At 70.6% G+C, this 56211-nt stretch carries 53 protein-coding genes and 4 pseudogenes (1 of these 57 only partly in view); 33 read left to right on the top strand and 24 right to left on the bottom strand.

The genetic code is table 11. The features are described from left to right. Positions 1–154 carry the end of a hypothetical protein gene (locus JL475_RS26125; protein WP_202280389.1) on the top strand. It extends 614 nt beyond the left edge of the window, so 154 of the gene's 768 nt are visible here — the last part of the coding sequence; its start codon lies beyond the left edge, outside the window; it ends in the stop codon at positions 152–154. A gap of 385 nt (positions 155–539) precedes the next feature. Here the strand turns inward: JL475_RS26125 and JL475_RS40280 are convergent. The 3 genes and pseudogenes from JL475_RS40280 to JL475_RS26110 form a co-directional block, all read right to left on the bottom strand. After that, a pseudogene (locus JL475_RS40280) lies at positions 540–644 on the bottom strand (transposase); the annotation flags it as partial. A gap of 28 nt (positions 645–672) precedes the next feature. Continuing rightward, positions 673–949, bottom strand: a pseudogene (locus JL475_RS26115) (tyrosine-type recombinase/integrase); the annotation flags it as partial. Positions 950–1051: 102 nt separating this feature from the next. Next, on the bottom strand, positions 1052–1744 hold the full coding sequence (locus JL475_RS26110; protein WP_202280376.1) for an SUMF1/EgtB/PvdO family nonheme iron enzyme: 693 nt from the start codon (positions 1742–1744) through the stop codon (positions 1052–1054). 233 nt (positions 1745–1977) lie between these two features. Between JL475_RS26110 and JL475_RS26105 the strand changes: the two genes are divergently transcribed. The 4 genes from JL475_RS26105 to JL475_RS26090 all read left to right on the top strand — a co-directional run bounded on the left by JL475_RS26105 (position 1978) and on the right by JL475_RS26090 (position 6212). After that, positions 1978–2364: a hypothetical protein gene (locus JL475_RS26105; RefSeq protein WP_202280375.1), complete on the top strand. Its 387-nt coding sequence runs from the start codon at positions 1978–1980 to the stop codon at positions 2362–2364. 725 nt (positions 2365–3089) lie between these two features. Then, the gene (locus JL475_RS26100) at positions 3090–3767 is read left to right on the top strand and encodes a hypothetical protein (RefSeq protein WP_202280374.1); all 678 of its coding nucleotides are present in this window, start codon (positions 3090–3092) and stop codon (positions 3765–3767) included. A 1075-nt stretch (positions 3768–4842) separates the two neighbouring features. Further along, positions 4843–5457 (top strand): DUF1326 domain-containing protein, encoded by a 615-nt coding sequence (locus JL475_RS26095; RefSeq protein ID WP_202280373.1) that lies wholly within the window; start codon positions 4843–4845, stop codon positions 5455–5457. Then, positions 5454–6212, top strand: coding sequence for a DUF2182 domain-containing protein (locus JL475_RS26090; protein WP_202280372.1), 759 nt, complete (start codon positions 5454–5456; stop codon positions 6210–6212). The genes JL475_RS26095 and JL475_RS26090 overlap by 4 nt, the downstream gene beginning before the upstream one ends. Before the next feature lie 179 nt (positions 6213–6391). Here the strand turns inward: JL475_RS26090 and JL475_RS26085 are convergent, their stop codons facing one another. Together JL475_RS26085 and JL475_RS26080 are read right to left on the bottom strand one after the other, a co-directional pair. Further along, a complete protein-coding gene (locus tag JL475_RS26085) occupies positions 6392–7900 on the bottom strand; it encodes a DUF4173 domain-containing protein (RefSeq protein ID WP_237408280.1) in 1509 nt (502 codons plus the stop codon). A gap of 472 nt (positions 7901–8372) precedes the next feature. Continuing rightward, on the bottom strand, positions 8373–9272 hold the full coding sequence (locus JL475_RS26080) for a GNAT family N-acetyltransferase (RefSeq protein ID WP_202280371.1): 900 nt from the start codon (positions 9270–9272) through the stop codon (positions 8373–8375). A gap of 756 nt (positions 9273–10028) precedes the next feature. On the opposite strand from JL475_RS26080, the gene JL475_RS26075 reads away from it, so the two are divergent. Then, complete coding sequence (locus JL475_RS26075; protein ID WP_202280370.1) at positions 10029–10466, top strand: hypothetical protein; 438 nt, start codon at positions 10029–10031, stop codon at positions 10464–10466. 518 nt (positions 10467–10984) lie between these two features. Here the strand turns inward: JL475_RS26075 and JL475_RS26070 are convergent. From JL475_RS26070 to JL475_RS26060, 3 genes are all read right to left on the bottom strand, one after another. Continuing rightward, positions 10985–11542 (bottom strand): hypothetical protein, encoded by a 558-nt coding sequence (locus tag JL475_RS26070; protein WP_202280369.1) that lies wholly within the window; start codon positions 11540–11542, stop codon positions 10985–10987. Between the two features lie 192 nt (positions 11543–11734). Continuing rightward, a complete protein-coding gene (locus tag JL475_RS26065; protein WP_202280368.1) occupies positions 11735–11947 on the bottom strand; it encodes a DUF4287 domain-containing protein in 213 nt (70 codons plus the stop codon). 72 nt (positions 11948–12019) lie between these two features. Then, on the bottom strand, positions 12020–12688 hold the full coding sequence (locus JL475_RS26060) for a DUF998 domain-containing protein (RefSeq protein WP_202280367.1): 669 nt from the start codon (positions 12686–12688) through the stop codon (positions 12020–12022). Between the two features lie 269 nt (positions 12689–12957). Between JL475_RS26060 and JL475_RS26055 the strand changes: the two genes are divergently transcribed. The 7 genes from JL475_RS26055 (at position 12958) to JL475_RS26025 (ending at position 20219) form a co-directional block, all read left to right on the top strand. Beyond that, on the top strand, positions 12958–13578 hold the full coding sequence (locus tag JL475_RS26055) for a DUF2975 domain-containing protein (protein WP_202280366.1): 621 nt from the start codon (positions 12958–12960) through the stop codon (positions 13576–13578). Next, the gene (locus JL475_RS26050) at positions 13578–13802 is read left to right on the top strand and encodes a helix-turn-helix transcriptional regulator (protein ID WP_202280365.1); all 225 of its coding nucleotides are present in this window, start codon (positions 13578–13580) and stop codon (positions 13800–13802) included. The genes JL475_RS26055 and JL475_RS26050 overlap by 1 nt, the downstream gene beginning before the upstream one ends. A gap of 230 nt (positions 13803–14032) precedes the next feature. Next, positions 14033–15661 (top strand): MFS transporter, encoded by a 1629-nt coding sequence (locus JL475_RS26045; RefSeq protein WP_202280387.1) that lies wholly within the window; start codon positions 14033–14035, stop codon positions 15659–15661. 29 nt (positions 15662–15690) lie between these two features. Continuing rightward, positions 15691–16236 (top strand): hypothetical protein, encoded by a 546-nt coding sequence (locus JL475_RS26040; RefSeq protein ID WP_202280364.1) that lies wholly within the window; start codon positions 15691–15693, stop codon positions 16234–16236. 170 nt (positions 16237–16406) lie between these two features. Then, positions 16407–17066: an HdeD family acid-resistance protein gene (locus JL475_RS26035; RefSeq protein WP_202280363.1), complete on the top strand. Its 660-nt coding sequence runs from the start codon at positions 16407–16409 to the stop codon at positions 17064–17066. 27 nt (positions 17067–17093) lie between these two features. Next, positions 17094–18431, top strand: a complete 1338-nt coding sequence (locus JL475_RS26030; protein ID WP_202280362.1) for a hypothetical protein — start codon at positions 17094–17096, stop codon at positions 18429–18431. Between the two features lie 507 nt (positions 18432–18938). Next, the gene (locus JL475_RS26025; RefSeq protein ID WP_237408303.1) at positions 18939–20219 is read left to right on the top strand and encodes a diacylglycerol kinase family protein; all 1281 of its coding nucleotides are present in this window, start codon (positions 18939–18941) and stop codon (positions 20217–20219) included. A 147-nt stretch (positions 20220–20366) separates the two neighbouring features. Here the strand turns inward: JL475_RS26025 and JL475_RS26020 are convergent, their stop codons facing one another. After that, positions 20367–21827 (bottom strand): amino acid permease, encoded by a 1461-nt coding sequence (locus JL475_RS26020; RefSeq protein ID WP_202280361.1) that lies wholly within the window; start codon positions 21825–21827, stop codon positions 20367–20369. A gap of 424 nt (positions 21828–22251) precedes the next feature. Beyond that, positions 22252–23892, bottom strand: a complete 1641-nt coding sequence (locus JL475_RS26015; RefSeq protein ID WP_237408278.1) for a helix-turn-helix domain-containing protein — start codon at positions 23890–23892, stop codon at positions 22252–22254. 259 nt (positions 23893–24151) lie between these two features. Here JL475_RS26015 and JL475_RS40275 point away from each other — a divergent pair, with 259 nt between their 5' ends. Beyond that, positions 24152–24421, top strand: coding sequence for a WhiB family transcriptional regulator (locus JL475_RS40275; protein WP_307825165.1), 270 nt, complete (start codon positions 24152–24154; stop codon positions 24419–24421). Between the two features lie 314 nt (positions 24422–24735). Here the strand turns inward: JL475_RS40275 and JL475_RS26005 are convergent, their stop codons facing one another. The 3 genes from JL475_RS26005 to JL475_RS25995 are packed head-to-tail and all read right to left on the bottom strand — an operon-like array spanning position 24736 to position 26429. Next, a complete protein-coding gene (locus JL475_RS26005; RefSeq protein WP_202280359.1) occupies positions 24736–25422 on the bottom strand; it encodes a DNA alkylation repair protein in 687 nt (228 codons plus the stop codon). A 1-nt stretch (position 25423) separates the two neighbouring features. Beyond that, the gene (locus JL475_RS26000; protein WP_202280358.1) at positions 25424–25798 is read right to left on the bottom strand and encodes a branched-chain amino acid transporter permease; all 375 of its coding nucleotides are present in this window, start codon (positions 25796–25798) and stop codon (positions 25424–25426) included. Beyond that, positions 25791–26429 (bottom strand): AzlC family ABC transporter permease, encoded by a 639-nt coding sequence (locus tag JL475_RS25995; RefSeq protein ID WP_237408298.1) that lies wholly within the window; start codon positions 26427–26429, stop codon positions 25791–25793. The genes JL475_RS26000 and JL475_RS25995 overlap by 8 nt, the downstream gene beginning before the upstream one ends. A 206-nt stretch (positions 26430–26635) precedes the next feature. Between JL475_RS25995 and JL475_RS25990 the strand changes: the two are divergent. Beyond that, positions 26636–27090, top strand: a pseudogene (locus JL475_RS25990) (Lrp/AsnC family transcriptional regulator). Between the two features lie 162 nt (positions 27091–27252). After that, positions 27253–27957, top strand: a complete 705-nt coding sequence (locus tag JL475_RS25985; RefSeq protein ID WP_202280356.1) for a hypothetical protein — start codon at positions 27253–27255, stop codon at positions 27955–27957. 213 nt (positions 27958–28170) lie between these two features. On the opposite strand, the gene JL475_RS25980 is transcribed toward JL475_RS25985, so the two are convergent. Both JL475_RS25980 and JL475_RS25975 read right to left on the bottom strand, forming a co-directional pair. Further along, on the bottom strand, positions 28171–28845 hold the full coding sequence (locus tag JL475_RS25980) for a TetR/AcrR family transcriptional regulator (RefSeq protein WP_202280355.1): 675 nt from the start codon (positions 28843–28845) through the stop codon (positions 28171–28173). 171 nt (positions 28846–29016) lie between these two features. After that, positions 29017–30384 (bottom strand): MFS transporter, encoded by a 1368-nt coding sequence (locus JL475_RS25975; protein ID WP_307825162.1) that lies wholly within the window; start codon positions 30382–30384, stop codon positions 29017–29019. 336 nt (positions 30385–30720) lie between these two features. On the opposite strand from JL475_RS25975, the gene JL475_RS25970 reads away from it, so the two are divergent. Continuing rightward, positions 30721–32832, top strand: a complete 2112-nt coding sequence (locus JL475_RS25970; RefSeq protein ID WP_202280353.1) for a restriction endonuclease — start codon at positions 30721–30723, stop codon at positions 32830–32832. A 63-nt stretch (positions 32833–32895) separates the two neighbouring features. Then, positions 32896–33360: a hypothetical protein gene (locus tag JL475_RS25965; RefSeq protein ID WP_202280352.1), complete on the top strand. Its 465-nt coding sequence runs from the start codon at positions 32896–32898 to the stop codon at positions 33358–33360. 79 nt (positions 33361–33439) lie between these two features. Here the strand turns inward: JL475_RS25965 and JL475_RS25960 are convergent, their stop codons facing one another. Next, a complete protein-coding gene (locus JL475_RS25960; RefSeq protein ID WP_202280351.1) occupies positions 33440–34057 on the bottom strand; it encodes a LysE family translocator in 618 nt (205 codons plus the stop codon). 111 nt (positions 34058–34168) lie between these two features. Here JL475_RS25960 and JL475_RS25955 point away from each other — a divergent pair, with 111 nt between their 5' ends. Continuing rightward, positions 34169–34621, top strand: coding sequence for an Lrp/AsnC family transcriptional regulator (locus JL475_RS25955; RefSeq protein WP_109381312.1), 453 nt, complete (start codon positions 34169–34171; stop codon positions 34619–34621). A gap of 139 nt (positions 34622–34760) precedes the next feature. On the opposite strand, the gene JL475_RS25950 is transcribed toward JL475_RS25955, so the two are convergent. Then, positions 34761–35540, bottom strand: coding sequence for a hypothetical protein (locus JL475_RS25950; RefSeq protein ID WP_202280350.1), 780 nt, complete (start codon positions 35538–35540; stop codon positions 34761–34763). Between the two features lie 161 nt (positions 35541–35701). Here JL475_RS25950 and JL475_RS25945 point away from each other — a divergent pair, with 161 nt between their 5' ends. Further along, positions 35702–36205, top strand: a complete 504-nt coding sequence (locus JL475_RS25945; RefSeq protein WP_202280349.1) for a GNAT family N-acetyltransferase — start codon at positions 35702–35704, stop codon at positions 36203–36205. Positions 36206–36360: 155 nt separating this feature from the next. Here JL475_RS25945 and JL475_RS25940 read toward each other — a convergent pair. Next, positions 36361–36555, bottom strand: a pseudogene (locus JL475_RS25940) (ATP-binding protein); the annotation flags it as partial. A gap of 52 nt (positions 36556–36607) precedes the next feature. On the opposite strand from JL475_RS25940, the gene JL475_RS25935 reads away from it, so the two are divergent. The 4 genes from JL475_RS25935 to JL475_RS25920 all read left to right on the top strand — a co-directional run bounded on the left by JL475_RS25935 (position 36608) and on the right by JL475_RS25920 (position 38733). Beyond that, a complete protein-coding gene (locus JL475_RS25935; RefSeq protein WP_202280348.1) occupies positions 36608–36817 on the top strand; it encodes a DUF397 domain-containing protein in 210 nt (69 codons plus the stop codon). A 137-nt stretch (positions 36818–36954) separates the two neighbouring features. After that, a complete protein-coding gene (locus JL475_RS25930; RefSeq protein ID WP_202280347.1) occupies positions 36955–37782 on the top strand; it encodes an SAM-dependent methyltransferase in 828 nt (275 codons plus the stop codon). A 125-nt stretch (positions 37783–37907) separates the two neighbouring features. Continuing rightward, positions 37908–38474, top strand: coding sequence for a hypothetical protein (locus JL475_RS25925; RefSeq protein ID WP_307825161.1), 567 nt, complete (start codon positions 37908–37910; stop codon positions 38472–38474). Positions 38475–38481: 7 nt separating this feature from the next. Beyond that, positions 38482–38733: a hypothetical protein gene (locus JL475_RS25920; RefSeq protein ID WP_202280346.1), complete on the top strand. Its 252-nt coding sequence runs from the start codon at positions 38482–38484 to the stop codon at positions 38731–38733. On the opposite strand, the gene JL475_RS25915 is transcribed toward JL475_RS25920, so the two are convergent. Continuing rightward, positions 38724–39980: an MFS transporter gene (locus JL475_RS25915; RefSeq protein ID WP_237408275.1), complete on the bottom strand. Its 1257-nt coding sequence runs from the start codon at positions 39978–39980 to the stop codon at positions 38724–38726. The two genes, JL475_RS25920 and JL475_RS25915, sit on opposite strands and share 10 nt — an antisense overlap. 87 nt (positions 39981–40067) lie before the next feature. Between JL475_RS25915 and JL475_RS25910 the strand changes: the two genes are divergently transcribed. The 3 genes from JL475_RS25910 to JL475_RS25900 all read left to right on the top strand — a co-directional run bounded on the left by JL475_RS25910 (position 40068) and on the right by JL475_RS25900 (position 42562). Then, positions 40068–41057 (top strand): helix-turn-helix transcriptional regulator, encoded by a 990-nt coding sequence (locus tag JL475_RS25910; RefSeq protein WP_202280345.1) that lies wholly within the window; start codon positions 40068–40070, stop codon positions 41055–41057. Between the two features lie 9 nt (positions 41058–41066). After that, positions 41067–41576 carry a glutathione peroxidase gene (locus JL475_RS25905; protein ID WP_202280344.1) on the top strand — a complete coding sequence of 170 codons (510 nt, stop codon included), beginning with the start codon at positions 41067–41069 and terminating at the stop codon, positions 41574–41576. A gap of 113 nt (positions 41577–41689) precedes the next feature. Beyond that, complete coding sequence (locus JL475_RS25900) at positions 41690–42562, top strand: MerR family transcriptional regulator (RefSeq protein ID WP_202280343.1); 873 nt, start codon at positions 41690–41692, stop codon at positions 42560–42562. A gap of 161 nt (positions 42563–42723) precedes the next feature. Here the strand turns inward: JL475_RS25900 and JL475_RS25895 are convergent, their stop codons facing one another. The 3 genes from JL475_RS25895 to JL475_RS25885 form a co-directional block, all read right to left on the bottom strand. Next, positions 42724–42915: a DUF397 domain-containing protein gene (locus JL475_RS25895; protein ID WP_202280342.1), complete on the bottom strand. Its 192-nt coding sequence runs from the start codon at positions 42913–42915 to the stop codon at positions 42724–42726. Positions 42916–43140: 225 nt separating this feature from the next. Continuing rightward, entirely contained in the window at positions 43141–43998 is an 858-nt protein-coding gene (locus JL475_RS25890) for a helix-turn-helix transcriptional regulator (RefSeq protein WP_202280341.1), read from the bottom strand. Positions 43999–44355: 357 nt separating this feature from the next. Next, positions 44356–45114, bottom strand: coding sequence for a GPP34 family phosphoprotein (locus tag JL475_RS25885; protein ID WP_202280340.1), 759 nt, complete (start codon positions 45112–45114; stop codon positions 44356–44358). A gap of 247 nt (positions 45115–45361) precedes the next feature. Between JL475_RS25885 and JL475_RS25880 the strand changes: the two genes are divergently transcribed. Continuing rightward, entirely contained in the window at positions 45362–47959 is a 2598-nt protein-coding gene (locus JL475_RS25880) for a D-alanyl-D-alanine carboxypeptidase (RefSeq protein WP_202280339.1), read from the top strand. Positions 47960–48159: 200 nt separating this feature from the next. Beyond that, complete coding sequence (locus JL475_RS25875; RefSeq protein ID WP_202280338.1) at positions 48160–50109, top strand: DMT family transporter; 1950 nt, start codon at positions 48160–48162, stop codon at positions 50107–50109. A gap of 84 nt (positions 50110–50193) precedes the next feature. Here JL475_RS25875 and JL475_RS25870 read toward each other — a convergent pair whose 3' ends face one another. Together JL475_RS25870 and JL475_RS25865 are read right to left on the bottom strand one after the other, a co-directional pair. Continuing rightward, positions 50194–50868: a response regulator gene (locus JL475_RS25870; protein WP_202280337.1), complete on the bottom strand. Its 675-nt coding sequence runs from the start codon at positions 50866–50868 to the stop codon at positions 50194–50196. Continuing rightward, a complete protein-coding gene (locus tag JL475_RS25865) occupies positions 50865–52511 on the bottom strand; it encodes an ATP-binding protein (RefSeq protein WP_202280336.1) in 1647 nt (548 codons plus the stop codon). Before JL475_RS25865 ends, JL475_RS25870 begins: the two co-directional genes overlap by 4 nt. A 97-nt stretch (positions 52512–52608) precedes the next feature. Between JL475_RS25865 and JL475_RS25860 the strand changes: the two genes are divergently transcribed. Genes JL475_RS25860 through JL475_RS25845 form a run of 4 tightly spaced genes read left to right on the top strand, consistent with a single transcriptional unit; the run spans position 52609 to position 56046 of the window. Continuing rightward, complete coding sequence (locus tag JL475_RS25860; RefSeq protein ID WP_237408269.1) at positions 52609–53610, top strand: tripartite tricarboxylate transporter substrate binding protein; 1002 nt, start codon at positions 52609–52611, stop codon at positions 53608–53610. Further along, a complete protein-coding gene (locus tag JL475_RS25855) occupies positions 53607–54140 on the top strand; it encodes a tripartite tricarboxylate transporter TctB family protein (RefSeq protein WP_202280335.1) in 534 nt (177 codons plus the stop codon). The genes JL475_RS25860 and JL475_RS25855 overlap by 4 nt, the downstream gene beginning before the upstream one ends. After that, a complete protein-coding gene (locus tag JL475_RS25850) occupies positions 54140–55654 on the top strand; it encodes a tripartite tricarboxylate transporter permease (protein WP_202280334.1) in 1515 nt (504 codons plus the stop codon). The genes JL475_RS25855 and JL475_RS25850 overlap by 1 nt, the downstream gene beginning before the upstream one ends. Beyond that, positions 55651–56046, top strand: a complete 396-nt coding sequence (locus tag JL475_RS25845) for a universal stress protein (protein ID WP_202280333.1) — start codon at positions 55651–55653, stop codon at positions 56044–56046. The genes JL475_RS25850 and JL475_RS25845 overlap by 4 nt, the downstream gene beginning before the upstream one ends. Positions 56047–56211 lie beyond the last annotated feature (165 nt).

The following is a 56211-nucleotide window of genomic DNA, read 5'->3' as shown; positions in this document are numbered from 1 at the left end:
CTACACCACGGTGAAGAAGGTGTACGCGAACGGCTCGGGTGTTCTCAGGACGACCGTGAAGGCCTCCAAGACGGGTACGTGGCGCTGGGTGTACTACGGCAACACCACCACCGGGCCGTCGACGTCGTCCGGGGACAACGTCGTGGTGAAGTGATGTCCGAGGTGCCGGCGGGCCGGCGGGGGCCGAGCCGGCGGTAACGGCTGCGACGGTCAAGGCGTCGGGTCCGCCGCGAGCGCGGCGGACCCGACGCCTTGCGTCCTGGCCGACCGCGAGCGGACGTGCACGGGCCTCAGTGCAACGTGAGCCGGCGCGCCGTGCGGACCATGAGGCCGGTCACCGCTCTGGTGGGCAGGGCCGGATCTCGATGAGGCGACGACGACCACGGTCTCCAAGGCCGTCCCCGCCGTACAGGGTCGGACGTGTTCGACGTCGTGGGTGTACTGGCGGAGCCGGGCTGGTGAGCTCGGACGACCGTGGAATCGACCGACACCAGCCACTCGATGTTGCCCGCCGCGTCCGCCTTCGCCTGCGCGGCCCGCAGCATCCGCTCGAACGTCCCGTCCGCTGCCCACCTGCGAAAACGCGTGTGCAGCGTGGCCCACGGACCATAGCGCTCGGGCACATCCCGCCAGGCCGTCCCGGTCCGGGGCTTTTGACATCCACGAGGGCGGTCACCGACGACCGGGACGCCTCCGCAGCAGCCGGCCCATGTGGCTCATGGCCTCGCGCTGGGTGCCCTGGACGACGTGCGTGTAGAGATCCAGGGTGATGCTGATCTGGCTGTGCCAGATCAGCATCACGACCCGGGGGCGCGACGCCGGCCGCCGTGAGGAGCGTGGCCGTGCCGTGCCGGGCGTCGTGCAGCCGGATCACGCCGAGGCCGGCGGACCGGGCGATGCGGATGAAGGAGCGGTAGAGGTTCCGCGGCTCGACCGGGCGACCGGTGCGGGGGGGGGATACCCCACGAGCTGGGGGATCACTCCCAGGGGACACCACGGTCGGAGAACAGGACACGAAGGTGTGCCGGAGTTCCCGGAGGGCGCGTCCTGTCTACGTGGTGTCTCCGTGCTCGGCATGTTCCTGACCGGTTGGCACAGGTGCGACCGGGCGGACCGCGGTGAACATCTCGAACTCGGAGCGGGTGGCGGAGAGCAACAGCAGCCACTCGTCGCAGCCCTGCCACGGAGAGAGGTCACCGCCGCCTCCGCGCACCACCCGCGGTCCGTCCCCGGTGCGGGGGCGTGCGTCCGCCGGCGCGTCCGTGAAGTGCGGGATCCACACGTCGGTGCAGATTTCGTTGGCCGACCCCATCGCCGCCAGCCCGAAGGCGTTCTCGGCCGCGGCGGTGCGCTCCTCGTCGGCGAAGTCGTCGAGCACCTGGTCCTCGTCCGGCCTCCCGTCCCCGCGGAAGGTGAGGGTGGTCGTGCCCGCCCGGGCCGCGTACTCCCATTCCGCCTCGCTGGGCAGTCGGAAGGGCAACGTTCCCAGCAGGTCGTCCAAGTCGTCCTCGAACCGGGCCGTGCTCGAAGCCGACTCGGTGAAGCTGTCCTCGTACTCGGGCAGCCAGTGCCGTACTTGCGCCACCGTGAGCGGATGCCGGGCGATCAGGAACGGCTCGACCCGCACTTCTCGCACCGGCCGGGCTTGGGCGGCACCGGCGAAGAACGCTTCGAGGTCGTCATCGGCGCCGTCGGCCCGCTCGATGGCACGAACGGCGTCCAGTTCCGCGTCGGACAAGCCCATCCGGAACGTCCCACCGGGAACAGCCCGGAAGACCACTCCGGAGGGGGTGTGCCGCCAAGCCGGTCGGCCGGCCACGATCTCTTGAGCCCACATGGTGCCGGACGCTAGCAGTCGGGCATCCCGGATGAAGGAGGGGATCCAGGAGTGGAGCGTGGTCAACCGGTCACCTCCTGGACGCCGCAGCGCTGCAGCACTACCGCACCGGACCGAACGGGGAACAGCGGGGAACCACGGTGAAGACGGTCGAGCCCAGAAGGAGCGCGGTCCGTACGTTCGCCCGGCTCAGCGCCCGCACCGTCCGCGAACCACCGCGGCTTCCCAAGCTGACGGCTTCAACCGGATGCCTGGTGAGCCGTCACCTTCCCGCCGTTCAGTGCGTCAGTGATTTCCTGAAGGCGGCGCTCGGGGAGGGCGAAGGCGTTGCCGGGGTTTCGGTACGAGTGCCCACCGTCGTTGATACAGACGCCGTCTGCCGGCCTCCGGTGAGCAGGCACCCATCGGCCTTGGTTCTCAAGGAGCGTGTTCGCCGCTTCGGCGGGCTCTTCGATCAAGGTGAGAGCGGTGAGCGCGGTGGTGAGGGCAGCCGTTGCGTCGTCGGGAAGCAGCGCGTCGCCGAGTGAGGCACGCTGAACACCGGCCACTCGCTCTCGGCGGACAGCACGCGATACAGCTCCATGGCCGCGTCCCCATCGGCACCGAACGCGGCTCGCTGCGCGTCCTCACCGCGCAAGCAGGTGCCGAGGTGGACGGGCCAGAACAACGGATCTTCGAGGTGAGCAGTGCCCTGGACCAGAGGTCCGTCTTCGTTTCCGGGGATCTTCAGCACGTGAGGAGGACGGCACGAGGGACAGACATCGCCTCAGGGCTCGAGGTTCGGCCGCCCCGTCTCAGTTTCCTTCTCGTTCACCACCGTTCGCCGACGTTCACCCGAGACCAGAAAGCGGCTCCCGTTCACGGGCCAGTCGTCCATGAATGGAGGTGAACACCCCCGCACACAGCCCACCGATCCACCAACCCACCAACACGGCGGGAAAGCGTGTCGGTGACGACTCCTCACGCATTCGAATTTCTTGTCCTCCACCAGCCCATCAGGACGACGGTCGCAGCGGTGCGGTGAGCGTCGTGCAGTCGGCCCTCTCGTATGCCCGTAAAGCCACAGGTCACCGCCGTCGAGCCGTCATGGGCTCCCACAACTCTTCGTGGTCACGTCACTGATCTGTGACAGCGTTGTCCTGGAACGAAGGCGCCGGGAACCCTTCGGCTCGCAGTCCCCTCATAGTGGACGAACAAGCACCGAGAAGCCGAAACCACTTCGGCTTCAACCACTGATCACCAGGGGGATTTCATGTCCGGCAACCGTCGCAAGGCCTTACTCGTCTCCGCAGCCGTCGTGGGCGGCGCCATGCTGATGACCGCGTGCCAGGACGGGGACGCGGCCACGGACACCGGCACCGCGCAGAGTTCTTCGTCCGCCACCCCCGTCGGTGATGCGGCCACCCCGTCCGGCTCGACGGCCGCGGGCAGCGGCCAGGGAACCGGCAAGGGCTCCGGCACGACGGGCAAGGGGACCGAGGACGCAGCCGGCTCCGGCGCCGACACCGGCAACGGCAAGCGGGAACCGGTGGAGCAGAGCTGCGGCGCCAACGACATCTCCTGGAGCACCAGGTCCGAGACCCAGGCCGGCGGATACATCCTGATCATCGCCAAGGCGAAGCCGGGGATCACCTGCTACCTGCCCGCCGCGCTTCCGACCGTGGCGTTCGGATCCGACGGCACCCAGGCGGGTCCCGCGGAGCAGGCCGTCGGCAAGCAGATCAAGCTGAGCGGGAGCACCACCGCCTACGCCGGGGTGAACCCGAAGACCACCAACGGAAACGGTGGCAAGGAACTGGACTCCATCATCGTCGGCGTCGGTGACGACGACCCCGACCCGGTTTCCCTGCCGGTCGGCACCATCACCGTCGAAGACCCGGTCGTCACCAACTGGCACACCGCCCCGGCGGACGCCGTTCCCTTCAGCTGAACGGACCCGCGGCTCGTGATCCGTGCTTGAACGGCTTGGCGCAGGCAGCGGCCGGACCCGGGATCGGGTCTGATGGTGGCGCCGCCAGGCGAACCGGCCGAGCCGATGGACGGCGCCCCACACCGTCTCGCACAGTCCGTACGGCGGCCTGTATGACCTCCCATGACGATCTCTGCCGAGCTACGGATCAGAGGGTCTCTGACATCTACGGCCGGCATCGACGGCTGGCATCGACGACGCCGGACGGAGGCACACACCAGCGGCTTCGTCCGGCTGTCGCACCGGTCGACGGCAACGGTCGGTGCGGGCGGGGGTCGAACTCCGAAGCGGGTGTCGCAGGTTCGGATCCTGCGGGGCACAGAAGACCTGCCGGGGGTACAGGAGAAAGGACCAGCCCGGGACGGGGTGCAGCAACCACCGCAACCGCAGTCGACTGCCAGAAACCGTCAATGACTGCCAGAAACCGTCAATGGCTGACCGACCGGCCCGCCGGTCCTGAATGACTGCTCAGCCGAGAGTTCGGGACGGAGAGGTCGTGAGTGCGCACTCCGCCACCCCGACGCTGGGCAGGGGGGCCGATCGCATGATCGCGACTGGCTCCCCGTCGTGCTCGGGGACCGAAGGGACTGAACGAAGTTGATCAGGCCCGCGTCACCCTCTTCCCGGTCTTCGACGCCCTTCCCCTGCTCTTCGATGGGGAAGCTGAGGAGCGTGGGGGGAGCAGGGAGCGGGGCGGGTACCGGCGGACGAGCCGGCCCCGTGACCGGACCGGCACCACATTGACGCGGTCTCACGCCGTGGTGCGCGGCGAAGTCCCGCGGCCGGCGCACACGGGCTGATCCACCGGCTGCGCCTGACGGTCGAGGCTTGCGGACGGGCATCCGCAGACCGGAACGCGAGAAGACCGGTGGACGTGCGCCTGGACACGGACGCCGGAGGCGGGGAGCACCTGGGCGAGCGGATCTGCGCGACGGGGGTCGTCGGGAATAGCCTGAAGAAGAGCGGCGCCGGGAGGGGCGGACCCTCCCGGTGTGTTCCCTTCGCCGGAGGGGACGCGAAACAGGGAGGAAGAGCCATGCCCTGGAACCTGAACGGCACGTACCTGGAGAGCTGCAACTGCGACGTGGTGTGCCCCTGCACCACCTCGGGTTTCGCCGCACCGGCCGACCACGAGCGTTGCCAGGTGACCTTCGCCTTCCACATGGACAGCGGGAACGTGGACGGCGTGGACGTCTCCGACCGCAACGTCGCCGTCTTCATCGACGGGCCCCGGGTGATGGCCGAGGGAGGCTGGCAGGTGGCGTTGTACGTCGACGCTTCGGCCGACGACGGTCAGGCGGAAGCGCTGGGGAAGGTCTTCTCCGGCCAGGCAGGCGGGCCGATGGCGGCGCTCACTCCGCTCATCGGCGAGGTCCTCGGCGTGGAGCGCGTCCCCATCGACTACCACGACGACGGCCGCCGCCACGCCGCGCGGGTGGGCGACGCCATCGACATCGAGATCGAGGACCAGGTCGCCCCGCAGTTCGGCGAGGAGGGCCCGGTGATGGGCCTGACCGGCATGTTCCACCCGGCGAACAGCACGCTGACGATCGCCCGGTCCACCCGGGCGACGGGCGACGGCGTGTACGGCCGGTCCTGGGACTTCACCGGCGGCAACGGACACTCGGCGCCCTTCACGTGGTCCGCGTGACCGGTGGGCCGGTCACCGGCCGCCGCAGGGCGGGACCCGCCGGGCTGCTGCTGGTCGCGGCGGCCGCCGCCTGGGTCTGGGTGGCGACGCGCTGGGGCGGCATGCAGACGATGCCCGGCACCATGGGCCTGGGCCTGTCCGCTTTCCTGGCCGTGTGGACGCTGATGACGGCCGCGATGATGCTGCCCGCCACGGCGCCCGTCGCCGCGCTGTACGCACGCACCATGACCGTGCGTCGGGCGCCGCGCATGGTCGTTTTCACGGTCGCCTACTTGCTCGTCTGGGCCGCGGCCGGGCTTCCGGCGTACGCGCTGGCAGTCGGCCTGGGCCGGGCGGCGAGCCTCCCCGCCACTACGGGGACCGCAGTGGCCGCGGCCGTGTTCGCGGTCGGCGGCGTCTACCAGCTCACGCCCCTCAAAGACCGCTGCCTGGCAAGATGCCGCTCGCCGATCGGGCTGATGCTGCGCTACGCCTCGTACCCGGGGCTCTCGCGCGATCTGCGTGCCGGAGCCCACCACGGGGCCTTCTGTCTGGGCTGCTGCTGGTCGCTCATGGTGCTGCTGGCGGCGTTCGGTCTGATGAACCTGTGGGCCATGGTGGTCCTGGCCGCCGTGATCACCGCCGAGAAGCTCGCTCCGGCCGGCCGCCTGGTGGCCCGTACCGTGGGTATCGCCTCGATCGCCCTGGCCGTCGCCGTCTTCTGGGTCCCGACACTGGCTCCGGGCCTCACCGGTGGCGGTACGGCCGGCATGTGAGGACGGGCCGTCCCTCGGCTCCATGCCGCAGTAGGCGTGGTGGTCCTGCTGCGCAGGTGGAGGCGGACCACCACGTCACACGTCGCCGTCTCGCCAGTCGGACACGCACGCGGAACGGATTCGGCACACATGCGGCCGGGGCGGCCGGCCGGCCGCCCCGGCAAAACGGGGCGTCCCGGTCAGCGGTCGTACTCGAGGCTCTCCCCGCTGCTGCCGCAGGTTCCCGGGTCGGTCGTCACCGGCGGCCGTTCCTCGAGGATCTGCCGGGCGTGAACCTCTCCCCAGCTGATCTCGTACCAGGACGCCGTTGCCGGACCGAGCCCCTCCGCCAGGGGACCGAGGACGCAGGACCGCATGGGCTCTTCCAGTCTGTCCAGAGCCGGGACCGCGTCCGCCGAGAGGCCACGCGCGTAGTCCAGATCGAACTTGTGGGTCTTCTCGTACCGCCGCACGTTGTTCTCGGCGATCAGCCCGTCGGGAGCGGCCAGGCCGAAGGCGAGGGCCCCGGCAGCCGCTGACGCGGCGACGGCACGGGGCAGCCAGCGTGCGCCCAGGACTCCGGCGGCCATGATCAGCAGGATGACCAGGCCGAGCCACAGCTCCATGGTCACGACGGAGATCCGCAGCCGGGTCAGCCCGTACGCCTCGACGTACATGTCCATGCGCCGTACCGCCGAAGCGACCACGATCAGGGTGAGGGCGCAAAGGGTGCCGAGGACTCCCCGCACCAGGTTCCGGTCACCGGGCCCGCCGCGTGGTGCCCAGCGCAGCGCGAAGACGATGACCAGGAGGGTGAGGAGCGTGGCGATGAGGAGCTGCCAGAAGCCCTGCCGCGCGTACTCGGAGTAGGTCTGGCCGGTCTTGTCCAGGACGGCCTGGTATCCGCCGAACAGGACGGCGAGCTGGATGGCGTTGAAGACGGCGAACAGCACGCACAGCAGGAGCAGGGGAAGCGCCCATTCGCCCCGGCCGCGGGCGCGGCCCGGACCGCTCTTGACACCGTCCCACCACAGAGGGGCGGCGGCGCTGTGCGCCGCCGCGAGGGCTCCGAGGAGCCCGAGGGCGAACAGCACCAGCCGCCAGGGGCCGTCGCCGACGGACGTGTCCGGGACCAGCCTGCTCAGCAGGTCGGCGAAGGCCGCGTCGGCCCCGGCGAACAGTGCGCCGAAGACGAGGAGGAGCACGGCCGTCACGACAAGGGCGCGCAGCGCGGAACCCACGTTGCCGGAGGCGTTGCCGGCCCGGGTGCGCACTCCTCGCCAGCCCCACACGGCGCCCTTGAACAACGAGTCGACCAGCCCGAAGGGGCTGAGGACGACGCCGGCCCAGGTCCGCGAGCCGTGGAGGGCGAGCGAGGCAAGACCGACGGCGGTGGCCACGGCGAGGAGAGAAGGCCATTGGGCGGCGCGCAGCGCCGGAACCAGCAGGAGGGCGATCCCTCCGATGCCCCAGGCGAGCGTCCAGGGGCGGGCCTGTAGTCGGCCTGCCTGGCGCGCGGCGAAGTACGCGGTGAGCGTGGCCGGCAGGGCGACGAGGAGCAGGTTGACGCCCACACCGTCGTTGAGGAGTGCCATGCTGAGCACGCCGGTGGCGAGCGCCGCCCAGAGGACGGCGGTGCCCACGGGGGAGGGCGATCCGCGGCGCAGGTCGGTGAACCAGAGGTCGTGGGCGTGGGCGCCCGCGTACAAGAGGCTGGGGGCTTCGCCGAGCCGCAGGTCCGTCGTCGCGTGCGACCTGCCCTTCGGTGGTGTTCCCGCCCTCTGTGCTTCTCCCGGGTCCGCGGCCTCTCCCTCAGGTATTCGCCCCGACTGCCGGGACCGCTCAGGTGGTTCGGCGGGCACAGGTGGTTCGGCGGGCACAGGTGGTTCGGCGGGCACAGGTGGTTTCTCTTTCACGGGACCCCCTCCCAACCGGCCCCGGGACGCACGTGCTCGGGTACGTCGAGCGGGTACCGGTGTCGCTTGCGAAGCCGGCCGCCATGATCGTCAGGGCGGCGTGCCCGCAAGGGTAGCGGGACCTACGACGGGGACGTCCGCGCTCGCGCGACTGTGGATCGACGACGGGACGGTGGCTGCCGGCCACAGCAGAGATCCCGCACGTCACGGACGAGGGATCCGGACCCGTCCTCGGACCGGACCCCTCACCGCGTGCTCCTCCTCGCTAGGCCGCTCGGCCCGCCGGGTGGAAGTTGACGCGTTCGCTGACGACGGGGAAGCCGGCCTTGGCGAAGTTCGCGGCCATGGGGAAGTTGCCCTGGTCGGTCCCTCCGCTGATGAACTCCGCGCCCTGTTCGACGAGGAAGTGGGTGCACTCCGCGAGGAGGTCGTAGGCGTAGCCGTGACCACGCTGTTCCGGGACGACTCCGATGAAGCCGATGGTCGGCCCGGAGGGGTTGTGGGCCGGGATGTGGACGCCGGCCAGGTCGCCCTCCGGCGTGTACGCGGTCTGCCACCACTCCCGCGGGGAGGGGCACCAGTGGAAGAAGTCGAGCTCCTCCTGGGCGGCCTGGTCGAGGCCGCCCTCCTCGACCGCCCTGAGCGCGTGGGCGTCCAGGGTGACGGAGTGGATGCGGCGCAACGCGTCGAAGAACACCGTGTCGTCGGGTTCGGCGCTGAAGCGCAGGCGTCCGGGCCGCTCCGGCAGACCGCGCTCGGGGGTCCAGCGGTACAGGAAGCGTTCCACCAGGAGTTCGTACCCGGCGGCTCGCGCGGCGGCGAAGCGTGCCTCGGCGGCGGCGCGCAGGCCGGGCTCGTCCCGCCAGCCGGCAGGCAGGTTGATCTCGAGTTCGACCTGCCAGGGGGCGGAGCGCAGGAGTTCGGCCCCCGCCTCCTCCTCCCCCTCGGCCACGTCGAACCAGTTGATGTTGAGGGGCTCCGAGTCGTCGGGGCCGCCCCACCACGCGCCGCGTGCGACGACCTCGCCGTCGCGCAGGACGACGCGCTTCCAGTCGGGGCGGAACCGGGTACGCCGATGGCCTTCACGGGCGCCCAGCGGGTCGGGGAGTTCGTCGAAGAGACGGGCGTCGCTCGCGGTGAGCGCGCGGATGACCGGACCGGTCATGGATTCCTCCGGGATGCGGACTGCTCGGAGCGCTCCCGGTCAGAAGTGACGGACCACGCCGGGACGGTGGAAAAGGGAGCGCTGGAAAGGTGTGAACCGCACGGCACTCGCCTCCTTCCGTCCATCTCAGGGCGTGGAGCCACACCGTACGTGCTCTTCCGCGGGCCCGTCCATGGATTTCCGCGGCCCGGGGAAGGAGGGGTCCGCGGGACGACGCAGAGCGCTCTCCAAGGCCTGCGGGGCCTTGATGCTCCGCCCGTGGACCGTGATCTTCATGCTCGTCGGGTTGCCTGGCTCCGGTGGTGGCCGGTTCGTGCGCGGACTCGGTGACGACGCCGCCAAAGGGTCCAGCGGAGACGTCGGCCCAGGCCGGGGCCTGGGTGTCGGATGCGCGTGGTGAACAGGTGCTGGATGTCGTGGCAGGTGATCGGATCAACTCGTCGGGTGGGGCGACGTGTTGGATGCGTTTGCGGGCCGCGGTGACGGTGAGGAAGGCGTGGGCCGGCCTGCCAGGCACCGCGCACGAGGCATGGGCATGGCTCCATGCCGGCCGCCGCGAAACGCGGCGTGCCTGACGGCGTCAGAAACCCTGCACGATGACCACCGCGCATACCGGAACCCGCGTCACCTGGACCGTCCGCCCCGCGCTCTTCCCACCGTCCGCACACCCATGGGATGTCGAACTCCCCATGTACGCATACGACTTCAATCCTGGCAGCAGCCACCCTCAGCAATGTCGGACCGTAGGGTGTTCTCATGACGGATCCAGGGATCGGCAAGCGAAGGCTCAGACAACTGAGCGAGTTGGAGGATGTGTACGACTTCCTGGAGGAAGTGCGTCTACGCCCTGGCATATGGGTGCGCGGCAACTCGTTGCTGCACCTGCAGTCCATGCTGACGGGCTACCGGATCGCTCTGGGAGTGCACGACATCGAGGAGACGTTCGACTTCTGGAACCCCGGAAACCAGATTCCCTTCGCCGAGTGGCTTTGGAAACGGCTGGACATGCCCTACTCGAGCCCGCTCGGCTGGGCAGTCGAGATCGAACGCGCGGCGGAGAAGGCCGACAGGCCCGCCATAGAGATGTTCTTCGACCTCTTGGACGAGTTCCGCGCCGCGGTGCACGGAGCCGATCACGAGGTCAGAGCCAAGCCAGGTGACCCCGTACCCGCCGAATCGGAGCGGCCGCTCTGATCAGTGCGGTGGCGGCACCGGTCCTGGGATTCGTGGTGGCGCTCCTGGGACGTCGGCGGCGGGCTCGCCGACGCTTCGTCATCATGGGGGCGGTGTCCGGCGCGCCCGTTCTTTTCTTTCTGATCTTCGGAGTGCTGTTGCCCGAGTGCCCTGATGGTCATCACTGCTCGGGCATGCCACCGAGCGTCACGCTCGCATCAGCGGCGACAGCGACTCACGTCAAGGGCGTCACAGGCGACTGACACCGGCGTCCGACACCGACACCCGCGTACGAGCCCGGGCGACGCGCGGCGCGCTCGGTCGGCTCAGGTGTTGGGACGCTTGCCGTGGTTGGCCTTCTTCTTCTTACGGCCGCGTCGTTTGTTGGCTCGCTTGGCCATGGCGCACTTCTCCCTGATCGGGACTCTTCCTGCCTCCGCCAGTCTAGGTTCGGCCCCGGGTGGCCGCATCAGTGGTGAAGCGGCCCTTACGAGACGGGGCACGCCCCGCGCGGTGACGCGCGCCACCGGCAACGCCGTTCACTCGCCGTCGGCGGTGGGCCCGTCCTCCTCCCGTTCGCCGTCCGGTCCCCGGGCCCGCACCCGCTGGACGTGCTCCAGGGACTCACGCAGTTCGGTGAGCCAGTCGTCGGTGTGCCGCTGGACCAGGCGCACGCACCAGGCCAGCGCCTCGCTGCGGCTGCGGGCCACCCCGCCGGCGATCAGCGTGTCGAGGACCAGGCGCTCCGGCTGGCGCAGCCGGGTCATGACGGGCGCGGCGACATGGGTGAACAGGGCGCGCCGCCCGGCGCACTCCACTCCCCAGGAGACCTTCCGGCCGAAGCGGTGCTCCGCGTCCCGGGCGACCGCGATCCGGGCGTCCCGGGTGCGTTCCCGGAACTCCTGGATCCGGCCCTCGATCGCCGCCTCCCGCTCGGCCGGAGAGGCGTCCTCGACCGGCCGGGGCCCGGGAATGCATCCGATCACCGTGATCTCCTCGCGGTCGACCGTGACCTCGGCCAGTTCCTCGAAGAGATCGTCGGGGAGCCGGCCGCTGAACCAGCCCCTCAGTTGCTCTCGCTGCTGTGCCGTAATCATGTAATGACGATTACTCGACATCTTCATGAACACAAGGGATGGCGGAACGGTCCGCCGACAGCGGAATCGGAATGTTTCAGGCCCATCACCGACCTTGAACGCGTGATGCCGTCAGGGAGCTCGCGCCGATCCCGGGGGCGACGCCGACAGGGTCGCCCGTGCCCCTCGTCCGCCGTTGAGATGAAGGCCCGGTCACTTGCCGGCGCCCTCGGCGAGGGTGTGGGCGACGAGGGCGTTGGCGTGGCCGTGGCCGAGGCCGTGTTCCGCCTTGAGCCAGTTGACGAGCTCCATGTGCTTGGTGAGCGGGGAGGTGCGGATGAGGTCCTTCCACTCGGCGATCGGGCGGCCGTACTTCTTCTCGATGGAGGGGAAGTAGCCGGCGGGACCCTTCACTGCGCTGGTCATGGGATACCCCGTTTCCTCTCTGATCCGAATGCTCTTGGTGGTGTCGACGATGTCCGCCGGAGCGGCGGGCGGCTAGCGGTTCGTCGGGGCGCCGGCCAGGCGGGCCAGCACCACGGCCAGCCACAACAGGCCGAGGCCCGCGCCCGCGGTGAAGGCCGGCACGAAGGCGGCGGAGGCCGTGAAGCCGGCCAGGACGGCCACCGGCACCAGGCGCGAGGCGACGGCCCACCCGTGGTGGCCCCTGGCAGCGAGCGGGCGGGCCAGAACGACGAACGCCGCGCACAGGGCGAGGTAGCCGACCGTTCCGGCCGCCATGTGCACGGCACCATGCCCGCTCAGCGTGGTCGTACCGGGCGCACCGGCGGGGAAACCGGCCCCCGCGGCGGCCGGGAAGACCGCGGCGGCCCAGAACGAGGCACCGAACACCCCGACCAGGACCGGCCCCCAGGTGCCGCCCGTATCGCCACGCAGCGCCCGGCGCAGACCGGTCGCCCCCACGACCAGCAGCGTTCCGGTGAGCAGGAAGTTCACCGTCTGGATCCAGCCCGGCTCCCCGAGGGCGAGCTGGCTGATGGCGTTGCGGGTGAAGTCGAAGCCGTCCCGTGCGAGGCCCTGGGCGACGCCGAGCGTGAGGAACAGTGGGCCCGCCGCCGCACCACCGGCCAGAGCCCGCCGTGCCACCGGTCGTGCCGCGGACGCCACGGAAGCGGTGTGCCGGGTCGCGCTGAGCGTGTGAGTCATGGCCGGGCCTTCCTCATGCCTGTGTGGTCGTTGTCGCTTGTACGACCGACGGCACGAGGAAAAGTCATCGCTTCACTCGGCATGCTCTGCGTCACATCCTCTCGGCCGCCCGAGTGGCGCGTGGGCGGTCGGGACGAGCGGGCTGCGGGCCCTGCGGTCGTCGACCGTGCCCGGGAAGCGGGCTCGGGGGCTTGACAGTTCACTCATCGATTATCGATAGTCGATAGTATCGACAATCGATATGGCGGTCGTGGGCAGAAGGGGGAAGCATGAGTACGAGGTCCTGGTGGAGCCGGGCCGACGAGCGGCTGCTGGGGGCAGCTCTGGGGCTGGCCGCTCTGCTGGTCGGCGTCTTCGGGGTGCTGGTCCCGGCCCTCGGGGTGGTCGGCCTCGTCGACCCGGTGGACACCCGTGAGGTCGAGACCGGGACCACGGCCCCGGTGCCGGGCGCCGTGATCGACGCGGCGGCGGGCCACGGCATGACTCTCACCGGTACTCACCGGGCCGACCTCGCCTTCACCGACCCCGACCTGGGCCGGCGCCTGTTGCTCGCCCTGCCGGAGTTCGTCGGCAGTCTGCTGCTGCTCCTCATCCTGGCCCTCCTCCTCCAGATGGCCAGGACCCTGCACGGCGGCGACGTCTTCGTACCGAGGAACGCCCGGCGCCTGAGCGTCATAGGGCTCGCGGTGCTGGTGCAGGGCGTCTTCTCCCCGATGCTGCTGGCGCTCACCACGCAGGCGCTGGTGAGCGGCACCCCCCTGGCCGACCGGATCCCCTTCTCGGCCACCTTCTCCGGCGAGTACGTCCTGCTCGCCTTCCTCATCCTGGCCCTGAGTGAGGTCTTCCGGCGCGGGACGAAGCTGCGGGCCGACACCGAGGGGCTGGTCTGATGCCGCCGGAGGAGGAACACCGGGTTCAGGTCCACCTGGACCGGCTGCTGGCCGACCGCGGCATGACCCTGTCCGAACTGGCGGCCAGGGTCGGGGTGACGGTGGTCAACCTCTCCGTCCTGAAGAACGACCGGGCGAAGGCGATCCGCTTCTCCACCCTCACCGCGATCTGCCGCGAACTGAACTGCCAGCCCGGCGACCTGCTCAGCGTCCGCGAGGACTGAACCCGGTGTTCGGCCTCGCCGCTCTTTCAGGCGGCCGTGCCCGGTGAGCCGATGCGGCGGTGAGAAGGCCCGACGCCCCACTGGCGGAGCACCGCCGGGCACGGCCCCTTCCCCCGTAGCGGGTGAGGCACGGGGCGCGTGCCTCGGGTGCGATGGACGAAGCGGCGGGCGTCGGCCGCTGCCCGGCCGGCCCCGCCGGCGTACCGGGCCGACTCGGCGAGGTGGACGGCGTGAAGCACTGGCGGGCCCTGGTCGTTCTCGGTACGGCCCAGTTCCTGATGGTCCTGGACACCTCCGTCATGAACGTGTCCATCAGCCGGCTGGTCGAGGACTTCGACACGGAGGTCACCGCCATCCAGGCCGTCATCACGTTGTACGCACTGGTCATGGCGGCGTTCATGATCATCGGCGGGCGGTTCGGGGACATCCTCGGGCGTCGCCGCATGTTCCTTCTGGGCCTGACCGTCTACGGCGTGGGGTCGGCCCTGACCGCTGTGGCCCCCACGCTGTGGGTCCTCACGCTGGGCTGGTCCGTCATCGAGGGGCTCGGAGCCGCCATGGTGCTGCCGGCCATGGTCGCCCTCGTCGCGGAGTCGTACCGCGGGCGGGACCGGGCCGTCGCCTACGCGGTCATCGGCGGACTCGCCGGCGCCGGGATCGCGGTCGGCCCGCTGCTGGGCGGCTGGATGACGACGTACCTGACCTGGCGGCTGGTCTTCGCCGGCGAGGTCGTGGTCGTCGTGGCCGTCCTGCTGTGCCGTCGGGTGATCGCGACGCCCGTCCGGACCGGCCCGCCTCCCCGGCTGGACGGCGTCGGCGCCGCGCTCTCGGCGGCCGGACTGGGGCTGGGTGTGCTCGGCGTGCTGCAGAGCAGCACATGGGGGTGGGTGCAGCCGCGGAACCCGCCCTTCACCGTGTTCGGCTTCGCCCCGACGCTGTTCGTCGTCGGCGCCGGGGTGGCCGTCCTGGCCGTCTTCCGGCACTGGGAGCGGCGGCGCGCCAGCCGGGGCGACGACCCCCTGGTGCACCTGTCCCTGCTGGGCAGGCCCGTGCTGCGGTCCGGTCTGCTGACACTGCTGAGCCAGAACCTCATCCTCCTGGGGCTGTTCTTCACCATCCCGCTGTACCTGCAGGTCGTCCAGGGCTTCGACGCCTTCCAGACCGGGCTGCGTCTCCTCCCGGTGTCCGCCACCATGCTGGTGACCTCCCTGTCCGCGTCCCCCCTGGGACGGGTGTGGGGGCCGCGCCGGGTGGTCCGGGTGGCCCTGGCCACCCTGACGGCGGCCATCGTGTGGCTGCTGGCCACCGTCGACCCGGTCATCGACGACGCGCAGTTCGCCGGAGCCATGGCCCTGCTGGGCGTGGGGGTCGGCCTGCTCGCCTCGCAGCTGGGCAACGTCGTCCAGTCCGGTGTCGGCGAGGAGGAACGCAGCGAGGCCGGAGGGCTCCAGTTCACGGCACAGAACCTGGGCTCGGCGCTGGGCACCGCGCTCATCGGGTCGATCCTCATCGGTGCGCTGGCCCACGCCTTCACCACGCAGGTGGCGGACGACCCGCGCCTGTCCGAGGAGGCCCGTGCGCAGGTCGGTGTCTCCCTCGAGGCCGGGGTCACCTTCGTCCCCACCGGTCAGGTGCGCTCGGCGGCCGAACGTGCCGGGTTGCCGCCGTCCGAGGTGGACGCCGTCACGGACTCCTACGCCTCCGCGCAGCTGGCCGGTCTGAAGGCGGCGATCCTGGCCACCGGCGGCGTCGCTCTCGCCAGTTTCCTGGTCACACCGCATCTGCCGACCGCCCCGGGCAGCCGTCCGCGGCAGCCGGACACCGGTGCCCCGGCCGAAGCGACCGGCCCGACGCGCTGAGGCCGAGGCCGACACCAAGGGAGTCAGCCGTGTCCAGAACCAAGGCCAGAACCAGAGCCAGGGCCGGCCCGGCCACGCACCGGCGGGCGCGCCGCGCCGAGCGCCGGGTCCACGCGGATTACACGGGTGCCGTCTACGGATCCATGCTCGCGGCCTCCGTGGTGCTCGGCGCCGGCTCGCTGGGCTCGTTCCCCCGCGCCGAGCTGGTGCTGCTGCTGTTGCTCACCGGTGTGGTGTTCTGGATCGCGCACGTGCACGCCCAGTTGTTCGGGGCACGGCTGGCACAGCGGGCTCCGGACCGCCGGATGGTGTGGCACGTGTGCCGGGACGAGTGGCCGATCGTCAAGGCGGCCTTCCCGCCGGCCGTCGCGGTGGCCGTCAGCCCGCTCCTGGGCCTGGACGTGCGGGGCGCCCTCTGGCTGGCCCTCTCCGTCGCCGTGGCCGGGCAGGTGGGCTGGTCCGTGGCCGCGGCACACCGTGCCGGTGCTTCCCGGCGGCTGATGGCCGCCACCGCGTCGGTCAATCTGCTGATCGGCCTGCTGATCGTCTCCTTCAAGATCGTCCTGAAGCACTGAGCACGCACGGGCCCGGGGTGCCGACCGCCGGGCGAGGGGTCACCTGCACCCGGGTGCCGGGATCACCCGCGGCGGGTGATCCCGACACCCGGTGACAGGCGTGACCCTGGAGCCGTCAGGTCCTCGCACACCGTCACGCGAGCTCGCACACCGTCACGCGAGGAGGAGCCATGTCCACGCCGCGTGGTCCGGCATCGCACACCGGGGCGGAACGCCGTCCCGGCCGAGTGCCCTTCGATCCGATGGGCGATCCCACCCACGCACTCGCGCGGCTCGGCCGCTCATGGACCTGGCTCCTGGGCTCGGCCGTCACCACGCTGGTGCCGGGCGTCCTGATCCTGGTCTGGCCGGAGGCGACCCTGCACGTCCTGGCCGTCCTCATCGGCCTGTACCTCCTGGTGACCGGGGCGTTCCGGTTCGTGGCCGTCTTCGCGCGGGAGGGGCACGAACGGCTCCCGGGGCTGCTCCTGTCCGTGCTGTACGTCCTGACCGGGGTGTTGTGCCTGCGGAACCCGCTGCAGACGATCGCCGCGCTCTCCCTGATCGTCGGGGTGCTCTGGCTCGTCTCCGGCCTCCTCACCCTCTACACGGCCCTCGCCACCCGGGACCTGCCGCACCGTGGCGTCGTCCTGGGCACGGCCGTGCTCGCCATCGTCGCGGGGATCGTGGTCCTCGCCCTGCCGACCGAATCGGCCCGCGCCCTGACCCGGTTGCTCGGCCTGTGGCTCGTCCTGCTCGGCCTGGCCGAGGTGGTGGTCGCCTTCGCTTGGCGGGCCGCGCTCCGCAGGACGCACTCCGCGGGGCCGCACACGCCCGTCCCGGCGGCCTGACACCGCGACCGCCGCGGAGGAGCACCCATGAACCCGGCCACGACCCCGGATCAGCCCGACTCCGACGGAACCGCGAACCCGAGACGCGCCTTCACCGCCGACGAACGAGCGGAGTACGAGCGACTGCGCCGTCACGCGGCGGTGCGACACCGGCGGGTACGCGTGGCGGGCTCCTCGATCCTCCTTCTGCTGGCCCTGCTGCTCGCTCCCCTGGCCGTCGTCGCGGCCTGGGTCCAGGACACGGTCTCCGACACCGACAGGTACGTGGAGACGGTCGCACCGCTGGCGTCCGATCCGGCCGTGCAGGAAGTCGTGATCAACCGGCTCACGGACCACGTGTTGGAGAACGTGGATGTCACGGCGGTGACGGACTCGCTCGCCAGGACCCTCCAGGACGCCGGGGCACCGCCCCGCGTCGTGGCGGGGGCCGAGGCCCTCACGGGTCCGCTGCAGAACGAGGTCAGGACGGTCGTGCACCGCACTGTCAGCCGTGTGATCACCGGCGACACCTTCCAGCAGGCGTGGGAGGACGCCAACCGGCGGGCGCACACCGCGGTGGTGACCATGCTCACCGGTGACAGCACGGGTGCCGTGCGCGCCCAGGGCGACACCGTTCAGCTGGACGTGGGAAAGGTCGTCGACCAGGTGCGGGAGCGGCTCGTCGACGCGGGCTTCGACAAGGCGGCCGCCATCCCGGACACCGACCGGACGATCACCCTGTTCCAGACCGAGCAACTGGGCAAGGCGCAGGACATGATGCGGCTGCTGGACGTCCTCGGCGTCTGGCTGCCCCTGCTGACCGTGGTGCTCGCCGCGCTCGCCGTGTGGACCGCCCCGGCACACCGCGTGATGCTGATGATCACCGCGACGGGTGTCGGCGTGATGATGGTGGCGCTGCTCGTCGCACTGGCCGTGGCCCGACGGATCTACCTGGACTCGGTTCCGCCCGCGACGCTGCCGCCCGGCGCGGCGGCGACGATCTACGACACGTTCGTCCTGTTCCTGCGTGACAGCACGCGCACCCTGTTGGTCGTCTCGGTGATCACGGCACTGGTGGCGTACCTGTACGGTCCCGGACGTCCCGCCCGTGCCGTCCGCGCGACGGCGCAACGGGGTGCGACGGCCACCGGCCGGGCGCTGCGCCGCGCCGGGGTGTGCACCGGGTCCGCCGGACGCTGGCTGGCGGACCACCGGGCGTGGACCACCGGCGGCGTCTTCGCGGCCGGGTCGCTGGCGCTGGTGCTCTGGAACCACCCCACGGTCGGGGCGGTGGTGCTCGTTCTCGGTGTCGTCCTGGCCGCTCTGGTGGTCCTGGCGATCCTCGGGGCCGCCGCTCCCCCTGCCCACGGGGAGTCCGGCGCCTGATCCGAGGGCGGCAACCCGTCCGCCGACGGCACCTCACCCGGTGCGCACACTCACCCGCGCCGGGTGAGGTCACCCGGTGCTCGCCCCGGGCACGCTGAGGACGGCACGGAACCGCTGCCGACGGGCGCCCGGGAACGAGGGAGACCGCGGCGCCCTCCCGGACGGGGCGCCCTCCCGGACAGGGAGTTCCGCGGGGCCAAGGAACCGGTCCTGACCGGCCACGGCCCGACGGAGCACTCGGACTCCACCGCCCGCTGGACACCCGCGGCCGGCGACGCGTGCGGCAGCCGCGGCACGGCACGGACGGAGTGCGAAGGCCGAGTCACCGGAAGGACCGAGCGGGCCGAGCAGACAGGGCCGTCGCCGCGTGGCCGGGAGCGCGAGGAGCGCGAGGAGCGCGAGGAGAAGGGCCGACAGGTGGAACGGCGCAGAGGTGGCACGAGGGGATCGGGCGGGGCGGGGACCTCGGCCGCACTCGAAGGCGGGGCCGGACGAGCCCGCCTCGCCCTGCTCGCCCTGCTGGGAAGCATCCTGGTGCCGCTCGTCGCCGCCGGTCTGCGGAGCGTGCTGTGGGTACCGGTCGGCGTCGCGGGGCTCGCGCTCGCCGCCGTCGGTGTGTGGTGGGTCCTGGCCCACACGGGTGTGCTCCGTGTCCTCGGGGCGGTCCTGTCGGTGGCCGCGCCGGTCGCCGTGTTCGCCCTGTACGCCGCGTTCGGCTTGCTGGGACCGGCCCTGGTGTCCCTGGCCCTGTGGGCGCTGGCCGTCACGACGGCACGTACGGCCCTGACACCGGGTCACCCCGCCTCCGAACAGGCTCTCACCGAGGCGCCCCACGCCCCCTGGGTCCTCATGAACCCGCGCTCCGGCGGCGGCAAGGTGGGCCGTTTCCAGCTGGCGGAGAAGGCCCGGGCGGCGGGCTGCCGGGTGGTCCTGCTCGACGCGGGCCAGGACGTCGTCGAGCTGGCCCGGCGGGCCGTCGCCGAGGGAGCCGATCTGCTGGCGGTGGCGGGAGGCGACGGCACCCAGGCCCTGGTGGCCGAGGTCGCGGCACGCCACGACCTGCCGTTCGTGGTGATCCCCGCGGGCACCCGCAACCACTTCGCCCTCGATCTCGGCCTCGACCGCGAGGATCCGGCCGCGGCCCTGCCGGCCCTGACCGACGGCGTCGAACTCCGCGTCGACCTCGGGTACGCCGCGGACCGGGTCTTCGTCAACAACGCCTCGTTCGGGACGTACGCGTCCGTCGTCACCGACCCCGCGTACCGGGACGCCAAGACCCGCACGACCCTGCGCACCCTTCCCGGCCTCCTCACCGGCGAGGAGGCGCTCAGGCTGCGGGCACGGGCCGGCCGGACGCGCGTCGACGGGCTCCAGGCCCTGCTCGTCAGCAACAACCCCTACGGACGTGCCGTGGACGCGGCCCGCCCGGGGCGCAGGGAGCGGCTGGACTCGGGGCTCCTCGGCCTGGTGTGCGTGCGGGTCGGCAGCACCGCCGAGGCGGCCCGCATCGTGCGCGGGCCGCGCTCCGGGGGGCTCGTCCGGCTGACCGCCGAAGAAGTCGTCGTCGAAGCCGGCACGGACACCCTCCCGGTCGGCATCGACGGAGAACACGTCGTCCTGCCGTCACCCGTGGTGTGCCGCAGCGCGCCCGGTGCGCTCCGGGTCCGCGTGCCGCGCCACCGCCCGCACGCCCGGCGGGGCAGCGGCGCGGCGGCCGACTGGCCGCGCGTGGCACGGTTGGCGCTGGGCCGTCTGCTTCCGGGCCGGCGAACGGCTCCGCCGGGGTGACGGCGGTGGTCGCCGTCTCGTCCGGCAGTTCCTCGGGCCCCCACCGGCGCCCGTGCGCGGCACCACCCCCGGAACGGCGGCGGCTCCCCGCCGAGGACGGCGGGGAGCCTGGACCACCCGGTGGCGGTCCTTGGCGGACCGCGGCGGCTACCGGGGCGCGACCGCGTCCTCGGTGCTTCTCGGGCGCTTCCGCTCCCGGACCAACGAGATCGCGATCACCAGCGCGGCCACGAGCACGGAGAGCACCACCTGGCTCCGTCCGCCGCCCTCCCTGCCGTCGGTGAGCATGTAGACGAGCACGAACGAGATCATCCCGATCGTCACCCACGTCAGATACGGGAACAGCCACATCCGGACGACGAGCTTCTCCGGGTTCTCGCGCAGGATGATGCCCCGCATCCGCAGTTGCGAGAAGCAGATGACCAGCCACACGAAGAGCGCGACCGCGCCCGAGGAGTTCAGCAGGAACTGGAACACCGTGTCCGGCCACAGGTAGTTGAAGGCGACCGCCACGAAGCCGAAGGCCACGGAGGCCAGGATCGCGGCCTGCGGGACACCTCGCGCGTTCGTCCGTATGAAGGACTGCGGGGCGTCGCCGCGTTCGCCCAGGGAGAAGGCCATCCGGGAGGCCGTGTAGAGACCGGAGTTGAGGCAGGACAGCACGGCGGTCAGCACGATGAAGTTCATGATCTCGCCGGCGTGCGGGATGCCGATGGCGTTCAGGGCCGCGACGTACGACCCCTTCTCCTGGATCGCGGGGTCGTTCCACGGCAGCAGGGAGACCACGACGAGGATCGAGCCGACGTAGAAGAGGCCGACCCGCCAGATCACGCTCCTGGTGGCCTTCGCGACGGCCCGCTGCGCGTTCGGGGACTCGGCGGCGGCGAGGGTGACGATCTCGCTGCCCATGAAGGAGAAGACGACCAGCAGGATGCCGGTGAGGATCGCTCCGGGCCCGTGCGGCAGGAAGCCGCCGTGTTCGGTGAGGTTGGCGAAGCCCGTCACGGCGTTGTCGGAGCCGGGCAGCACACCGAAGATCGCCAGGCCGCCGAGGACGATGAAGCCCGCGATGGCGACGACCTTGATGCCCGCGAACCAGAACTCGAACTCGCCGAAGGAACCGACCGAGAGCAGGTTCGTGGCGGTGAGGACCACCATCACGATCAGTGCCCAGGCCCACTGCGGTACGGCCGGCACCCACCCTTCCAGGATCACGGCGGCCGCGGTCGCCTCCACGGCGAGCACGACGACCCAGAAGAACCAGTACAGCCAGCCGATCGAGAACCCGGCCCAGCGGCCCAGCGCCCGGTCCGCGTAGGCGGAGAAGGAACCGGAGCTCGGATTGGCCGCGGCCATCTCGCCGAGCATCCGCATCACCAGGACGACCAGGGCTCCGACCAGCGCGTACGACAGCAGGATGCCGGGCCCGGCGGCGGCGATACCGGAGGCGGAGCCCACGAAGAGGCCGGCGCCGATCACACCGCCGATGGCGATCATGGACAGATGGCGGTTCTTGAGACCGGCCTTCAGACCCGACTGCTCCGGTGGCCGGCCGCCGGCCGGCGGAGTGGTGGCCGTGGCCAGGGAATCAGGGGCGCGTGCAGTCATGTCGACATCCGTCCAAAGTGGGGTTGGGGAGTCTTGCGGGGAGTGGCCGCCGTGTTCACCGGGCCACCGATCGCCGATCACCGACGATCCGGATCTCCGGATACCCCGTGATCGGCGGAAACGATCAGGCCGGTTCGGCAACGGACCGGCAGCGGGTCGGCTGCGACCCCGGAAGTTCTCAAAAGCGTTCACCATGTGGGGGGTGGTGTTCGGTATGCGGATGCGGTGGCGATGATGGGGTCGTCATCGCACGTCGGCGCTGTGCTCCGTCTCCTCGTGAGAGGCGGTGTGAGAGCCGGTCCGCATCCCTTGCGGGGTTGAATTCGCGCAAGCGTATGAGGGGCCGTGAGGCGATGTGTTTGTGCGGCTCGACGAATCCGCCCCCGATCGGCTGTACGACCGGCCAATGCGGAAGGAAGCGGAATCAGGTGGTGGGCGGCGGCAGCCGCAGCTGGAGCATGGCGAGCAGGCGCTGGTCGGGACGGCTCAGGTCGAGACCGGTCAGCTCCTCGGCCCGGCGGATGCGGTAGCGCAGCGTGTTGGGGTGCACATACAGCTGGGCGGCGGCGGCCCGTACGTCACCGAAGGAATTCAGATAGGTCAGGACCGTCTCCGCCAGGCGGCCCTGGTTGCGGCTGTCGTGCTCGAGGAGGGCGGTCAGCCGGGGATCCCGTATCTCGGGACGGGTGGAAAGCAGCGTCAGCAGTTCACTGACCAGTACCTCCGCCTGGATGTCCGGCAGTGCGGCGACCGCGGTGGGCACGTCGGTCCCCAGCATGGCGTCGAGGATGCGGTCGGCCTCCCGGCGTGACTCCGGGACGTCCCCGAGCCCGGACACCACGCAACCGACCGAGCCGCGCAGGGGCAGGTCCAGATGGCGGCGTGCGGCGTCGGTGATCTCCTGGCCCCAGCCGCGCAACGTGTCCACGTCGATGCTGCGCGGCAACTGGGGCAGGAGCACGTAGATGCGGGGGTCGACCTGCGTGACCAGCGCACTGCGATGCCGGGCGGCCATGTGCACGGAGACCAGGTTGGTGACCTCGGCGTGGGTCAGCTCCGGGGCGGCGAGGACATCCGCGGTCTCGTACGAGAAGCCCAGGACGGCGGCCGGACGGGTCGCGTCGAATCCCAGCTGGGTGGCCAGCGGCTGGGGCCCGGTGCTCCCGTCCAGCAGTCCGGCCAGCAGGGTCCGGGTGAACGTCAGCCCCTCCGAGAGCTCCCGGCGGCGGCGCACCAGGTGGAGCGTGGCGACCCGGGCCGCACCCAGCAGCGCCTGGTCCGAGCGTTCGGACAGGGGCGTCGAGCCCTCCTGCACCCAGATGGTCCCCAGTTGCCGGCCCCCGGACCGCATGGCCACCGCGAGCCGGCGGCGGATCCCCAGCTCGGGGTGGCTGTCGATACTGATCACCTCGTCGCTGGATTGCAGGTTCTGGAACACGCCCCACTCGCGCAGCTTCGCCAGATACGGCTCCGGCCCCTGCCAGCCGAGGATGGAGCGCCGCCGCAGGTCGTCGATCTCGTCGGAGTCGGTGGAGCGGGAGTACGCCAGCACCCGGTGGGCGGCGTCCTCGATGCTGACGATGCCGCTGGTGAGGATGGCGGTGGTCTGGGCGAGCGAGAACAGGTCGCCCTCCTCGGCCCCTTCGCCCGGGTGGCCCGGCGGCACGTCGTCGAGGGCGGCGCGGGCCAGCGTGTTCACCTGTTCCCAGCGCGCTTCGCCGCGCAACGAGAGCAGGGCGACCCCGGCCTCGGCGGCGGTCTCGCTGAGGGCCGCGGCCTGGCCGGGGCCGTCCAGTTTGACCACGACGCCGGCGGCTCCGTCGCGCCCGGCGGCCCGCAGCGCGGGATAGGCGGCTCGGCCACGGGCACCGATGACGAGAACCAGCTCGCCCGGCCGAGTGGCCGGCGGGTCCTCGGGGTCGAGCAGGGCGACGCCGCGGATCCCGACGTCCAGTCCGGCGGGCGCGGCCTGCACCTCCAGCAGCGAATCACCCAGCGCCATCAGCAACTCGCGCAGGCTGATGCTCGCCGTGGGGGGAGGTACCGCGTCCGAATCTATGGTCATCGCCTCTGCCGGGGGCCGTGCCGAGCGCGATGCTATCCGTTCGGCTACGGGGACCCACCGGGCAGGTGTGGCCCCCGTCGGGCTGACAAGTCCACGGACGCGCTTCTACAGTGGTGGGCACGACCTCTGCCGGGCCTGCGGCACGCCCGTGTCGCAGCCACCTGCCGGCTCAGCCGGCACCTGGCGGAGGTGTGCCGTGCCAGACGACTGTCGGCCTTCTCGCTTCGGCGCTGACCTGTTCCCCGCCGCACGCGGATGGATCCGCGATGCCGCGTGCGTGGGCGAGGACCCCGAACTTTTCTTCCCTCTGATCGAGCGGGACGGCGAACCCCAGGTCGCTCGCGCCCGTGCGGTCTGCCGTCGCTGCCGCGTCCTGCTCGCCTGCCGCCGGTGGGCCGTCGAGCAAGGGGAGGACGTCGGCATCTGGGGTGCGACCACCGCCGCGCAGCGTCGCGCCCTCCGCCGGGAGCTGTTCGGCGGCCCGGCGGGACGAACGACGGGGAGAACGGTCGACGCACGTCGGGAATGACCGCTCACCGCCGGGGTGCCGACCGTGCGGTGCGGCCTCGGGTCGCCCCGGACACGCCGACGCCGGGCAGGGCGCTCCCGCGGGGGACACCTGGTGGACCGCGGGCCTGCGCGACCGGCACATCACGTGCGGACCGGACGGTGGGACCCGATGCCCGGCCTGATCGGCCGCCGTGCCGACCCGGCGGGGCCGGCAGCTGTCACGACGACCGACGAGTGTCGGAGCGGGCCGAGGAGCCGCTTCACTTCCGCCCTGAGGGGCGCCGCGCCCTGTGAAGGGCCCCGGTGGCGGCACGAGCGTGAGCGCGGCCTTTCCTATCCGTCGTGCCGTCGGCGCACCATCTCGGCGATCCAGACGGGCGCGAACGGAGACGTGCAGCCCGGGGAGGTCGGGTGGTCCTTGAGCACTTCCAGGCGCTCGCCGATGCCGACTGCGCGGGTGCGGTGCCCGGCGTGCTCGATGCCGATCTGAGCCAGGCAGTGGTTCATCGCCCACTGCAGGCGCTCCGGGGCGTCCTTCAGCTCCGCCTCGATGACGTCGAGCAGTCCTGCGAGGTCGAGTCCCTCGGGCCGCTTCGCCACGCGTTCGGTGGTCAGCGCCCAGCCGGCGCTCGCGACCACCGGATCCGGATCGGCGGACCAGGCCAGGCGCAGCTCCTCGGAGTGCGGGTTCTTCTTCACCACGTGGTTCACGAGCCAGTCGTGCACCTTGGGCGCGCGTGCCTCGCGCAGCATGACGTCCAGTTCGTCGCGCTCGAACGCCTTCGGGCGGCAGACCAGGATCGCCAGCAGTCTCGCCGCGGTGTCATCCGTCGCCCAGAGCCGGCACGCGAGTTCCTGCTGCGTCTTCAGCCGCTTCGCGAGCGCGCGCAGCCTGCTGAGGTTCACACCGTGATCGTCACCGTGTTTCTCGTTCACCCGGCGTGCCTTCGGGTCCTCGAGTTCGGCCAGTTCGGCCATCACCTCGGCCACCGTCGTGTCGACCGGCGTCGTCTCGGCCATCTCAGCCTCCTGGTACGAAGGCCGTGCTGGCCAGGGTCACGTGTACGGCGGTGCCGGCGAGGATACTCAGCAGGGCGGTGCGGCGCCACAGGTGCAGGCCGACGGTGACGGCCAGGGCGGCCAGGGGGGCCAGGGCGCGGGACTCGGTGACCGGGAGGTCGCGCAGGCAGTAGACGACCAGGATCACCATGATCCCGGCGGGCATGCGGGTGCTGAGGTACTGCACGGTGGCGCTGGCCCGCAGCGGGGCGAGGACGGCGAAGGGCAGGGCGCGCAGGGCCCAGGTGACGGCGGCGGCGACCAGGATCGCCGCGACGGCGAACGGGATCTCCCCTGCCCGAGCGGAGTCGAGAGCTTGGGGAAGGGCGTCAGGCATGGGCGGGCTTCCTGCCGGTGGCGAAGTGGCGGGCCAGGAGACCGGCGGTGAACAGGGCGAAGGCGGCCAGGAGCATCTGGCCCGGGAAGAACAACCGGGCGGCCAGGGCACAGGCGAGGGCGAGCACCGGGGTGGGCAGGTCGCCGCGCAGGTCGCGGATGGCGTCGAGGGCGAGGACGGCGAACAGGGCGGTCAGTGCGAAGTCCAGGCCGGTGACGCCGTCCGGGACGAGGGAGCCGAGCAGGGCCCCGACCGTCGCGCTGCCGGCCCAGTACAGGTGCATGAAGAACTGCAGCCACAGGATGCGCCGGCCGGACCAGGTGCGGGCCTGCTCGGTGGCGGTCAGGGCGTACGCCTCGTCGGTGAGCGAAAAGGTGCTGTACGTCTTGGCGAGGCGGCCCCGCACCCGGTGCAGGGGGAAGGACAGGGCGTAGAAGACGTGCCGTGCCTGGACCAGGGAGGCGGCCACGGCGACGGACGTCAGCGGCGCTGCGGCGGCGACCATGCCGATGAGCAGGAACTCGAACGAGCCGCCGTAGATCAGGGCGGCGGACAGCCCCGCCCACCACCAGTCGAGTCCCGACTGGACGACCAGCGCTCCGAAGGCGAGACCGAGCGGGAACATTCCCATGCCCACGGACGCGCAGTCCTGGAAGGCGGCCCGCGCCTCGGACCGCTCGCGCGGTGGAGGAACGGAGGCGGGAACGGACGCCGACACGGGCCCGGGGACGGACGCGGACCCGGTCCGGTCGGCGACGGTGGAACTTGTTCGCATACCGACATTTTAGTGAGAATCCCACCTCATATGGTTACCGGTCCGGGTCGTACGATCGCCGTATGAGCAATGCAAGCGGCCTCGATGCGACCGATCGCGAAATTTTGTTTCACCTGCGCCGGGAGGTCGGCTGTCCAACGTCGAGCTGGCCAAGCGGGTGGGCCTGACCCCGCCCCCGTGCCTGCGCCGGGTCAAGCGTCTGGAGGAGGCCGGCGTCATCACCGGCTACCGGGCCGTCGTCAGTCCCGGAGCGATGGGACGCGAGCTGGAGGTCCTCATCGACGTCGAGATCTACGCCAACGACCGCAAGACCGTCGAGGAGTTCGAGAACACCGTGGCCTCCTACGAGGAGGTCGTCGAGTTCCGGCGGATGTACGGCCGCCCCGACTACTTCCTCCGCGTCGCCGTCGCCGACCACGCCGCCTACGAAGCCTTCCTGACCGGCAGACTCACCGTCCTGCCCGCCGTCCTCCGCCTCGAGTCCCACCTCACCATGAAGAAGATCAAGGCGGACTAGCGTGGGCCGGTGGTGACGGAACAGCACGGTGCGGGAGACGTCCTTCCCGGTCGTGGACGCGGGCACCGATTGCTGACGACGCGCCACCACGGTCGCGGCGCAACCGTGAGCGGGCTTCGGGCGTCGTGATCATCGAACAGTGATCCACGAGAAGGAGCATCCGTGCGCGCAGACAGACGCTGGGCCGGTTCCGCCGCCGCGGCCGCAGGGGCGGTGATGCTCTTCACCACCGCCTGCGCCGGGCCGTCGGCCCCGGCGGACGGCGTCACGGGCGACTCCTCGCCCGGCGCTTCGGCTTCGGCGACGCGGACGCCCGGTGCTCCGGCAGCCGTGAAGAGCTCACCGAACCCGGGCTTCGCGGACTTCCAGGCCGAGCCCTGCCCCGAGCTGACCGATGACGAAAAGAACGCCGGCTACCTGATCACCATGGCCGCCGGCCCGCGCGAGGGCATCACCGTCCACCCCGGCGGCGAACCGCAGACCGTCCTCGTCAAGCTCTGCAACACCACCGGCGAGGCACTCCCCGGCATCGCGCTCTCCGCGCAGGTCGAGTGGAACTACGCGGGCGAGCGGCCGCCCAAGCTGACGGTGGAACGGCGCGAGGCCCCCGACGGCGACTGGCGTCCCGTCGAGCTGGTTGTGGCCAACGACTACCAGCCGTTGACCGGCGCGTCCGGTGCACGGGACCTGCCCGCCGACGGCACCCGCATCGTGGAGTACCGGATCAGCGCCGCCGAGGACGCCCCCGCGGGCAGTGGGCGGCTCAGCATCCATGCCGTCCGGGCCGACGCGGACCCGTTCGACATGGAGGACATGCGGGGCGGCGGCAACGGGGGATTCCCCCTCACCACGGCCCCCGGGGAGTGAGCCGAAAGCTCGGCGTTCCACGACGGAGAAGCCGGCCTGGAGCGCGTAGCGCGGCGGGCCACGGCACGGCCTCGGTGTGCGTACGCCCGGCCGACGTCCCGGCCACCGTGACCGCGCTCGCCGGCACGCGACTGCTCACGTCGACGGCACCGGCGGCGTCCCCGGGCATGCGGTCCGGCAGGGCCGGGATCGGCTGCGGCTGACGCACCGGGTTCAGAGCAGGTCCTTGGCCTCGCCGCGCAGCGTCGACAGCGCGTGCCGCGCGGCCGCCGTGTCCGGCAGCACGGCGAACAGCAGGGGACTGCCCGCGGCCGGTTCCTCGGCCAGGGTCCGGCGGATCCACTCCATGCCGTCCTTGAGTTCGGCGGACGCGTCCGTCGTCCCACCGCTGCGGGCGAAGTTGCCGAGCGCCGACCGGTGCATCGCGTCGATCAGCGCGGAGAGCGCCACCGGCAGGAACGCCGGGCCGTCCGGGGGCAGTCGGTCACGCAGATACGCCCGCGTCAGGGCGACGTAGCGCTCGTTCTCGAGCACCTCACGCCTGCGCAACTCGGGCACGACCCGGGTCAGCCGGTAGCGCTGGAGCACCAGTTCGGGCCTGCTCAGGAAGTCGAGCATCACCACCTCGGTGGCCGCGACGACGACGTCCACCGGCGACCGCCCCCCGGTCGGCTTCACCAGGTGGCGCGCCAGCAGTTCCAGCCGCGCGGAGTGATCGGGGAACGCCAGCTCGTCCTTGCCGTCGAAGTGCCGGAACACCGTACGCCGTGACACCTGCGACGCGTCCGCGACGGCCTCCACGGTGACGCTCTCGTAGCCCTGCTCCAGGAACAGCGCCATCGCCGTCTCCGCGATGCGGTACTTCGTCTCCAGCCCCCGTTCGACCACGGCTCCTCCCCTCTTCCCCTCCTCGACGTCTTCGCGCGAAGTCGTCGTGAGTCCGTGAGTCTATGACTGCGGCCGCGGGGGGAGGCCGGGCCGGCCTCCCCCCGCGTGCGGTCGGCGCCGCCCACCCGCCGGACAGGCCGGCCCGGGCGGCGACGGCACGGTCCCGCGTGGTCACCTCACCTCTTCCGCTTCCGCACCGGCCGGAGAGCCCAGGTCGGCATCCCGGCCGGCCCGTCGGTCCTCGGAACGCACCGTTCGATGCAGCACCGGCAGGAGCAGCACACCGAGGACGGCGGCGCCCACGAGCACGGCGTGCCCGGCGGAGTCGCTTCCCCGGCCCTCGGCGAGTCCGTACAGGTAGGGGCCGACGAACCCGCCGAGCAGCCCGACCGTGTTGATGAACGCGAGCCCGGCCGCGGCCATCAGCCCGGACATCCTCGCCATCGCGACCGACCAGTAGAGCGGGAGGATGCCGACCAGCAGCAGCATCGCGGCGTCGATCAGCAGAATGCGCAGGACGGCACCGTCGGAGACGCTGTACGCGATCGCCACCGGGACCGTGGCGAGCGTCACGTACGTCACGACCCGGACCTCGTTCCGCACGCGGCGCTGGATCCACGGGATCACGAGCACGCCGACGAACGAGGCGATGCCGGCGCTGCCGCTCACGACACCGATCAGGAAGGACCCTTCGACGTCGAGGCTTTCGACGATGGACGGGAAGTTGTACTGGATCGCCACGCTGCTGACCTGGTTCGCGAAGTAGATCAGGGACAGGGCGATGATGAACGGCCGGGCGAAGGCGATCCTGACGTTGCCCTTCAGGGTGCCGTGCCCCGGAGCGGTCCGCACGACCGCGCGGTCGTTCAGCACCGCGGCCTCCTGCGCCGTCAGCCACTTCGCGTCCTGTGGCCGATCGGGGACGAGGCGCCACACGAAGTAGGCGACGACCACGGTGAGCAGGCCCTCGACGAGGAACATCCACTGCCAGCCGTACAGTCCGCCCGCTCCGTGGAGCTCCATGAGAGCGCCGCCGAGGGGAGCTCCGAGCGCGAAACCGGCACACACGGCGAGGTAGAGGATCCCGACCACGGTCACCCGCTGCTTCTGCGAGAACCAGATCGTGACGGTGTACATGAGCGCCGGGTACAGGCCGGCCTCGGCCGCGCCGAGCAGGAACCGGACGACGTAGAAGGACAGTTCGTCCTGCACGAACATCATGCAGGAGCAGAGCAGTCCCCAGGTCACGGCGATCCGGGTGATCCAGCGCCGCGGTCCGACGCGGTACATGATCAGGTTGCTGGGCACCTCCAGGAGCGCGTAGCTCAGGAAGAAGATCCCGGCGCCGACGCCGTACGCCGCGGCGCTGATGCCCACGTCGGCTTCGAGTGACGTCTTGGCCATACCGACGTTGGTGCGGTCCACGAACGCCATGAAGTACGTGAGGCACAGGATCGGCAAGAGACGGAAGGCCGCTTTGCGGCTCGCCGTGGCGTGCAGGGCGTCGGTGCCGTCCTGCACGGTTCGCTGCTGGTTCACAACGGGTCTCCCGGAACGCGTGGCACTGGATGTCATTTTTTGACACTCGGTGGCGCTGGACTGTGCCACACGTCACACGGGGACACAAGACCCCTGACACAGGTTCGAGTTGACGCCTCTGAGCGCGGGCGACGACAGGGCGACGCCGCGGTACCGGCCGCCACCGCCGTCGCGAACGCAGGCGCGACAAGCTGGTGGAGATGAAGTGGAGGCAGCCTGAAGCAAGTGTGTGGGCGCGCGGTTGGTTGCCGACTAAAATCTTTCCATCACTGCTGGTTACGGGGGCGGAACCTGGTGCGCACATGCCGGGTCGCCGGTGGGGAGGGCCTGTCGAGCATGAGCCGTCGCTCCAATGGGTTGGTCGCTGTCTGGGCCGAGGCACAGCGCCAACAGCAACGTCAACAGGAGGCGCGAGCCAGGTTCCAGCGGGAGCAGGAGCGGCAACAGCGCGCCCATCAGAGGGAGATCACGCGCAGCTACCGCGAGCAGAGAGCGGCGTACCGGGAGCAGCGTGAGGCGGAGGCCCGGCGGCGTACGCAGGAACTCGACGCGCAGGTCGAGGCGTTGCAGGGCCTGTTGACGACGGGGTGCCGGGCTCCGGCGTTCCGGGCTGACGCGCTCGCCCGGCCGGAGCAGGTCGAGGCGTTCTCCCCGGGACAGCTCGCGCGCCCCATCCCCATGCCGGACCCGAACCAGCATCAGTACCAGCCGCAGCAGAGCGGCTGGACCGCCGCACGGCGAGCGCAGGCACAGGCGGAGGCCCGCTCCAGGTTCGAGCGCGACTGGCAGGCCACGCAGGCCGCCGAAGCGCAGCGCCGGCACCAGTTGGCCGCCTACCAGGCGCAGTACCAGCAGTGGGCCGAGGCCCAGTTGGCCGAGATCCGCCGGCACAACGCCGGCATCGCGGAGATGGCGACCGGGCTTCGCAACGGAGATCCCGAGGCCGCGGTGGAGTACTTCTCCGCCGCCCTCTACGCCTCGACCGGTTGGCCGGAGGACCTGCCCCGTCGGCTGTCCGCGGCGTACGACTCGGGGGCGCGCCAGTTGGTACTGAACTGGGAGCTGCCCAAGTACGACGTCGTCCCGGAGGCGAAGTCGGCGCGCTACATGATCAACGCCGATCAGGTGAAGGAGTCACCCCGACCTGTCACGCAACGCCGCACCCTGTACCGGGACGTACTCGCGCAGTGCCTCCTACTGGTTCTGCGAGATCTGTTCGCAGCCGACGAGTTCGGCGCGCTGGAATCGGTCGCGCTGAACGGGTTCGTGGACGATCACGACCCGGTGACCGGCAGACGGGCGCCCATGTTCCTCGGCACCGTCATGGCTTCGCGTTCGACGTTCTCCGCGCTGCACCTGGAACAGGTGAACGCGGTCGACTGCCTGGTGGACGGCCTCCGGGGGCAGTTGTCCTCGCGCCCCGACCAGTACGCGCCCGTGCGGCCCGGCCGGCTTCCCGAAGACGTCGGCAACGGCGTCGTCACCCATGGGGACGGCGAAGAGCCGGATCTGTACGAGATGGACCCCGTCGCCTTCGAAACGCTGGTCGCCGACCTGTTCCGGGCCATGGGCATGCAGGCCGTGACCACCCAGCGCTCGAACGACGGCGGTGTCGACGTCGACGCGCTGGACCCGGCCCCGATTCGCGGCGGCAAGATCGTCGTGCAGGTCAAGCGCTACCGCAACACCGTCCCCCCGACCGCCGTCCGTGACTTGTACGGAACCGTCCAGGACGCCGGAGCCAACAAGGGTGTCCTGGTCACGACCTCCGCGTTCGGCCCCGGCTCGCACACCTTCGCCAACGGCAAGCCCCTGGAACTGGTGGCGGGCTCCGAACTGGTCGACCTGCTGCACCGCCACGGGCTGCGCGGGCGCCTCGGCGGCGGCGAACGCCCGGTGCCCGACCGGCGGACGGCACCGGACAGCGAGACCGGCGGTGACACCGGCAGCGCCACCGGCACGGACGACCACAACGTGTTGGGCATGTACTGGTCGGGCAACGTCGCCCTGGACGTGTGCGCGCTCGTCTGCCACGGCAATCGGGTCCTGGACGACGATCACTTCGTCTTCTACAACAACCCGCGCACACCCGACGGCACGGTGCGCACGCTCGTCCCCGTCGCGCCGGACAGAGCCGCCGTCCAGGTCTCCTTCGACGCCCTGCCGGCACGCGCCGACCGTCTCGTCGTCATCGCCGCGGTCGACCCCGTCGCCAACCCCGGGGCCGACCTGTCCGGGTTCACCGACGCCGGCATCCGGCTGCTGGACCCCGAGGGCTCCCCGCTCGACCAGTTGCCGGTCTCCGACGGCCGCCCGGACGAGACCGCCCTCGTGCTGGGGTCCTTCCGCCGCCGCGCGAACGGCGACTGGGACTTCGTCACCGGAGGCAGGGGATACCGGGGCGGCCTGGAGGAACTGGTCCGGGACTACGGCGTCGACGTGGAATAGTTCCGCCGTCGAACGGCCGTGTCGGTTCGGCGGCGGGGACAAGGTGGACGAGGGGCGAAGGACATGACGACCTGGGGCCTGGTCATCGAGACGACCATGGGTGTCGGAGAACGCAAGCACACCGAGGCATACGTGCTCGCTCACGTCACCGGAGAGCGCGAGGAGGCACTCGCGGAGCTGGAGCGGCGGGCGCGGAACCACTCACCCGCGCACCCCAGAAACCCCAAGCGCCGCCGACTCCTGCGGCAGGACGACGGGTTCCTGCTCGTCGTGGACGGGGCGTGGCAGTCGTTCGTCACCCGGTTCACGGTGGCGGAACTGCTCGAGGACTCCGCCGCGCCCCCCGCCCCGGAACCGGTGCCGGAAACCGTGCCGGAGCCTGCTGTGGAGTCTGTGCCGGAACCTGTGGTGGAGGCGCCGAGTGCTCCCGTCGCCGCGGCGCCCGAGCCCGCGGAACAGCGGGTCGAGCGGTACGCGGACGGGGTACCGGTCAAGCCGGCCTGGCTGGGTCGCACCGACCTGCCGTGAGGGCGCCACCGATCGGTGCGCCGAGGCGGGTCATCGCCCGTGTTCTCCTCCGTGCCGGTGTGCAGTGGGGCGGGTCCGGTCAGGCGGCCAGGCGTTCCGCGAGCAGGACGACACCGATGACGATCATGGTGGCGCCCGAGGCGCGGGTGACCGCCCGGGCCGCGGAGGGCCGGGTCTTCAGAACGGTGCGGGCGAGGACGCCGACCGTGAGGTACACCAGCGCGCAGGCGGTCATGTGCAGGGTGCCGAACAGACCGGTCTGCGCGGCGACGGGCCAGCCGCCGGTGGTGTCGATGAACTGCGGGAACAGCGAGAAGTACAGCAGCAGCGCCTTGGGGTTCAGGCCGCTGATCCCGGCACCCTTGAGCATCACCTGTCTCCGGGAGGCACCGGCCGTCTCCTCGGAGGCCGCCAGGGCGGCCGGCCGGCGCAGCACGTGCCAGCCCAGCCAGACCAGGTAGCCGGCTCCGGCGACGGTCAACGCGGTGAGCACGACCGGCGAGCTCGCCACGATCACGACCAGGCCCGCGACGGCCAGGATCGTGTAGCCCGCGTACCCGGCGATCAGCCCGGTCACGGCCGGGAGGACCGAGCGCTCCCGCAGGCCCGCCGAGATCGTGAAGGCCCAGTCCGCCCCCGGGGTGAACACCAGCAGGAGGTCCACCGCCAGAAAAGCCGCCAGCGTGGTCGCGTCCATGAATCCGTCCCTCTCACGTACCCGGCTACGCAAGGGAGGCTAGGCCGGACAGATCCGAAAGTGTTCCTGCCTTTACCCCAGGATCTCGCCCGCTGGAGGAGAATCTTCTTCATGGACGCTCTAGATCGGAAGATTCTTGCTGAGCTGCAGATGGACGGCCGTCTCACGGTCACCGAACTCGCCGCACGTGTGCAGCTGAGCGTCTCGCCCTGCCACCGCCGCCTGCGCGACCTCGAACGCGAAGGTGCGATCCGCGGCTACCGCGCCGTCGTCGACCCCGCCGCCGTCGGCCTCCACTTCGAAACCCTCGTCTTCGCCACGCTGCGCTGGGAGGATCCCGACACCGTCACCTCCTTCGAAGAAGCGGTGAGCGCCATCCCGCACGTCCTCCAGGCCCAACGGCTCTTCGGCGAACCCGACTACCTCCTGCGGGTCGCCACCACCGACCTCACCGCCTACCAGCAGCTCTACGACCAGCAACTCGCCCGCCTGCCCGGAGTGCAGCGCCTGACCTCCACCCTCGTCATGAAGAACGTCGTCGACGACCGGCCCTTGCCCGCATAGACCGCCGACGCAGGCCGGACGCCGCTCAGCCCGGGCACACCTTCCCGACCCACGCGCCAACGCGGGCTCAGAGGCCGTCTCCTTTGGCGAGTCTGCGGTAGCAGATGAGGGTGCAGGCGGCGATGTCGGTCGCACCCGCTCAGCCGGCCGAAGTGTTCTGTGTCGCCTCGCGTGCTTCGGTGAGGGCTCGCTGTCTGAGGTTGCCGCCGAACAACTGAATCGTGGTGGCGGCCAGGATGTCATCCCTGCCGATGGTCCGCCCGTCCCCGCTGCGGGTGGACAGGGCCCGGAGGGAATCCTCGAGCAACGGGGGTGGGGTCGGTTCGCCCGACATCGCCAGGGTGACCGTACCGAAACGTTTGACCCCGCCCTCGCGGACGACCATGGCCGCGTCCCGGGCGAGGTCCGTCAGGAACACGCTCGCGATTCCGTCCAGGTCGCGGACCATCGCCGGGACGGCCGTCGCCCCCTGGCTCCGCAGCAGCTTCTTGACCCCGGCCTCGAACCTGTGGGCGCCGACCACAGCACTCGGTTTGCGCGACCTGCTGCGCTTACGAGAAGGCACGATGACACCCTCGGCGTCGTACAGGACACCGGTCAGGCCTCGAAACGTCGGGCTGTGGTCGTACCACTTGTCCCCCACCTGGAGCTCGATGTTCCGGTCGATCGCCGAGAGAAGGTCCCTGGGAATCAGCTTCTTCCGGGCCTCCTCCGCCGCCGCTCTCCTCGCGCCATCGATGATCTCCGTCAGCACTGTCCGCGTCACCGACGCGGCGGCCCACGCGGCCGACCGAGAGACGTGCATCGGGGTCACGTCCCTGAACACCGCTTTGACGAGAGAAGGCTTGAACGGCGAGACATCCATGACCGAGGCGGTCTCAGGACCGCTGCGCTCAGGGCGTGCGGGCTGTGTGGTCATCGGAAGAAACGCTCCCTGCCGTCGGAGTTGTCAGAGGCCCACTTACTCGGTGACCATGAGTCGATCACTCGGGAAGGTACGCCTTTCACGCACCTCTCCGAGCCGATCCACAGGTCACGAGCATGGCTCGTTCGTGATGATCCGTGGGACAGAGTGGGGGCATGACCACGTACGAGACGATGCCGTTCCACCTTGAGACCGAGCGGCTGATCCTGCGGCCGTGGGCCGAGTCGGACGCCGCCGAGTTCTGCGCCCTCCTCTCCGAACGCGGCAAGGGGACCCCCACGGTTGAGCACATCCGGACGTCCATCGCGGAGCTGCTCACCGCGACGGCGACTACGGGGATCGCCCTGTTGCCCATCCAGCGCCGTGACGAAGGCGACTTCATCGGCTACTGCGGGCTGATCATCGGCCGCTCCACCCTGGAGGAGCCTGAAATCGCGTATGAGCTGTTCCAGCGCGCGCATGGGCGTGGCTACGCCACCGAGGCGGCCAGGGCGGTGCTCGATGCCGCTGTCGCGACCGGGCGGAAGCGGCTCTGGTCGACCGTCGGCGCATGGAACACACCATCGCTCCGTGTCCTTGAGAAGCTCGGGTTCGAGCGGGATCACGTTTCCACGGAAGACAACGGTGAAGTGGTCTGGCTCACACGCTCGTTGCCGTGACGCGAGAGCACGCTCCCGGGGCTTCACGCGCACATGCTCGAGTGCGCTCCGGCGGAGCGCCGGGCATGCCGAGATCGGTCAGCACTCGGGTCACCCCAGGCGCCCCGACCACTGACCCCGCCTTGAAGGACGGGGCCTGCGCGCGAGGTGCTCGGTCACCCAGCGGCGCCCAGCTCGCACCATACGTACTTCCCCCTGTTCCCCTCCCTGGCCAGCGGCTGCCAGCCCCACACGTCGGCGCAGGCCCGCACCAGCGCCAGGCCCCGCCCGTCCTCTCCCTCCAGTTCCGGGGCGAAGGGGCGCGGCGGCTCCGGCGGGGACGGGTCCGCGTCCCACGCCCCGATCCTCAGATCAGTCACGTGACCTCATCCATGAGTTGACCAAGGAGTTGTGAGGAACCCGATGACCGCCCACCCCTCTACTCGCTGGCGCAAGTCCTCCTTCTCAGGGGGCGGTGAAGGCAACGACTGCGTGGAGATCTCGGAGGCTGACGACGCCCGCATAGCCATCCGCGACTCGAAGTACCCGGCCCGTGCCGCTCTCTCCGTCTCCTCTCCGGTGTTCGCCGCCTTCGTCGACGGCCTGAAGGTCCAACCGGGGCCTCCGGTGTAGCAACAGGCGCTCTACTGCGAGGCGAAGTGGCTGGAACAGGTGCTTCACTCACTGGATTTGACGTCAACCAGGGTGAGATTCGGTCACGCTCGCCTACGTTGGGCGCACTGATCGCGCTCATCACAGGAGGCTCAGCCGTGTCGAAGGACACCACCCCGGACAGTGCCGGTTTCGAGACACGTGCCCGCATCGATACGACGAAGCCGCACTCGGCGCGGTTCTGGAACTACTTCGTCGGGGGCAAGGACAACTACAAGGTCGACCGGGAGATCGGGGACCAGATCAAGGGCATCTTCCCCGGGCTGGTCGACGTGGCCCAGACCAGTCGACGGTTCCTCGGGCGGGCCGTCGGCCATCTGGCCGGGCAGCAGGGGATACGGCAGTTTCTGGACATCGGTACGGGACTGCCGACCGCCGACAACACGCACCAGGTGGCGCAGCGCGTCGCTCCGGACGCACGGATCGTGTACGTCGACAACGATCCGATCGTGCTGACCCACGCCAACGCCCTGCTGACCAGCACCCCCGAGGGCCGGACCGACTACCTGGACGCCGATCTCTACGACCCGGAGTCCGTCCTGCGGGCCGCCGCCGGGACGCTGGACATGTCCCAGCCCGTCGCGCTGATGATCCTCAACACGCTCGGCCACGTCGCCGACTACGAGCAGGCGCGTGATCTGGTGCGCCGGCTCATGGCGGGGCTCCCCTCGGGGAGTTACCTGGTGATCAGCGACAGCACGGCCACGAGCGAGGGCATGATCGCGGCCTCGAACGCCTACAACGCGAGCGGCGCCGTGCCGTACTACGTCCGTGAGGTCGAGGAGATCGCCGGGTTCTTCGACGGCCTGGAGCTGCTGGAGCCGGGGGTCGTCCGGGTCCCGGAATGGCGACCGGATACCGACGCGCCGGACGAGGACGAGGCGAAGGACGTGGACGCCTTCTGCGGGGTGGGGCGCAAGCCTTAGTCGAGAACAGGAAGGCAGGTGGGGGCCGACACGCGGGTCGGCCCCCACCTGTTTCTCGCCCTCAGAGCCGACGGCCGGCACTAGCGATCCCAGGTAACGTTTCTGCAGGTCAGCACAGCAATCACGTGATCACCTTTCATGGTGAAACCGCCCGGCAGCAGACAACCGGAAGGGCCAATTCCTGGTTGTTCCCGACGTTCGCCAGGAACAACCAGGAGGAGATCACCTTGATGCGGTCGCGTGTCGTACGCTTGGCCACCGCACTCGCTGCGGCGAGCGCCCTCGTCGCCATGACGCCATCCGCGGCACATGCCGGCGCGATTGGGTCGGCACCGGTCCGCACCTTCGAGTACAACGTCGGTGGCGTGACGATGAAGATCCCGACCGGGTGCATGTTCACGCACGCCGTCCGCGGGAGCGGCAAGAAGATCACCTACCAGAACGCCGGTGTCGACTGTGCCTTCGTGGGCGCACTCAGCAGCGGCTTCTGCAACTGGCGCATCGACTTCACCTACGCCGACACGAACAACAAGACCTACCGGACGTCCCGCGGCAGAACGCACAGCGAATGCAAGATCGACCCCATGCGCAACAACTCTCCACAGCGTCTGTCGCATTACGGCAAGGCGTGCGCCCACCTCTATGTCAACGGGGTGCGGCGGGTAAGCCAGTGCCACCACATCACGAAGTGAGATGTTCATGACCGAGCAGCATGGGCCAGATACGGGCTCGGGGTGTGCGGAGCGCCGACGCCGGGCCGGGATCGTGTCGTTCGTTGCGGGGCTTGTCGCGGCTCTCGCCTTCTTCGCGTTCTTCCCCGGGTTGCCGCATGTCATCGACTGGGGCGCCCTCCTCGTCTCCCTGGCCGTGGGGGCCCTTGCCCGCTGGGCTTGTCGGGCGTGGATGGCGAGGAGCCTGGAGAAGAAGGAGAAACACAGCGATCAGGTGTGATCGTTGCCTTTGTTTTCGTGGGCGGCTGGGGCTCGCGACCCGGTAGTGGGGGTTGGGGGTGCCGGCCTCTCCGCCGATGCGTGTCGCTTGTTGTGGCGGCTTGACGCCGTTGCCAGGACCGTAGTCACCGTCAGGGACGTCGCCGCGAGGGCTGTCATGGTGGTTGCCGGGGTGGTCAGTTGGGCCAGGGTGCCGGACAGGGTGGCGGAGAGGCCCTGGAGGGTGAGCATGCCCGAGGAGTGGAGGCCGAGGGCATGGCCGGAGAGGTGGGGCGGGGTGAGGGCCGTCAGGCGCTCCTGGTGGACCAGGCTCGCTCCGAAGCCGACCGAGGCCACGGCGACCAGGGCGGCGGCCATGGGAAGAGGCGGGCGGAGGGCGAAGAGCAGGTACGGGGTGGCCAGGAGCAGGAGGAGTGGGGTGCCCAGGCGGGTTCTGCGGCTGGGCGGGATCAGACGGCCGACGGTGATGTCGCCGGCCAGCATGCCGAAGGCGGCGCAGGCGAAGAGGGTGCCGGCGGCCTCGGGGGCGTAGGGGACGTAGAGGGATTCGCAGCCGACGATCAGGCCGTTGGGGATCCACAGCGCCAGGTAGACGTGGCGGCGGGGTGGGGACGACCAGAGGGCGGCGTTCGCGCGCCAGGTGGCTCGTACGGAGGGGCGGCCGGAGGCGCGCGGGGGACGGCGGGTCAGGGTCAGGCGGGCGGTTGCGGCGGCCGTGGCGTGCAGGGTCGCCGCCAGGAGCAGTGACAGGTGCGGGGAGAGGACGGCCACCAGGACGCCACCCGCCGCGTAGCCCGCGATCTGCATGATTCCGCTCATCATGTTGAAGAGCGAGCGGCCCAGAAGGTAGCCGCCCTGGGGGAGGATCTCGTTGAGGAGGCCCCAGCGGACTCCCCCGCCGACCGACTCCGCCAGTCCCTTGACGAGGAGGACCGCGAACAGCGCCGCGATCGGCAGGGCGGGCAGGGCCATGACGGCCGTACCGGTCGCGTGGAGCAGTGCCAGACCGGTCACCGCGGCGCGGGGTGGCAGACGGTCCGCGGCGGACATGAGGAGTGTCGCGCCGAGGACGTGGGCGAGGGACGGGCCGAACATGGCCAGTGCGGACAGCAGGGGTGAGGCGGTCTCGCGGTAGACCAGGGTGGCCAGGGCGAGGCCGCTCGTCGTCCGGGCGACCGTCTGGGCGGCGGCTGTGAGGAAGAGCGGGGTGAACTCCGGGGTGCGGAAGAGGTCCCTGTAGCTGCGCATGCGCGGAAGTCTGGGGAGGGGCGGTGCGCGGCGTTATCGTTTCGCCGGTGCGCGAAAGCAACTCTGCTCTGGGAAGGAGAACTTGGGGTGGGGTGGTGGCAGGTCAGTGCGGACACGCTGGCCGCGAGCCGGTTCGTGCTGTCGCCGTGCGCCGAGACCTTCGCGAGTCTGCGGCTGCTGCATGCCACCAATGCCGCGCATCCCGGTGAGCGGCAGTGGCTCGATGCTCATCTGCCCGCCTACCGAGCGCGGTTGGCCCGCGACCCGGTCACCGCGCTGCTCGTCCCGTCCAGGCTCGGGGTGGAGTGGATCGCCGATTTCCTGACGCCGACTCCGAGGGGTGGGGAGACCTTCGAGGAGGAGGTCGCGCGGGTGCGCGCGGTCTCGCCCACGGTCGCGCGGGAGCATCTCGGTCTGTCCCTGCGCGGTCCGCTCCCTCCGCTGCTGGAGCGCGACGACCTGCCGGAACGCGCCGCGGACCTGCTCACGTGGGTCTGGGAGGAGACCGTGCGCCCCTACTGGGCCCGGCGCCGACGGGTGCTCGAGGCCGATGTGGTGGCGCGGGTGGCACAGGTGGGGCGGGTCGGCTGGGCTGCCGCGCTGGACGCCCTGCGGCCGGGGACGCGGTGGCTCGGGGAGAGCCGGCTCCAGGTCAACCTGCACGAGTACCCGCCCCGGGAGATCTCCGGGGCCGAGTTGGTGTTCGTACCGGTGACGCCGCAGCGTGTGGGCTGGGTGTCGTGGGAGGGGACGGACCGGTACGCCCTGGTGTACCCGTGCACGGGTGCGCTCGCCGACGGGGGTGGGCGGGCGGTGCCGGTGAGTCTGGGGGCGCTGCTCGGGGGCGCGCGGGCCCGGGTGCTGGTGCTGCTCGGTTCCCCGATGAGTACGAGCCAGCTCGTCGCCGTGACCGGTCAGGGGCTGGGGTCGGTCGGCCGCCATCTGCGGGTGCTGCTGGACGCGGGGCTGGTGGAGCGGTGGGGCCGGGCGGGGCGGTCCGTGTTGTACGTACGGACGGCGGCCGGTGAGGTGCTCGTGGAGGCGGGCACGGGGATGTCCCGTGCCGGGCGGAGTTAGCATCCCGGTATGACGACTGTAGAGACCAACGGTTCCTCTCCCCTCGATGTCGAGATCGGTGCTCTGAGCGGCGGGCCCGCCGGACTGGGGCGGTATGCGGGGCAGGTCGTGCTGGTGGTGAACGTGGCCTCCAAGTGCGGGCTGACGCCGCAGTACGCCGGGCTGGAGCTGCTGCACGAGAAGTACGCGGCGCGGGGCTTCACCGTGCTCGGGGTGCCCTGCAACCAGTTCATGGGGCAGGAGCCGGGCACCTCGGAGGAGATCGCCGAGTTCTGCTCCGCGACCTACGGCGTGACCTTCCCGATGACCGAGAAGGTCGAGGTCAACGGGGAGGGGCGGCACCCGCTGTACGAGCGGCTGGTCGGCTTCGCCGACTCCGAGGGGCACAGCGGGGACATCCGCTGGAACTTCGAGAAGTTCCTGATCGGGCGGGACGGCAAGGTCGTCGCCCGGTTCTCGCCGCAGACCGAGCCGGAGGCGGCGGAGGTCGTGGCGGCGGTCGAGAGCGCGCTCGGTTAGCGGCTGCCGCCTCGGCGTCCGGTTCCGGTGGCCGCGTTGACCCTGCCCCTGGGGCAGGGTCCAGCGTTCGTGTCGTCGGGCGGACGGACCGCCCGGCGACGGAGGATGGCGCGGTGGACGCAGAGGTGAACTCGGAGAGCGGGGAACTGCTCGGCATCGGCGCGTTCGCGGCGCGGGCGCGGCTGTCGGCCAAGGCGTTGCGGTTGTACGACCGGCTGGGGCTGCTGGCGCCGGCGCGGGTCGACGAGGTCACCGGTTACCGGTACTACCGGACGGGTCAGGTCGAGCGGGCCCGTACGGTGGCACTGTTGCGGCAGCTGGACATGCCGCTCGCCCGGATCGCCGAGGTTCTCGACGCGGACGACGGTGCGGCCGCGGCCGACCGGCTCACCGCCTACTGGGCGGACGTCGAGGCGCGGATCGCCGGGCAGCGGACACTCGCCGCGTTCCTCCGTGGACGGCTCTCTGGGAGGAGTTCCGAGATGTACGGGAAGTTCGCGGTCGAGACGGTGGACGTGCCCCGGCAGGTGCTGATCACCGAGACGCGGCACACTCTGGCGGACGAGTTGCCCGCGTGGATCGGGGCGGCGCTGGGTCGGTTGGAGCGAGGTGCCTCGGAGTGCGGGGGCGTGGCCGGGGTGCCGTTCGTCGCCTATCACTCCGAGGTCTCGATGGAGAGCGACGGTCCTGCCGAGGCGTGCGTGCCGGTCGCCGACGAGGCGGCGGCGCGGGCCTGGGCCGAGGCGCGGGGCCGGGCGTGGGAGACGGCGGTGCGGGTGGAACCGGCCCAGCGGTTGGCCTACACCCGGATCACCAAGGCGCAGGTGGCTCATCCGCAGATCCTGGCCGCGTTCGAGGCGGTGGAGCAGTGGCTGGCGGCCGAGGGGCTGACGGCTGCGGGTCCGTGCAGGGAGGTGTACTTCGCGGACTGGGACGCCGCCGGGGCGGAGGATCCGGTGTGTGACGTGGCTTTTCCGGTGCGGTGAGCCACTGAGTCGGTGATTCGCCGGGCCGACGTGGTGCGGTGAGGTGAGCCGCGGGGAGTCGTTCGCCGTGCCGAGAGGGTTGCGGGGTGGGCCGAGCCCTCTCGGCAAGGACGGCGGGCTCGTCGAGAGGGCTCCGTGGGCTCTGTCCGGTTCCGGTCTTCTCAGGCCTTCACCGAGGCCACGAAAGCGGTCCAGGCGTCCGTGGGGAAGGCCAGCTTCGGTCCCTCGGGGATCTTGGTGTCCCCGAGTTCCAGTGCTTCCTCGGTGGTCGACCTGACCATCACGCACGCGCCGTTGTTGTTGGTGTAGGAGGACGTCGTCCACGTTTCCGTGGCGCCCAGACGAATTGCCATGTTCGCTCCGTAGCCAGTTGCTGAGTTGCTGTCACCGGGCTGCGCATTCCGGCAGGTACCCGCAGAACGGATTGCGCCAACCTTCGGTCGTGGTTGGCATGATCGACGCTACTGGTCGGCATCCTTTTCCGGCGCGGCCGTTCACTCGACTGGGTGGCATATTCCAAGAGATACTTCCAGTCAGGCGTGTCAGCGGTGTAGCATCCCGGCCTCCCCGCCGGGAGGTCAGCGCGCGTACTCCTTCGCAACGCGTTCCACGAGCCGGCGGGACTGTTCCACGTTCAGCGACTGCGCCCTCAAGTGCTCGTACATCACGGTGTACTTCTGCACGTCGTGCGGCTTCTCCAGGTACAGGTCGCTGGTCACGCCCTCGATGTACACGACGCTCGAGTCGGCCGCGTCCGCGAACTCCAGGATGGAGTACTGGCCGTTGATGCCGGAGTGCGCGCCGACCTCGAACGGCAGCACCTGCACGGTGATGTGCGGCAGCTGGGACAACTCCATGACGTGCTCCAGCTGTTCCCGCATGACCTGTCTGCTCCCGACGACCCGGTGCAGCGAGGCCTCGTCGAGGACCACCCACAGCCGCAGCGGGTCCTTGTCGGCGGTGATACGGCCCTGGCGGCGCAGGCGCACCTCGACCCGCTTGTCGTTCTCCTGGTCGGACGACTCGGGCGAACCGCCCTGGACGATCGCCTCGGCGTACGCCCGGGTCTGCAACAGGCCGGTGATGATCTGCGGTTCGTAGACCCTGAGCGACTCCGCGTCCGTCTCCAGGCCGATGTAGACGCTGTACGGGATGTCGCCGAAGGCGTGCCACCAGCCCTGCTGGCGCGAGTCCTTGGCCATCTGCATCAGCGACTCGACGATCCGCTGGTCCTCGACCTCGTAGACGCCGCAGAGGTCGCGGACGTCGCGCTGGCTGATGCTGCGCCGGCCGTTCTCCAGTCGGCTGATCTTCGACTGCGACACCAGCAGTCGCTCCGCCACTTCCTCGGCCGTCATGCCCTTGAGCTCGCGGAGCCTGCGGAGCTCCTGGCCCAGCCGGCGTCGCCTGACGGTGGGATTGACATTGGACGCCACGGGACGTGCACCTCCGGCTGCGTGCCTCGTACTTACTCGTACCTGCCACTTTGCGTATCTGGTGTTGAGCAGACTGCCACCAAGGTGCTTCCTACCGCTGGGAAACAACGGATATGCGACCACTGTCCGGCAGTTCACGGTGTGGTGACGCCACGGACCGGTGCGGGCGGGTAGCGTCGGTCGGTTGCGAGGTCGATCAGTCGCGAGGCCCACCGGTAGCGACGTCAGCGGTTCGCGGCATGCCGAGCGGGGCGGAGAGAGCCGTGAACTCTCTCCGCCCCGCTCGAACAGCGGCTCCCGTGACCGGGTCTGCGGCGCCGTGGCCGAACCAGGGGCCCGGTGGGCCCGGTCGTCGGCCTAGTGGGCGGCGGCGCGCGCCATGGATCCTCGGCGCGGTTGGGCCGGTACCCCTCGGGCGGGTTCCGGTCCGCCCCGGCCGCCGGTGGGGGCCTGACGGCCGCCTGCCGGGGCCGCGCCACGGCGTGGCTGGGCCGCCACACCGTTCTGCACGTCCATCACGGCATGCGCCACCAGTCCGCCCATCGGGTCGTGCCGGATCAGGTCCCGCAACCGGGAACGCGAGGAGCGACCCTCGTTCCCCGGGTACAGGTGCTTGCCGAGACCCACCGCGTGCGCCAGTGCGGCGAGCGCCGCGGTCCGCGGGTCCGGCGGCACGCCGGTGCGGATCGCGGAGTCCAGCCGGGCCCTGATCTCCCGGCTGATCTCGGTGTCCGTCGCCTGGTAGCGAGTCGTCGGCAACACCCCGCACATCTGGCCGGCCACGGCATGCACCATGCCGCACCGCTCCAGATGCGAGAGGTAGGTCTGGCGGAGCCCGAGACGCGGCCCGCCGATCCAGTGGACGGCCCGAACCGGAGCGCCGCGCCTTCGCAGCAACTCCAACGCGCAGTCCAAAGTCGGATCTCCAGTCGGCCGTGGCACCACCACGGCGATACGATCCCCGTCTGGGGCTATCCGTCCGGCCAGCGCCAGCTCCACTAGCTGCGCTCCGGCCAGACCGAGGTCGAGCGACTGCGGCTGCGCAGTGGTACCCGTGGCCGGGTCCAATGCCAGCAGCAAAAGCTCTTCCGGAAGTGTTCTGCGGCTCCTGCCCATCCATGCCTCCCCGCGTGGATGAATGACAGGGTGACCCCTCTCACATTGGTCTGTCGAGGGCGCCTGACCGGTTCGTGAGGGAACCGGTAGGTATGTCGTTCTCGTCTACCACGTGGGGGACGCCCGCACACAGGACACTGGTACATGGTTCGGACAGCGCCGCTGAGCGCTGTTCCGGGCGGGCGAATTGCGGATTCACGGTTCGGTAGGCGTACGCGCTGACGCGTGGCGCACGGAGGAGGCATCGGTGGCGGGCGAGTCCCCCGACAGGTCGAAGCAGCGCGAGTCGTCGGCAGAACCGACGCCGGGGAGCGCGGGTCCGGTTCCCGAGGCCAGGAACGAGACGGCGGGCTCCGCGGAGAAGCGGGACCCCCGGCTGACGGTGAGCCGTGACGCGGTGTCACCGTCGACGCCGTCGGAGTCGTCCGCGTCGGCCGAGGGCTCCACAGGGGGCGTCGATACGGCCACCCGGGTGTTGTCGGTGCGCGATGCGCAGACCGACGAGCCGGAGGACGAGGAGAACCGGAAGGACCAAGAGGCCTCGGATTCCGCCGAGTCGGGCTCCGAGGTCGAGGAAGCCACGCCCGACGGGCGTGACGATTCCGCTACGGATGGTGACGGGCGACTGCGGGCCGTCGCCGCCACGTGGGTGCGGTCGGCGGACGAGGCGGAGCAGACGGGGCAGGACGGGCCGGGGAAGGGCGCGGAGAGCGCCCGGAAGGCCGAGAACGCCGACAGGGGCGACAGGGACGGCACGGACGAACAGAGCGCCCAGGACGCCCAGGACGGCGGCGAGAGCCTTGACGAGGGCTCAGGCGAGGCTTCCGGGGGCGACGGTGGCGACGCGTCGGAGTCGGACGCGGAGGCCGAGACCGAGGTGACACCGGAGGCCGACGCCGACACGGCCCCCGAGGTCGCCCGCATGGCTGACGCCCCGGATGCCGAGGAAAACGGCACCCCCACCGCCGATGACGACGGCGACGACGGCGACGGCGGCGACGGCGACGGCGACACCGACGCGGCCCCCGAGGCCGACAAGGCCGACAAGGCCGCCCCCGAGGCCGGTGCGGACAAGGCGAGCGACACCGACGACGTCGGTGCCGAGTCCACCGCCGGGGCCGACGAGACCGACGACGACGTCGCCGCCGACGACGAGACCGACGAGGCCACCCCCGGCGCGCCCCCCACCGATCAGCCCACCGCCGTCTTCAAGGCCCCGCGCCCCTCCGCGCCCGCCGTCGATCAGCCCACCACCATGCTGAAGCTGGGCGACGCGGCCGAGAACGCCGACAAGAGCACCGGCAAGGCCACCGACGAGGCGGCGGACACCGACCCCCAGCCCGAGTCCGCGGCCGAGCGCACCAGCAAGTTCGTGCCGCTCAAGGACCTGGACGACCCCGAGGTGCGCAAGGCCCCGAAGGTCGGGGACTCCGTCACCACCGCGCTCCGGGTGCCGCCCTCCGCGTCGCCCGCCCCCGCGTCGCCCGTCACTCCCCCCGCCGACGCCACCCGTTCGGTCCCGCAGGTCGGGCCGGAGCTGACGCGGCAGCAGCCGCTGCCGCCCAAGCCGCCGCTGGACCTGCTGGCCGAGCTGACCAACACCCCGCCACCGCCGGAGACCCCGCTGCGGACGGCCGTGCGGCGGGTCAAGATCTGGACGCCGCTGGTCGTGCTGCTGGTGATCGTCTTCGCGGTCGTGCAGAACATGCGGCCGCTTCCCGCACCCACCCTGGTACTCACCGCGAAGGAAACCCACACCTTCGACGGCGACCAGGTGAAGCTGCCCTGGCCGGACGAGGGCCAGGGCTGGATGAGCGTCGACGGCATCGGCGCGATGGACCACTTCGGTGAGCAGAAGCCGGTCGCCATCGGCTCGGTCGCCAAGACCATGACCGCGTACATCGTCCTGCGCGACCACCCGCTGAAGCCGGGCGAGGAAGGCCCGAAGATCGAGATCGACCCGACGGCGGAGAAGGAGGGCGGCTACGACCAGCAGGGCGAGTCCACCCTCAACACCGTCAAGGCCGGCGACTTCCTCACCCAGAAGCAGGCCCTGTCCGCGGTCATGATCCCCTCCGCGAACAACATCGCGCGTCTGCTGGCGCGTTGGGACGCGGGCTCCGAGGAGGCGTTCGTCGAGAAGATGAACGCCACCGCCAAGGAGCTCGGGATGACCGACACGACGTACACCGACCCGTCCGGTCTGGACAAGACCACCGTCTCCACCGCCGAGGACCAGGTGAAGCTCGGCATCGCGGCCATGAGGATCCCGGCCATGGTGGCCATCACCAGTGTGGCCAGCTGGACGGACCCGACCGGCAAGTACTGGAGCAACCACAACCAGCTGCCCTACACCATCGGCGCGATCGGCCTCAAGACCGGCAACACCACCGCGGCCGGCGGCAACCTGCTCTTCGCCACCCGCAAGGAGGTCGATGGCCAGACGGTGACCATCGTCGGCGCGATCCTCGGCCAGCGCAAGGCACAGTCGACCCTCGACCTGGTCAACGCGGTCAGCAAGACCGCGCTGCTCGCCGCGCAGGACGTGCCGACCTCGGAGAAGATCCTGAAGAAGGGCGACGTCGTCGGGTACGTCGACGACCGGCTCGGCGGTCACACCCCGGTCGTCGTCACCAAGGACGTCACCGCGGTCGGCTGGGCCGGCCTGAAGGTGAAGCTGAACCTCTCCGCCGACGCCCTGCCGCACACCGAGAAGGCCGGTACGAAGGTGGGCACGCTCACCGTGGGCGACGGCAAGAGCAGCGCCGCCGTCAAGGTCCCGGTCGCCCTCCAGGAGGACCTCGTGGAGCCCGCCTTCTCCGACAAGCTGACGCGTCTCGCCTGATCCACCCTGATCCACGACGAGCGGCGGGCATAGCACCCCGCCGGTCGGTGCCCGCCCCGGGCGCCGGTCGGCGGGGTGCGTGCTAGCGTCACGAAACGGGCAGGTCGCCGTGACCGGGACGCGGACGTCAGCACCACGGCGGACTGCCGCGACCGCGAACGGAACGCGAACAGAAGACGGGACACGGGGAGTGCCTTCAGGTGGCCACTGCGGAGCCGACACGCGCCGACGACGCCGATCCGGGTTCGGGGTCCGGCCCGCGAATACCCGCCTCGGAAGCAGGTCGGCCGCCGGGCGGCACACCCGACCCTGAGCACGGCTCCGAACCCGCCTCGGACGCCGACCCCGACACCCCCGCCGCCCCGCGGGTCTCCCGGCCCAGGGCCGCCGTCCGCACGGTGCGGGCCCGGGTGCCGCGGCACCCGGTGCTGTCCGTCACCGCTCTCGCCGGCGTCCTGCACGTCGTCTGGTTCTTCACGTTCGCGAACAGTGGCGGCGATCTCGCGGCGCAGGACGCCTGGGCCGAGTTCGTCGGCCGGCACCCCGACTCCGCGTACAACCTGGCCTGGTACGGCGGCATGCACCCGGTGTCGTACAGCATGGTGTCGCCCTACCTGATGTCGCTCCTCGGTGTGCGGACGACGATGATGCTCGCGGGGACGGCGTCGGCCGCGCTGCTGACGATGCTGCTGATCCGCGGCCTGCCCGCCCTGCGCAATCCCCTGTGGGCGGCGCTCGCGGGCGTGTTCGGGCTGCTGGGCAACGCGGCCTCGGGACGGGTGACGTTCGGGCTGGGCATGATGTTCGGGCTGGCCGCGGTCGCCGTGGTGTTCTGCTGGCCGCACCGCTGGCGTTACAAGCGCTGGGCGAAGGCGCTGTGCGCGGCGCCGCTGGCGGCGCTGGCCACGATGTCCTCACCGGTCGCGGGCCTGTTCGTGGGGCTGGTGGCGGTGGCGCTGTTCCTGCAGAAGCGGCGGCCGGGGGCGTGGGCGCTGGGGCTGGGCCCCACCGCGGTGGTGGCGGTGTCGGCCTGGATGTTCCCGTTCTCGGGGACGCAGCCGATGGGGTTCGGCTCGGTGGTCCTGCCGCTGGTGTTCTCGGTCCTGGTGGCCGTCCTGGTGCCCCGGGAGTGGCTCACGGTCCGGATCACGGCCGCGGTGTACGGGCTGGGGGTGGTGCTGGTCTGGCTGGTCAGTTCGCAGATCGGTTCCAACATGACGCGGCTGGCGATGCTGTTCGCCGGGGTGGCGCTGGTGGCGGCGCTGCCGTTCGCGGTGCCGCGGAGCCGCAAGTGGTACGCGATCGTCGTGGCGTCCGTCGGGTTCGTCGGGTGGATCGGCTTCAAGTCGGTCGACGACGTCGTGCACACCACGCCGGCCGCGTCGTGGGCGCGTGAGCTGGCGCCGCTGGTGAACGAGCTCCAGGAGGTCGGGGCGGAGCGGGGGCGGGTGGAGGTCGTGCCGGCGCGTTCGCACCGCGAGGCCTCGGCGCTCGCGCCGTACGTCAACCTGGCCCGGGGCTGGAACCGGCAGGCCGACATGGAGCGCAATCCACTCTTCTACGACGACACGCTCAACTCGGCGAACTACCACGAATGGCTGAAGCGCTGGGCGGTGCACTTCGTGGTGCTGCCGAAGGACGAGCCGGACGGTGACGGCGGTCAGCGGGAGCGGGAGCTGGTCCAGCGGGGGCTGCCCTATCTGAAGCAGGTCTGGGGCGACGCGAACTGGCAGCTGTTCGAGGTGAGCGAGCCGACCCCGCTGGCCGAGCCGGACACGGTCGTGGAGCGGGCCGAGCAGGGCGGGATGACGCTGCGGGTCGAGAAGGCGGGCCGCGTCCTCGTGCGCATCCCGTACTCGCCGTGGCTGAGCATCGTCGACGCGGAGGGCGACAAACTGCAGCCGCCGCAGGAGACGGAGGAGTCCAAGGAGCGTTCCGACGGGGACGGCCCCGGAAACGCCGAGAACGCCGAGAACGCCGAGGACGTGCCGAAGACGTACGACAACGTCAACGGCTGCCTGATGGAGACGGAGGAGGACGCGAACGGCGACCAGTGGACGGTGCTGCTCGCGCCGAAGCCTGGCACGTACCGGCTGGCGGCGCCGTACACCGTGCCGCGCGGCACACCCTGCCCGGACGAACTGCGCTGACGCCGGTCGGCGGGGGCCTCGCGGGCATCCCCGCCGAAGGACAGGGACGAGCCGGCGGGACCGGAGGAACCGAAAGAAACAGTCTCAGGCGCGCCAGCCGTAACGGCGCTCGGGTCTGCCGGCGACTCCGTACCGCAAGGACACCTCGGCGCGGCCGGTGTCGTTGAAGTATTCGAGGTAACGGCGGGCGCTGACCCGGGAGACACCGGTCCGGGCCGCGCACTCGGCGGCGGACAGCGTTTCGTCGGTACCGCACAGTGTGCGTTCGATCAGCTCTGCGGTCTCCACGCTCATGCCCTTCGGCAGCGCGGCACTCTGTGCCGGCAAGCTGGCCCCGGTCAGCACCCGATCCACGTCGGCCTGGCCTCTGACGACTGTGGTGAGCAGGCTGTTGCGCTGGGCGGCGTACCGCTCGAGACGAAAACGCAGGTCTTCGAATTCGAACGGCTTCAACAGGTAGTTGACGACGCCCTGACGGACGGAGCGGCGGACCGCGTCGGCCTCACGCGAGGCGCTGATCACCATGACGTCACAGTCGTACCCGGCGGTCCGCAGGCGTGGAATGACGTCCAGACCGAACATGTCCGGAAGATAGAGGTCGAGCAGGACCAGGTCGGGGCGCAGCTCGCCGACGGCCGCGATCGCCTGCTCACCGGTGCTCGCCGTGCCGACAACCCGGAAGGGCTCGACGCGGTCGACGAAGGTCCGGTGGACACCTGCCACCATGAAGTCGTCGTCGACGACCAGTACATCGATCATCGGGAGGCTCCTTCCGGTACCGCGTCGGCCGGGTTGCCGACGGACATCCTCGCGGTGAACATGGCGCCGTCGGGCGTGTTGGCCACCGCGACCTCGCCGCCGTGGCGCTCGCAGACGAGCCGGGTGAGCGCCAGCCCGATGCCGCGCTCCCCCTCTTGAGCGGCCTTCGTCGTGAAGCCGTGCAGGAAGACCTCCTGGGCGAGTTCGGGCTCCACGCCGGGGCCCGAGTCGCGCACCACGATCTCCACGCTGGAGGCGTCCTGCCGCAATTCGACCTCCACCCAGGCATCGTGGCCGTCACCGCCCGCCGCCGCGGCGTCGACGGCGTTGTCGACGAGGTTGCCGATCACCGTCGCCACGTCCACGGAGTCCTCCGGCGCCAGCCGACCGAGCGCCGTGTACTCCGAGACGCGCAGCACGACCTTCCGTTCAGCCGCGAGTGAGGACTTCGCCATCAGCAGAGCGCTGACGGCCATGTCGCGGACCCGTCTGGTCAGGGTCGTGTCCAGTGACTGGCGATGTCGGCTCAGCGTGCGGACGTACTGCACCACCTCGTCGTGCTGACCGATCTGGATCAGCCCGGAAATCGTGTGCAGCTGATTGGCGAACTCGTGGGCCTGCGCGCGCAGCAACTCGGCGGAGCTGCGGAACGATCCGATCTCGCGTTCCATCTGCGCCAGTTCGGTACGGTCCCGCAAGGTCGTGACCGAGCCGAGCCGGCGGCCGTCCTTGGTGACGGTCATCCGGTTCATCACCAGCACCCGGCCCCGGCGTATGACGACTTCGTCGCGCCGCTCGGTCGTGTCATCGGGGGATCCGGCGAGCACGTCGTGCAGTCGGCCCTCGATCCGGAGGTCGGCCAGGCTCATTCCCACACAGTGCTCGGGCAGATCGAGCAACCGCCTGCCGACCTCGTTCACCAGGGTGAGCCGCAACTGCGGGTCGAGGGCGATCACGCCTTCCGCGATCCCGTACAGCATCGCCTCGCGGTGCTCGGCGAGCCCTGCGATCTCGCGTGGCTCCAGACCGAGGGTCTGGCGTTTGGTACGCCGGGCCAGCAGCCACGATCCGATCAGACCGAGCCCGCCCGCGATGCCGAGGTAGGTGAGCAGATACGACGACGTGCCGCTCAGCCGCTGCCAGATCGTCGGGGACGCCGCGCCGATCATCACTGTGCCGAGGTGCCGGCCGCTGTCCGGTTGAGTCGCCTTGAGCACCGGCACCTGGGCCACCAGCTCGTGGGCGCCGTCCAGGACCAGATCCCCCGACCAGCCGCGGGCCTCGGCGACGCCGGGGCCGAGCGACATCCCCGTACCGATCACCGTGGGATTCGTGGAGCTGACGATCCTGCCGCTGCTGTCGGCGATCGTCACGGAGGTGACGCCCGACTGGGTCAGTGTGGTCTGCACGAGCGGGGCGAGCGTCTCGCCCGGCGCCGGCCGTCCGAGCTGGCTGGACACCAGGGGGTTTCCGGCCAACTGCTCGGCCAGCGCGGTGACCCGGCGTCCCTCGACCCGGTTGAAGGTCGCTTCCGACTGGGCCAGCGAGAGGGCGGCGACCGCCAGCACCACCACCACGATGATGGCCAGCTGGAGCACCAGCAGCTCGCCCGCGAGGGTATGGCGGCGAAAAGTTACGACCACAATGAACTCAATCTTTAATGCTGACACAACACAGACGTGGTGTCTCACGAGTCGCACAATCATGGCGTCCGACTGCCGGAAGCGAAAGAGACAAGCCATGAGAACTCGCAGAGCTGCTGTCGTCAGTGCCCTGGCCGCCATGTCCATGCTCACGGTGGGCGCTTGTGGCGCCACCGCGGAGAAGAAGGAGACGGGCAAGAGCAAAGAGCCCGTCACCGGAATGCGGATCATGGTCCCCAACACCCCGGGCGGCGGGTACGACACCACCGCGCGGACGGCGGCCAAGGTGCTGGAGGACACCAAGATCGCGTCCGGGATCCAGGTGTTCAACCTTCCGGGCGCCGGCGGCACGGTCGGTCTGCAGCGCACCGTGAACGAGAAGGGCAACGGCAAGCTCGCCATGCAGATGGGGCTGGGGGTCGTCGGTGCCGCGTACACCTCGAAGTCGAAGGCGACGCTCTCGCAGACCACGCCGATCGCCAAGCTGATGGAGGAGGCGGGCGCGATCGTCGTGCCCAAGGACTCTCCGTACAAGACGATCGACGATCTCGTCACCGCCTGGAAGAAGGACCCCAAGAACGTCGCGGTCGGGGGCGGCTCGTCGCCCGGCGGACCGGACCACCTGCTTCCGATGCAGCTCGCCAAGACGGTCGGCATCGACCCGAAGAAGGTCAACTACATCAGCTACGACGGCGGCGGTGAGCTGCTCCCGGCGATCCTCGGCAACAAGATCGCCTTCGGGGCCAGCGGTTTCGGCGAGTTCCTCGACCAGATCGAGGCGGGTCAGGTGCGGGTGCTCGCGGTGACCAGCGAGGAGCCGATCGACACCCTCAAGGACGCCCCGACGCTGAAGTCCTCGGGGATCGACATGGTCTTCACCAACTGGCGCGGAATCGTCGCCCCGCCCGGCATCAGCGACGCCGACAAGAAGGTCTGGATCGACTCGCTGACCGCGATGCACGGCTCCGAGGAGTGGGAGGCCGAGCTGACCAAGCACGGCTGGACCGACGCGTTCACCACGGGCGACGAGTTCGCCACTTACCTGACGGAACAGGACAAGGCCGTCGCCGACATCCTCACAGAGCTCGGTCTGGCATGAGTCTGGACGTCGATGAGCGCACCGCTCCCGAGTCCCGCCGGCCCCTGGGAGCGGACCGCGCACAGTACGGTGTGTGCGCGTTCCTCGCCCTGCTGGGCGTGCTGGTGATCGTCGACGCCACCGGGATCGCGCACACAACGAGCAGCACCGACCCGATCGGGCCGCGCACGGTACCGGTACTCCTCGGCGTACTGCTCCTTCTGATCGCCCTCGTGTACGCCGTCGACGTCGCGCGGGGCGGCCGCGTCGAACCGGAGGGCGGCGAGGACGTCGACCTGACGAATCCGATCGACTGGCGCACCGTGCTGCTGCTGGTCGGCGCGTTCGTCGTCAACGCGGTACTGATCGAACCCCTCGGCTGGGTGATCAGCGGGACCCTCCTGTTCTGGGGAACGGCCTTCGCCCTGGGCAACCGGCACTACCTGCGCAACCTGGCGATCGCGGTGGCGCTGTCACTCATCACCTTCTACGCCTTCGCGATCGGGCTCGGCGTCTATCTCCCGGCCGGCGTGCTGCAAGGAATCCTGTAATGGACAACCTGAATCATCTGATCGACGGGTTCGCGCACGTCGTCACCCCGATGAACCTGCTGCTGGCACTGATCGGCGTCACGATCGGTACGGCGGTCGGGGTCCTGCCCGGCATCGGCCCGGCCATGACCGTGGCCCTGCTCCTGCCCGTGACGTACGGAATGGAGCCGACCCAGGCGTTCATCATGTTCGCCGGCATCTTCTACGGAGGCATGTACGGCGGTTCGACCACCTCGATCCTGCTGAACACGCCCGGCGAGTCGTCCTCGGTCGTCACGGCCATCGAGGGCAACAAGATGGCCAAGGCCGGCCGGGCGGCGCAGGCCCTCGCCACCGCGGCGATCGGCTCCTTCGTCGCCGGAACGATCGGCACTCTGCTGCTGGTGTTCGTCGCCCCGATCGTGGTGGATTTCGCGGTCGGCCTCGGCGCACCGGACTACTTCGCGATCATGCTGCTGTCCTTCATCTCGGTCACCGCGGTACTCGGCTCGTCGCGCATCCGCGGGTTCGCCTCGCTGCTCGTCGGCCTGGTGATCGGCATTGTCGGAATCGACTCGGTCTCCGGGCAGCAGCGGCTCACCTTCGGCGTCCCCCAACTCGCCGACGGCATCGACGTGGTGGTGGTCGCCGTCGGCATCTTCGCCGTCGGCGAGGCCCTCTGGGTGGCGGCGCATCTGCGGCGCAAGCCCGCGGGTGTGCTCCCCGTCGGCGTGCCGTGGATGGGCCGGGAGGACTGGAAACGGTCCTGGAAACCCTGGCTGCGCGGCGCCGCCTTCGGGTTTCCCTTCGGAGCCATGCCGGCCGGTGGCGCGGAGATCCCGACCTTCCTGTCGTACGTCACGGAGAAAAAGCTGACCAAGTACCCCGAGCAGTTCGGCAAGGGGGCCATCGAGGGAGTCGCCGGCCCGGAGGCGGCGAACAACGCGTCCGCGGCGGGCACCCTGGTGCCGATGCTCGCCATCGGACTGCCGACGAACGCGACCGCCGCGGTGATGCTCGCGGCGTTCCAGTCGTACGGCATCCAGCCCGGCCCGCTGCTGTTCGAGCGCGAGTCGGGGCTGGTCTGGGCACTGATCGCCAGCCTGTTCATCGGCAACCTGCTGCTGCTCCTGCTGAATCTGCCGCTCGCGCCGGCCTGGGCCAAACTGCTGCGGATACCGCGCCCCTACCTGTACGCGGGGATCGTGTTCTTCGCGTCGATGGGTGCCTACGCGGTCAACGCCCAGCCGCTGGACCTGTTCCTCCTCCTGACGCTGGGACTGCTCGGTTTCGGAATGCGCAGATTCGGGCTGCCGGTGCTGCCGCTGATCGTCGGCGTCATCCTCGGCCCCCTCGCGGAACTGCAGGGCCGACGGTCGCTTCAGCTGTCGGGTGGCGAACTGTCCGGTCTGCTGGGCGGACCGGTCTCCTATGTGATCTACACGGTGATCGTGCTCGTACTGGTCTGGCCGCTGGTCCCCCGGTTCGTCGTGCGTCCACTCGTCGAGCAACGGGCCCGAAAGGGGCGATCATGACGGTACTGGTGGGATATGTGCCCACGCCGGAGGGAGAGGCGGCCCTGCGCGCGGGAGTCGACGCGGCCCGCGCCCGGGGCGAGAACCTGCTGGTGGTGAACACCTCGCGAGGTGACGCGTATGTCGACCGCGGTTTCGCGGAGCGGACAGACCTCGACCAGGTCCGACGGGACCTGACCGAACTGGGCGTCGACTTCGACATACGCCAGGTGGTCGGCGGACGCGACGCCGCTGAGGAGATCGTCGAGCTGGCGGGGTCCGCCGAGGTGTCCCTGGTGGTGATCGGGCTGCGGCACCGCAGCCCGGTCGGCAAGCTCCTCCTGGGGTCCTCGGCGCAGCGGATCCTCCTGGACGCGCCATGCCCGGTCCTCGCAGTGAAAGCGGATTCCTGACATACCCCTGTGACACACCGTCACCCCGGGGTGCGCCGTGGCCGACGACGCGCGAGGTCGCCGGCGCCCCCTCCCTAAACCGATTGGGTACCAGTGGTTCTGAAAACCTTCGGCTGGTCGTTCGCGGTCACCGCGCTCGGTCTGGTCGCAGCGATCCTTTTCGGG

Source organism: Streptomyces sp. M2CJ-2 (assembly GCF_016757295.1).
Taxonomy (GTDB): Bacteria; Actinomycetota; Actinomycetes; order Streptomycetales; family Streptomycetaceae; genus Streptomyces.
Note: the sequence above shows the minus strand (reverse complement) of the source record. Positions and strands in the feature narration are given on the sequence as shown.

Bases quoted from the DNA above. Each gene is read 5' to 3' on its own strand.
- JL475_RS26110 (WP_202280376.1), bottom strand. From the start codon at position 1,744: ATGGGCTTGTCCGACGCGGAACTGGACGCCGTTCGTGCCATCGAGCGG.
- JL475_RS26100 (WP_202280374.1), top strand. From the start codon at position 3,090: ATGTCCGGCAACCGTCGCAAGGCCTTACTCGTCTCCGCAGCCGTCGTG.
- JL475_RS26095 (WP_202280373.1), top strand. From the start codon at position 4,843: ATGCCCTGGAACCTGAACGGCACGTACCTGGAGAGCTGCAACTGCGAC.
- JL475_RS26080 (WP_202280371.1), bottom strand. From the start codon at position 9,272: ATGACCGGTCCGGTCATCCGCGCGCTCACCGCGAGCGACGCCCGTCTC.
- JL475_RS26075 (WP_202280370.1), top strand. From the start codon at position 10,029: ATGACGGATCCAGGGATCGGCAAGCGAAGGCTCAGACAACTGAGCGAG.
- JL475_RS26070 (WP_202280369.1), bottom strand. From the start codon at position 11,542: ATGATTACGGCACAGCAGCGAGAGCAACTGAGGGGCTGGTTCAGCGGC.
- JL475_RS26065 (WP_202280368.1), bottom strand. From the start codon at position 11,947: ATGACCAGCGCAGTGAAGGGTCCCGCCGGCTACTTCCCCTCCATCGAG.
- JL475_RS26060 (WP_202280367.1), bottom strand. From the start codon at position 12,688: ATGACTCACACGCTCAGCGCGACCCGGCACACCGCTTCCGTGGCGTCC.
- JL475_RS26055 (WP_202280366.1), top strand. From the start codon at position 12,958: ATGAGTACGAGGTCCTGGTGGAGCCGGGCCGACGAGCGGCTGCTGGGG.
- JL475_RS26050 (WP_202280365.1), top strand. From the start codon at position 13,578: ATGCCGCCGGAGGAGGAACACCGGGTTCAGGTCCACCTGGACCGGCTG.
- JL475_RS26035 (WP_202280363.1), top strand. From the start codon at position 16,407: ATGTCCACGCCGCGTGGTCCGGCATCGCACACCGGGGCGGAACGCCGT.
- JL475_RS26030 (WP_202280362.1), top strand. From the start codon at position 17,094: ATGAACCCGGCCACGACCCCGGATCAGCCCGACTCCGACGGAACCGCG.
- JL475_RS26020 (WP_202280361.1), bottom strand. From the start codon at position 21,827: ATGACTGCACGCGCCCCTGATTCCCTGGCCACGGCCACCACTCCGCCG.
- JL475_RS26015 (WP_237408278.1), bottom strand. From the start codon at position 23,892: ATGACCATAGATTCGGACGCGGTACCTCCCCCCACGGCGAGCATCAGC.
- JL475_RS26005 (WP_202280359.1), bottom strand. From the start codon at position 25,422: ATGGCCGAGACGACGCCGGTCGACACGACGGTGGCCGAGGTGATGGCC.
- JL475_RS26000 (WP_202280358.1), bottom strand. From the start codon at position 25,798: ATGCCTGACGCCCTTCCCCAAGCTCTCGACTCCGCTCGGGCAGGGGAG.
- JL475_RS25995 (WP_237408298.1), bottom strand. From the start codon at position 26,429: ATGGGAATGTTCCCGCTCGGTCTCGCCTTCGGAGCGCTGGTCGTCCAG.
- JL475_RS25970 (WP_202280353.1), top strand. From the start codon at position 30,721: ATGAGCCGTCGCTCCAATGGGTTGGTCGCTGTCTGGGCCGAGGCACAG.
- JL475_RS25965 (WP_202280352.1), top strand. From the start codon at position 32,896: ATGACGACCTGGGGCCTGGTCATCGAGACGACCATGGGTGTCGGAGAA.
- JL475_RS25960 (WP_202280351.1), bottom strand. From the start codon at position 34,057: ATGGACGCGACCACGCTGGCGGCTTTTCTGGCGGTGGACCTCCTGCTG.
- JL475_RS25955 (WP_109381312.1), top strand. From the start codon at position 34,169: ATGGACGCTCTAGATCGGAAGATTCTTGCTGAGCTGCAGATGGACGGC.
- JL475_RS25950 (WP_202280350.1), bottom strand. From the start codon at position 35,540: ATGACCACACAGCCCGCACGCCCTGAGCGCAGCGGTCCTGAGACCGCC.
- JL475_RS25945 (WP_202280349.1), top strand. From the start codon at position 35,702: ATGACCACGTACGAGACGATGCCGTTCCACCTTGAGACCGAGCGGCTG.
- JL475_RS25935 (WP_202280348.1), top strand. From the start codon at position 36,608: ATGACCGCCCACCCCTCTACTCGCTGGCGCAAGTCCTCCTTCTCAGGG.
- JL475_RS25920 (WP_202280346.1), top strand. From the start codon at position 38,482: ATGACCGAGCAGCATGGGCCAGATACGGGCTCGGGGTGTGCGGAGCGC.
- JL475_RS25915 (WP_237408275.1), bottom strand. From the start codon at position 39,980: ATGCGCAGCTACAGGGACCTCTTCCGCACCCCGGAGTTCACCCCGCTC.
- JL475_RS25905 (WP_202280344.1), top strand. From the start codon at position 41,067: ATGACGACTGTAGAGACCAACGGTTCCTCTCCCCTCGATGTCGAGATC.
- JL475_RS25895 (WP_202280342.1), bottom strand. From the start codon at position 42,915: ATGGCAATTCGTCTGGGCGCCACGGAAACGTGGACGACGTCCTCCTAC.
- JL475_RS25885 (WP_202280340.1), bottom strand. From the start codon at position 45,114: ATGGGCAGGAGCCGCAGAACACTTCCGGAAGAGCTTTTGCTGCTGGCA.
- JL475_RS25870 (WP_202280337.1), bottom strand. From the start codon at position 50,868: ATGATCGATGTACTGGTCGTCGACGACGACTTCATGGTGGCAGGTGTC.
- JL475_RS25860 (WP_237408269.1), top strand. From the start codon at position 52,609: ATGAGAACTCGCAGAGCTGCTGTCGTCAGTGCCCTGGCCGCCATGTCC.
- JL475_RS25855 (WP_202280335.1), top strand. From the start codon at position 53,607: ATGAGTCTGGACGTCGATGAGCGCACCGCTCCCGAGTCCCGCCGGCCC.
- JL475_RS25850 (WP_202280334.1), top strand. From the start codon at position 54,140: ATGGACAACCTGAATCATCTGATCGACGGGTTCGCGCACGTCGTCACC.
- JL475_RS25845 (WP_202280333.1), top strand. From the start codon at position 55,651: ATGACGGTACTGGTGGGATATGTGCCCACGCCGGAGGGAGAGGCGGCC.